Origin of the sequence: Nocardioides albidus, assembly GCF_006335005.1 — a bacterium.
Classification (GTDB): Bacteria; Actinomycetota; Actinomycetes; order Propionibacteriales; family Nocardioidaceae; genus Nocardioides; species Nocardioides albidus.
In genome coordinates, this window is record NZ_VDMP01000026.1 from 464278 (window position 1) to 521948 (window position 57671).

Sequence of the window (57671 nt, forward strand, 5' to 3'; positions counted from 1 at the left end):
TGGAGAAGGAGGCGCACCTGAGCGCTGTGGGACGGAAACGGCCGTGACGGTCTCGATGCGCCGGATGTCCGCGGGCAGCGGCTACCAGTACCTGCTGCGCAGCGTCGCGGCCGGCGACGGCAACCGCGTCCTGTCGACGCCGCTGACCCGCTACTACTCCGAGGTCGGTACGCCGCCCGGCCGCTGGCTCGGATCCGGTGTCGGGGCCTTCGGTGCTGGCCAGCTTCGCCCGGGCATGCGGGTGAGCGAGGAGCAGCTCGCACTGCTTGTCGGCATGGGCCGAGACCCGATCACGGGAGCGCAACTCGGCCGCGCGTATCCGTCGTACAAGAGGCTCTCGGACCGCATCGACGAGCGCGTCGCCGCTCTCGATCCGGAGATGACGCAGGAGGACTGCGCCGCCGAGACGACGCGGATCGAGGCTGAGGAGACCGCGGCCGGGATGCGGCGAGCAGTGGCAGGGTTCGACCTCACCTTCAGCGTCCCGAAGTCGGTCTCTGTGCTCTGGGGTGTCGCCGACGCCGTCACCCAGGAGTGGATCGTCGCCGCCCATCACGCGGCGGTCGCAGACGTAATCGCGCTGTTCGAACGAGAGATCGCCGCCACTCGGGCGGGGATCTCCGACTCTGATGGGGCTGTCGCCCAGGTCGACGTGGCGGGCGTCGCTGCCGTCGCCTACGACCACTTCGACTCGCGCGCCGGGGACCCGCAGCTCCACACGCACGTCGTCGTCGCCAACAAGATCCTCACCGTCATGGACGGCCGCTGGCGAAGCCTCGACGGCCGTCCGGTCTTCGCCTCACGCACCGGCTTGTCTGCGCACTACGACGCACTCCTGGCGGACCGGCTGACGCGCGACCTCGGCATCGAGTGGGAGCTGCGGCAGCGTGGACCCGACCGGAATCCTCGATGGGAGATCGCGGGCGTGACCGACGACCTGATCGCCGAGTTCTCCAGCCGCACCCGCGAGATCGAGATCAAGAAGGAAGAGCTCATCGCGGAGTACGTCGCTCGCCACGGCCGGAGGCCCTCGGCGAGGACGATCGTCGAGCTCCGTGCACAGGCCACCCTCGCCACGCGCCCGCCGAAGGAGGTGCGGTCGCTGGCCGACCTCACCGCGGGTTGGCGGCAACGGGCCGCCAAGCGGTTGGGCACCGAGCCGACGAGCTGGTCGCAGTCGGTGATCGGCCGAGACTGCGACCTCCTGACTGCGGAGGACGTGCCGCTGGCTGCCATCGAGGCGATCGGTGCCGATGTGGTCGCGGCCGTCTCTGTGAAGCGGGCTGTGTGGACGCACTGGAACCTGATGGCCGAGGCGGCGAAGCAGACGATGGATCTGAGGTTCGCGACGACGGAGGACCGCGAGGCCGTCCTCGGCCTCGTCGTGGACGCGGCGCAGGCGCGCTCCGTGGTCCTGACGCCGCCGGAGCTCGCTCTCAGCCCGGCTCGGTTCCAGCGCGAGGACGGCACGAGCCGGTTCCGCCCGCGGCACGGTGAGAAGTACTCCTCGATCGCAGTGCTCGAGGCCGAGGGACGGTTGTTGGTGCGCGCCGAGAAGGTGACCGCGCCAAGGGCTGCAGCCGGTGCCGGTCGAGCAGGTGGCCGTGGCAAGGTCTCGCTGACCGTTCAGCAGCGGCGTGCAGTTGAGAGCATCTGTCGCTCAGGGCGACAGGTCGACCTACTAGTCGGACCTGCTGGGGCTGGCAAGACCACCACGATGAGAGCGCTCCGCGCGGCCTGGATCAGCGAGCACGGGCGGGGGAGTGTCATCGGTCTGGCGCCGTCCGCTGCGGCCGCCCAGGCGCTGGCGAACGACCTCGGCGTCGCATGCGAGAACACAGCGAAGTGGCTCCACGAATACGACCGCGGTCGCACCGAACTGCGGCGCGCTCAACTCATGATCGTCGACGAGGCGACGCTGGCCGACACGGTGACACTCGATCGGCTCACGGGGATCGCCAGCGGTGCGGGTGCGAAGGTGCTGCTGGTCGGTGACCCACACCAACTCCAGTCCGTCGATGCCGGCGGAGCCTTCGCACTTCTCGTCGATCGGCGTGCGGACGTGCCGGAGCTGAGGGAGATCCACCGGTTCGCCAACGAGTGGGAGAAGGAGGCCTCCCTCGCGCTGAGCCGCGGTGACGTCCAGGTCGTCTCGACGTACGGTCGCCACAAGCGGATCCGCGAAGGCCTCACCGACGAGATGGTCGACGCGGCGTACGCCGCCTGGCGCGACGACTGCGCCGCTGGGCGCGCGAGCATCCTCGTGACCGAGTCGGCGCAGGACGTCCGCGCGCTCAACGAACGCGCTCGGGCTGAGCGGCTGCTCCTGGACGGCGCCGTCGATCACCGCGAGGTAGCCCTGATCGACGGCTGCCGAGCCTCTGTTGGGGACGTCGTGATCACGCGCCAGAACGACCGCCGCATCCGAACGATGCGTAGCGGGTGGGTGAAGAACGGCGACCGCTGGCTGGTCACCGACATCCGGCGTGACGGCTCTGTCATGGTCAGGCGCCTCGACGCCCGCGGTGGGCGAATGGTCCTGCCGCCGGAGTACGTCGCCGAGCACGTCGATCTCGGCTACGCGGTCACCGCGCATCGCGCTCAAGGGGTCACCGTCGACTCCGCGCACGTCGTCGTGACTGCATCCACGACCCGGGAGAACCTCTACGTCTCGATGACCCGCGGCCGCGAGTCCAACATCGCGTACGTCGCCCTCGACCAGCCCGACGACAGCCACTCCACGCCGGAGGCGGATGACGTGACGGCCAGGACAGTTCTGTACGGCGTCCTCCAGCACAGCGGCGCCGACCTCTCGGCAACGCAGACCATCGAGGCCGAGTACGAACTCCACGGGGGCATCGACCGCCTCGCGGCCGAACTCGAGACGATCGCCGCGGAAGCTCAGCACGACCGCTTCGTCGACCTGCTCAGCCGTTCCGGACTGACCCCCGAGCAGCATTCGGCGGTCGTCGCGTCGGCCGCGTTCGGTCCGCTCGCAGCGGCACTCCGCCGAGCCGAGGCGCACCACCACGACCTCGAACGTCTTCTGCCTCGAGTCGTCGGACGACACGATCTCGACGACGCGGACGACGTCGCAGCGGTTCTCCGCTACCGAGTCGACAAGCTCGCAGCGACTCCGCCGCGCGGCTGTCGGCTCCGTCCACGACTGATCGCCGGGCTGATCCCCGAACCGCTCGGAGCGATGTCAGCCGAGGACCGACAGGCGATCGACCAACGGAAGGAACTGATCGAGTCGCGAGTTCGCGCCCTTGCCGAGGACGCAGTCGCCGGCCGCAAGCAGTGGGCCCGGCCACCCCAACCGCGTCCAGTCGGCGTGGGCTCCGATGATGCATGGCTCGACGCGGTGGCCACGGTCGCGGCGTACCGCGACCGCTACAAGATCACCTCAGACCTGCCGGTCGGCGGCGGAGCCAAGAACGATGCTCAGCGCGCAGACCGTCAGCGGGCTCTCGCTGCCTTGCGCGCGGCGCGTGCAGGGAGTGTGCCCAAGGGTCTGGCGATCCCCGCGACAGTAAGGATTCGAGCCATTTCGGCTCCATAAGCCCTGGGGCGCGGCGTCCGTCCACAGGAGGCAATTCCTCAGCGGCGCCTGGCCCGGGCGCGGCGTACGACAAGCGATGTTCCGTCTGAAAGGCGATCCCATGATCTTCCTGCTTGCGTTTCCCATCGTTGCGATGGTGGCCCTCGCTCATCGGTCCTTGCTGTTGTTCGCCCCGTCGAACGTCCTGATTCGCCGAGTGCGAGCATCGCGGCCCACGCTCAGCACGGTTGTGGCGATGGTGGCTATTGCGGCCGGCCTGCTCGTCGCGGTGAAGGTGGTCTCGGATGCGGTGGCAGCTGGCGCATCCGGTTGGCTCAATCTCGTGGTGCTCGTGCTCGCCTGGGATTCCTTCAAGGTCGGTTGGCTTGCTGTCGGTGTCGCGCTTCGGATTGGCCTTGGCGCAGCCCGCAGGTCCATGAACTCTGTCTTGCACACCTCGTAGCGCACTTCGTGAGACGAGCCCGCCTGATGAACGTTGGCTGAAGCAAATTGCCGGTTGGGCCTGAACGCGCAGATGGAAAGCGGATCGCACCCGGACCACCCATGCCGCCTTCCTCAGGGCCGAAGACCGGCTTCGACTTGGCCCTTTAGGTCGTTTCACTGATCCGTGTCGGCCCCCCTCGCTAGGGTCGCTGTTGCGTCCGAGGCGAGGGTGTGTAATCCTTCTCGGCTTTTTCCGATTCACTGTCCGAGAGGGAGACAACTAGTGGCACGCCAGGCCAAGAAGGCACCCGCCAAGTCGCTGGAGCAGCGGCTGTGGGACGCGGCTGATGCGCTCCGCGGCAACCAGGAGCCGTCGGAGTACAAGCACGTCGTCCTTGGTCTGGTCTTCCTGAAGTACATCTCCGACCGCTTCGAGGCGAGGCGCCAGGAGATCAACGACGAGCTCGCTGCCGACGGCATCGCTGAGGACAAGCGCGAGCGCTTCCTTGAGGACCGCGACGAGTACCGCAGCCACAACGTCTTCTGGGTACCTGCTGAGGCCCGCTGGGAGAGCATCCAGGCCAAGGCCAAGCTCCCCGAGATCGGGCAGTTCATCGACACTGCGATGGACCTGATCGAGAAGGCGAACCCGGTCATCCGTGGCGTCCTGCCGCGCAACTACGGACGTGAGGGCCTCGACAAGGGGCGCCTCGGCCAGCTCGTCGACCTCATCGGATCGATCGGCTTCACCGAGACCGACGACCACGGCAGCGACGACGTCCTTGGACGTGTCTACGAGTACTTCCTCGGCCAGTTCGCCGGCAAGGAGACCGGCAAGGACGCCGGTGCGTTCTACACACCGCGCAGCGTCGTCAAGACACTCGTCGAGATGCTGGAGCCGTTCCACGGTCGCGTCTACGACCCGGCCTGCGGCTCCGGTGGCATGTTCGTTCAGTCGGCCGAGTTTGTGAAGGCCCACGGCGGCAAGCGGACCGACATCTCCGTCTACGGGCAGGAGTTCACCGACACCACGTGGAAGCTGGCCAAGATGAACCTCGCGTTGCGAGGTATCGAAGCTGACTTGGGTGACCGCTCAGCGGACACGTTCACGCAGGATCTTCACCCCGACCTCCGCGCGGACTTCATCCTGGCAAACCCGCCCTTCAACGTCTCGAACTGGTGGGACGCCAAACTCCAGGATGACCCCCGCTGGAAGTACGGCACCCCACCGGAGGGCAACGCCAACTTCGGTTGGGTCCAGCACTTCATCCATCACCTGAGCCCGCGAGGAACGGCCGGCTTTGTCCTCGCGAATGGGTCTGTCTCATCGAAGTCAGCTGGTGAGGGCGAGATCCGGCGACGGCTCGTCGAAGCGGAGTTGGTCGATTGCATCGTCACGATGCCAGACCGACTCTTCTACAACGTGACGATTCCCGTGACTCTCTGGTTTGTCTCCAAGGATCGCCATGGGAACGGCCATCGCAGGCGAGAGGGCGAGGTCCTACTGATCGATGCCAGAAAGCTTGGATCGATGGAGAATCGGCGTCTCCGCGTGCTGAGTGACGAAGAGATCGCCAGGATCTCCGGGACGTACCACGAGTGGCGCAACCATGACGGTGGATATGCCGATGTTCCTGGCTTCTGTCGCGCGGTGGGCCGAGGCGAGATCGAGGCGCTGGACTACGTCCTGACGCCGAGCCTTTATGTTGGTGCGGCGGCCAGCATGTCCGATGGGGAGCCCCTTCCCGAAAAGGTCGAGCGCCTCAGCCAAGAGCTCTTCGATGAGTTCAGGCGAGGGCGCGAACTCGAGGACGTCATCGCGCAGCAGCTGAAGGAGCTGCGGGCATGACGGTTGACAACTGGCGCCCGTGCGAGTGGGGAGATCTGGCGGAGCTCAAGTACGGCCGGGCCCTCAAGGGCTATCGCGACGGCCGCGGATCAACCACCGTGTTCGGAACCAACGGTCCGGTCGGTACAACCGAGGCGGATCCGCATGGCGCAGGGCCGGGTGTGATCGTGGGGCGCAAGGGCGCCTATCGGGGGATCCACTACTCACCAGGCCCGTTCTACGTGATTGACACTGCCTTCTGGCTGGAGCCCGTCAATGAGGTCGACATCCGCTGGGCGTACTACGAGTTGCTGACGCATGACATCAACACCATGGACTCCGGCAGTGCCATCCCGTCGACTAGCCGAGACGCTTTCTACAAGATGCCGGTCCTTCTGCCGCCGCTTGACGACCAGCGGCGGATCGTGGCTGTTCTCGGATCCTTGGATGACAAGATCGCAAGCTGTCTGAAGGCGATTGGTTTGGCGGAGGCATTGGGTGATGCGCTGCTACGTGAGCGGTTGACGGTCGACGCGGACGGCGAGCCATTGTGGCGACCGGAACCCCTGGGGGAAGCACTCGCCGTCCTGGAGACAGGGTCACGCCCTCGTGGAGGGATCAAAGACATCGACGGAGGCGTTGTCAGCCTCGGCGCTGAGAACATTCAGTCTGCGGGAGTCTCCCGGGCGAAGCGCTTCAAGTACGTAACAGAGGACTTCGCTGAGAAGATGACTCGCGGCGTACTCCAGGATGGCGATGTTCTTGTCTACAAGGACGGAGGCAAGCCTGGGAACTTCATTCCTCATGTGAGTGCGTTCGGTGAGGGTTTCCCGGTTGCCAGAGCGGTGATCAATGAGCACGTCTATCGTGTGCGCACCAAGGCTCCGGTGACCCAGGGCTTGCTCTACTGGGTGCTCCGCTCCGAGTGGCTAGACCGCGAGATGAGAAATCGAGGCACCGGTGCCGCGATCCCAGGAATCAACAGCACCAATTTCCGTAGCCTGCCCTTCCCGTCCTTGCCTCAGGAGGCAATCGCGAATCTTGGGCCGACCCTCGACTCGCTGTTGAAGCGCATGCTGATGCTAGGGAGCGAAATCGCGACACTCGAAGAGACCCGAGACGCGCTGCTGCCTGAGTTGATTTCAGGGCGCCTACGCGTGGGCGCCGTGGATGGGGTCTTGGAGGAGGTGCTGATGTGACCGCCTTCAGCGAGGCCACCATCGAGGACGCTGCGCTCGACTACCTGCGCGCGCTCGGCTACTCGACGGCGTTCGGCCCGAACCTCGCCCCCGATGGCACTCGGCCGGAGCGTGCCAGCTTTGAGCAGGTTTACCTCTACGACCGGATGCGTGAGGCAGGGCTCCGGATCAACCCTGGCCGGGAGAACCTGGTCGACGAGGCAATCAAACGGCTGGAGCGCGCTGAGAGCCAGAGCGAGATCACGGAGAACGCCCGTGTTCATCAGCTCCTGATCCACGGCGTGCCAGTCGAGTACCGGGACGACAGCGGGGCTGTGCGCACAACGAGCGTCCACCTGATCGACTTCGAGAACCCAGCAAACAACGACTGGCTGGCGGTCAACCAGTTCACGATCATCGGTAACAAGAACCGCCGGCCCGATGTGCTGGTCTTCGTCAACGGCATTCCGATCGGGCTGCTGGAGCTGAAGAACCTGGCTGACGAGCACGCCACCCTCAAGAACGCCTGGAACCAGGTACAGACCTACCGCCAGGACATCCCTGCGGTCTTCGTCCCCAACGCGGTGACCGTCATCAGCGACGGCATCAGCGCGGCCATGAGCTCGTTCACGGGAGGGTTCGAGCACTACGCGCCGTGGAAGACGATCGACGGCCGGGATGTCGTGTCGGGGGTGCCTGCGCTGGAGGTGCTCATCAAGGGTGTCTTCGAGCCGACGCGGCTGCTGGACATCATCAAGAACTTCATCGTGTTCTCCGACGAGTCCAAGGGCCTCGTCAAGCGCGTCGCGAAGTACCACCAGTACTGGGCTGTGAACGCCGCGGTCGAGTCGACCGTTGAGGCGGCTGGGCCCGATGGCGACCGTCGTGGTGGCGTCGTGTGGCACACGCAGGGGAGTGGCAAGTCGATCGAGATGCTGCTCTACGCGGCCAAGATTATGCGCGACCCGCGGATGAACAACCCGACGCTCGTCTTTCTGACTGACCGCAACGATCTCGACGATCAGCTGTTCGGCGAGGTCTTCGCCCCGGCCGAGATCCTTCCCGAGAAGCCCGTCCAGGCCGACTCGCGCTCGGACCTGCGCACGCTCCTGCGCCGCGCCTCTGGCGGCATCATCTTCACGACGCTGCACAAGTTCGGGCCGGAGCAGGGCGATGACGGCAACCCGGTGCTGACGGATCGCCGCAACGTCGTCGTGGTGGCCGATGAGGCGCACCGTTCGCAGTACGGCTTCGCCGAGACGCTGGATCGCGAGGGCCGGCTCAAGGCGGGTCTGGCCAAGCACATGCGCGACGCTCTGCCGGGTGCGACCTTCCTCGGATTCACCGGCACACCAATCGAGTCCAACGACAAATCGACCCGTGCAGTGTTCGGTGACTACATCGACGTCTACGACCTGACCCGTGCGGTCGAGGACGGCGCCACCGTCAAGATCTTCTACGAGTCCCGCCTCGCCAAGGTCGAACTGTCCTTCGAGGACTACGAGGCCCTCGACGAGCTGGCTGACGAGATCACCGAGCAGGTCGAGGAGGACCAGGCGACGAAGGCCAAGTCCAAGTGGGCACGCCTTGAGGCGATCGTCGGTGCGGAGGAGCGCCTCGACCTGATCGCTCGCGACATCGTCGAGCACTGGGAGAAGCGCCGCGAGGCGATGATCGGCAAGGCCATGATCGTCGCCATGTCCCGCCGCATCGCGGTGCGGCTCTACGAGAAGATCGTGGCGCTGCGTCCAGACTGGCACGACACGGATCCGACCAAGGGCAAGATCAAGGTCGTCATGACCGGCTCGGCCGCTGACCCGACCGAGTTCCAGCCGCACATCTACTCCAAGGACGTGCGCAAGGACCTCAAGGCCCGCGCCAAGAACCCCGACGACGAGCTCGAGCTGGTCATTGTGCGCGACATGTGGCTGACCGGCTTCGACGCCCCGTCCATGCACACCATGTACGTCGACAAGACCATGCAGGGCGCAGGGCTCATGCAGGCCATCGCCCGGGTCAACCGCACCTTCCGCGACAAGCCCGGTGGTCTCATCGTCGACTACATCGGCGTCTTCTCGAACCTCCAGAAGGCACTCGTCGAATACTCGCCGAGCGACCGCGGCCAGGCCGGCGTCCCGATCGAAGAACTCGTCGACGCCATGCTGGAGAAGCACGACATCATCCGCGGCCTGCTCCACGACTGCGACTACAACTCCAGCCCGGACCTCACCGCGGCCCAGCGACTGGCTGAGCACGCCAAGGTCCTCGACTTCGTCATGGCCGACCCCGACCGCACCGAACGGTTCCTCGACCAGGTGTTGGCTCTAGCCAAGGCCTACGCCCTCTGTGGCTCCCGAGACGAGGCAGCCGCCATCCGCAACGACGCCCGCCTGTTCGCCGACGTACGGGCGGCCATCCTGAAGATCCAGAACCCCGACTCGGGACGGGGAGGATCGGGCGCTGTCGAGATCGACACCGCCATCGGCCAGCTGGTCAACGAGGCGGTCGCGGCCGACGAGGTCGTCGACATCTACAAGCTCGCCGGGGTTGAGACCCCTGAGCTGTCCATCCTCAGTGATGAGTTCCTGGACTCGCTCGTCGACAAGGCCAAGCCAAACCTGCAGATGGGCCTACTCCGGCGCCTCATCAACGACCAGATCCGAACGGTGTCGCGCACCAACATCGTCCAGAGCCGCAAGTTCTCCGAACAGCTCGAAGAGGCGATCTTCAAGTACACCAACCGGTCACTGACGACGGCGGAGATCATCGCCGAGCTGGTCAAGCTCGCGAAGGAGATGCGTGACCAGACCAACCGCCACCAGCAGCTCGGGTTGAGCGAGGCAGAGGCGGCCTTCTACGACGCCATCGTCCAGAACGACGCCGCAGTCCTGCAGCTGGGCGACGACGTCCTAAAGAAGATGGCCGCCGAGCTTGTCGAGTCGATCCGCAAGAGCGCCACGATCGACTGGAACCTCAAGGAGTCGGTCCGCGCAGCAATGCGCACCAAGGTCCGGCGCCTGCTTGCCAAGTACGACTACCCGCCGGATCTGGAGGAGAAGGCCGTCGAGCTTGTCATTGAGCAGGCCGAGCTGTTGGCAAGCGAGGAGACAAGGCCGTGAGGCTGATCTCCGCACGAGTCCGCGGTACCGGACGCCTTCTGGACACAACGATCAATCTCGACCAGAAGGTAGTCGCCATCGTCGGGCCGAACGAGGCGGGCAAGACGACCTTGCTAAGGGCGCTTGCGCACGTCGATGCCGCCCAGGCGCTTGCTCCCGCGCAGCGGTCGCGCGCCTCGTCGAGCGTTCCCGACGCGACACCAGTCGTCACTCTCCGGTATCGGGTCAGCGAATCAGACCGCGACGGGCTTCAGGACCTTGACCTCGAGGAGGCTCCGACTGAGTTCTACGTCAGCCGCAGGGCAGATGGTCAGGGTCCGGACTTCACGGTCAAGCCCTCTCCCCGCAAGTCTGAGGCCTCCCTGAAGCAGCTCGCCGTAGATCTGGGCGAGGCGCTGGCCCCTATCGAGGCATTTGAGCCGTTGCCCGCCGAGGTGGGGGACGGGGAAGAGGAGCCGGTAGCGCCCGACGGCACGCCCCTGCTCGCCGAGCTTCGTCTGCTGCGCCAAGACCTCGATGCGTACCTCGCTGCGCCGATCACGGAACGAGACCCGATCGACGTACTGCGCCAACGCGCCGACGAAGCCATCCACGGGCTCAGCGCGTTCGCCAGCACGGAAGACCTCCGCGAACTCATGTCTGCCCTGGGAAAGTGGGTAGATAGAGAGGACCCCGCCGAGAAGGTCAAGGAGGAACTCTGGAATGCCACGCCCGACGTGGTGATGTTCACCGAGGCAGATCGCACACTCGCATCCACCTACACGCTTGATGACAGTCTGCTCGCGGACGTCCCTGCGGCGCTAGCGAATCTGGCACGGCTGGCCGGTCTCGACTTGAACGCGCTAGTACAGGCGGTGCAGACCGGACAGGTATCCCGGCGCGACACGATCAAGAACAAGGCGAACATCGCGCTGGCGGACTACTTCAAGAAGGCATGGCAGCAGTCCGACCTCAAGGTCGAGCTGAACGTCGAGACCAACATCCTCCGTATCGGGCTGGTCGAGGACGGGGTGCACGCCTCCGTGTTCGATGAGCGGAGCGCGGGCCTCCGAATGTTCGTAGCCCTCACGGCTTTCCTCGCTGCCCGGGACACGGGGCGCGCAACGATCCTCCTGATCGACGAAGCCGAAACCCACCTGCATATCGATGCCCAGGCCGACCTCGTGCAGATGTTCGCCAAGCAGGACAAGGCTGACAAGGTCATCTACACAACGCACTCGCCGGGCTGCTTGCCTGCCGACCTTGGTGTCGGTATCAGGGCTGTCGTGCCTGATGCGGACGAAACGAGTCACGTTGAGAACAGCTTCTGGCGACAAGAGGGCAGCGGTTTCACCTCACTCATGTTCGCCATGGGGGCCTCGGCCGCAGCGTTCACTCCTGCACGCTGTGCCGTCGTTGCCGAGGGCGCCACTGACATGATCTTGCTTCCCACATTGATGCGGGCCGCGACCGATCTTCCAGCGCTGCCGTACCAAGTCGCTCCTGGCCTGTCAGAGATGCCGAAGGACTCGTATCCGGAGCTCGACTTCCAGGCAGCCAAGGTCGCCTTCCTCGTCGATGGAGACGGAGGGGGAGAACGACTCGCCAAAGCGATCGGAAGAGCCATCCCCGACGATCGGATAGTCACCCTCGATGCACATGGGATCGAGAACACGTTGGACCCGGACTTCTACTGCGACACCTTCATGGAGCTGCTGCGGGACCTGAACGCGGACGTCACTATTGGTAAGCCGCCCTCGCTCCCCGAGGTTACCGCGGCCCCTTGGGCCACGACGCTGGGGAACTGGGCCGACGATCACGGGTGGCGCGCACCATCCAAGCAGGAGATCGCGAACCACCTGATCGAGCTCGACGAAGTTGTCCTCAGCGCGCACGGCACGCTCGCCCTGAAGCAGGCTCACGCGGCGCTGCTGGCCGCACTGGGAATCGAACCGTGACCACCGGCGTGCGAGCCAGTGACGGTTGGCATGTCGTGATCGACCACGTCGCGTGTTCGGAGTCGCCTGTGTCGAACCTTCGTGATACGTTCCGCGGCTCGCTTGAACCAGAAGGGAGGGAATCGAATGGCTAACGAGGCATCCGGCAACGCTGAGATTCGTGCTGCGTTGAGGGCGGCTGGCTACGAGCTGATCCAGTTTGAGCCAGGACTTGAGGGCAGTTCGAAATACCGTCCCGACGTTCTGGCCTTCGCATCGAACGGTCAGGGCGACCTGGTGCCCTGGCTTGTTGTTGAGGTGAAGAAGGGGCCGATGAAGACCCCTGAGCTGGCGCTTCCGGCCCTCACACAGGGGCGGGAACTGCTCGGCACCGTCGAGCACTACGCGGTCATCAATGGCCAGTGGTACCGCGCGGATCGCAGCATGCGGTCGTTCGAGCCTGTCCCCGGACCGCTGCCGCCCGCGAACGGTGCTAACGGCTTCCTGGCGGACCCTGCGCTCGCGACGTCCCTTCTGATTGACAAGCTGTGGTTCGAGGCGGACAAGGCGCGGATGAGCGGCGCCCGGGTTGACTATGCCTTCCCGTCGGTCGACGTCATCGCCGAGACGGCGCTGCCTGGAATCGAGACGGCGAGCGGCGGCTTCGTGCCTGTGCGGCCGGATGTCCTCTGGCAGGCTCGGCGCCGGGCCCTGTCGGCATTTGCAGGTCGGTCGCGACACGGAAGCCAGCAGGCGTCGGACCCCGTGATCGCTGAAGCTGTGGCCCAACTCCTCGGTTCGAAGGTTGGCGGCACGGTTCTCGATCCCTTCTGCGGCACCGGATCGTTCCTTTGGGCCGTCATGGATCGGGCCGCGCAGATGGAAGGCCCCGCCGAGTTCATTGGCCGCGATATTGATGCCAACCTGGCGGCACTCGCATCGGAGATCGGCCGGACTGCACCGATGTTGACCTTCGTCGAGCCCGGCGATGCCTTCCGCACCGACCTGCCCGAGGCAGATGCCATCGTGACGGCTCCGCCCTTCGGTGGACGTGTTCAGGATCGGTGGTCTCTCCTCAACGGCGTCTCGACTTCGGAACTCGAGATCGCCGCGATCGATCTATGCCTGCGCCGTCTCCGCCCCGGCGGACGCGCCGTGTTCCACCTGCCGAGCGGATTCACGTTCCGTCATTCGTCGGAGTCCTACCGGCAGTTCCTTGCCAGCGAATTCCGCGTCGCGGCGCTCATCGGGCTCCCGGCCGGCACGAGCCCCGGGACGAACATCCGAACGGTGCTCCTCGTGATCGATCGGGACGAGCCGGGCGAGACCTTCGTCGCGCAGCTCGGCGAGGACTGGCGGACCCAGCTCACTGGCGAGGGCACCGCTATGCGGGCCGCCCTCGGTCATATCGACAGCCTCCCGGAGAGCGAGTAGCGATGCCCGAGGCTCACGCACTCCTCGATCTTCGCCGTGAACTGAACTGGGATCCGGCACGACTGACCGCAGAGGCGTTCAGATGGCCCCATGGCGCGCATCTCGTGCCGCTCCGCGAGTTGGCCACCCGCCTGGCGCCCCGCTCGTTCGCTGAGGCGGGAGCTCCGGTCATCACGCCTCAGAGCATTGACGGGTCAACCGGATCGGTGCGCCGCCGCAGCCGCAAGTACCAAGGATCGGTGTTCCAGGTCGGCGCAGAGCTGCGTAACGGCGATGTCCTGATGCCGAGGTTGGGCTCGGGACCGACGCTCCTGGTTTCTGATCGTCTGACCGGCGCGCTGGTATCCGCACGGTATGCGGCCCTCCGGCCGGTCGAGCGAGAGCTGGGGCTCTGGCTATGGGCGCTGCTCGGCAGCGAGAGCGGTACACGGCTGCGCACCAGCCTGTCGCGAGGTGACGCGGTGACCCACATCGATGCAGGCGCACTCCTTGACGCTGCTGTGCCGGTGCCTGCACTCGCGGTGCGTCGGGACCTCCTTGACCAGTTGGCGGAACTGGAACGCACAACGCATACGGAGGAAGAGGAACCATCCGAGACGTGGTGGCACACCACCGACCTACGCGAGGTGCCCTGGCGGATCGCACTCGCAACGCCTGACCGCAGCCCACTCGAGGACGGAACGCCGCTCGAGCTCCTCTGCGGGCAGATCTCCCGGGGGCGGGAGACTCGCCGCCACGCCCTGACCGAACCTGCGCCGGGTTATCTGCCGGTCGCAGACGTCTCGGTGCTCGGCGGAAAGGCACCACGGCGCTGGATGCCAGTAACCGACGGAGTGCCATCCGTCATCGCTCGTCCCGGCGACCTGATGGTTGCCGGGCTCGGGAACTACGCCTACGCAACCGTCGTCGAGCACGAGTCGATCGCGGACCAGCATGTCTTTGTGCTGCGACTCCGTGACGTGACGATCGGCTCGGCTATTGCCGCCTACCTCAATAGCCAGCGGGGTTATCGAGTGCGCCAGATGCTCCTGACTGGGTCCACCATCCCGAATCTGCGCTCGGCGGACCTGGCAGCCATCCCCATTCCCGATGACGCTCTCCGCGCTCCTGTTGAACACGAGGCCCCGCCTCTTCCCCTTGCCCGCCGGTTGGAGAACGTGCTGTGGGGGAACTGACCTGCACGTTATCCGCGCTCGTATTCGCCGAGCTCTACGACCTGCTTGCGAAGGAACGCACATGGCGTGAGTCGCTGGACGACAGGCTCGCCGAGCTCGGGTACGACGGTGAATGGCTCGGCGACGCCTCAGCGTCCTATCTCGCCAAGTGGGAGTACGACGCCCAGTACATCGATCCGGCCTCCGCCGAGGGCTACGCCCTATCCGTCGAGCACGCCGTCTTGGCGACATGGATCCTCGCTGGCCTGCGAAACGAGGGCGATTCGTACCAGCTCTCAGCAGACCTGCGAGACGCGGTCATGAAGCGCCTCGCGGTCGACGCACCATCGCTCGCCGGTCATAAACCACGGTCCATGGCCCCGATCATCCGTGGCTGGACCCTCGGGCTCGTCGCCGGCACCTTCGATCCATCCGTCCCGGTGGTGCCGGCGGTCTTTCCCCAGGACGAGCACATCACTGGCGCCTATAAGGGTCTGATCGAGCACGTCCTTCACCTCGGGGATCTCGGCGAGACGTGGCCCGAGCTCGTTGGGACCGCGCTCTACGTGCGGACCGGTGGCCTGGCCGAGGCGCTTCGGCCAGCGCCACCACCGCCACCGAACCGGGGGCTCAGCTACTCCATCAACACGCTCGTGGCGGAGTCCCGGCGACAGGTGCCGATGCACATCTTCAGCAGGCTGAGCTCGAACTTCGCCAGGTGGGTAGGACGCCGCAACGTCCTCACGCACGTCAAGCCCGCGGAGGACGGTACGACGTTCGCTGACTCCGCAGCTCTCGTCCGTACGTGGGATCAGATCGAGTTGACCGTCACGGGCATCACCCAGTTCATCTGCCAAGAGGTCTCGCTCGAACTTTTCGACGCGATCCCTGGCGCCCTGCGCACGGATCCGTGGGACTACTTGAAGCGGGAGATCCAAACGGAGTGGTGAAGGGAGCGCTTCTGTCGGCCCAACGCGGTATCAATGGCGTGCAGCCTGCCGCGTCAGGCTCCGTAGCGTTCGCCGGGCGGCAGGGAGAGAAGGCGCGATGACCACCGTTGACCAGCAGATCGAGAGCGCCGCAAGCGCGATCTCCGACAACATTGCGGCCTTGCGCCACGACCGACCGTTGCTCGCCCAGAACATCCTCGGCCAGCTGCGTAACCTCGTCGAAGGGGTGGCGGTCCGGCTTCACGCAGGCAGCGGCGACGCGACGTTCGAGTACTCCGCCGTCGGTGGCGCCATGAGCCACGTTGCTTCCAGCGGACAGCTCAACTTCGTTTCCCGGTTCCACAAGTTGCTGCAAATCAGCGCCTCGCACTACACGATGGGCGGAGATCCATCAGAGCGCCTGATGCTGAAGTACTACGACTATCTGCTCCGCCTTCGCGACCTGGTCGGCACCCAGATCGGAATGACGATCTTGGTGAACCTCGAGGACTTTCCCGTCGACCTCGACCCGTCGCTAAGGGAGTACCACCAGAAGATCGCGGAGCGGATCGTGGCGGCTCGCTCGCTCCCGCCGAGCCAGAGCGGCAAGAACCGCTACTACATCCACGCTGTCCGACCGTTCTTCGCCGACGGGCAGATCTACTACGAGGTGACCTTCTACAACGCTGTCAACCGCGTCAGTAAGTTCGACCGGATCATCGGTTTCACCGACATCGACATCACCGACAAGTACGCGGCGAACCTTGTCCTGGAGAGCGATGCGATCCAGGTGCTCGGCCAAACCATGCCGATCACGATCATCCGGGAGTGGGAGGTCTCGATCCGGCCATGCGAGTTCGACAACTTCGCCCGGATCCTCGACCACCAGATCAAGGTCTCGACCGGTAGCTCTGAGTACAAGAACCTGATGCAGTACCTGACGCGGACCTCGTCGAGTCTGCTCGACATCGTCGACATGGACGACGCCAAGTACGCATCCCTCAAGGACTGGGCGACCAAGCGCTCCCGCCAGCCACAAATCTTTCCCGTGCTCGACGAGGTGCGCCGACTGAACGGAACGAGCGCACCGGGAACCAACGTGCTGCGCTACCTGATGCTGCGGATGAACAATCAACTCATCAAGTTGCAGTACATCCCCGAGGCCTGCGGGGTGCTGTCGAACCTCAACCTGGAGTACGGCTGCAAGCCATTCGACCGCATGCCGTTCTGCACCTCACTCTTCGGTCACAACCCGCGGTTCGCGGACCTCGTCGAGTGCCTGAACACCGACGGTCGCACCCACGAACTCCTGGCTCGCCGTGTGAAGCGCAACGTCGAAGACCGCGGCATGCTCTACACACCCGAGTCGGATCTCCAGGATCTCGGAGACGTCGACCAGCTGATCGACGCCTACAACAGCAGCCTCTACTACAGGCACACCGGGCGACGGCTCCTGAAGGACAAGGGCCACGTCTTCATCAAGGAGTACGAGGACAGCGCCGTCGCGATCATCGAGAAGCTCCAGCAGCACGCTGCGACGGGCGTATCTGGACACGACAGCGCGGTGCAGCAGTGGCTGGCGCAGACAGCTCCAGGACCCGACGACCCCCTGAAGGCCCAGGCACTCGAAGCGCTATTCGTCGACTCCCACGTCGCACTGATCTACGGGGCGGCAGGCACCGGGAAGTCGACGATGATCAGCCTCATCGCCCAGTACTTCAACACCAAGCAGAAGCTCTTCCTCGCCCATACCCACCCGGCCGTCGACAACCTGAAGCGTCGAGTCAACGCGCAAGACTCGACCTTCCGGACCATCAGCAGCCACATCGGCAGCCATGACGCCACGCAGTACGACGTCCTGATCATCGATGAGTGCAGCACGGTTAGCAACGCGCACATACTCAAGGTGCTGGAGCGAACGTCGTTCAAGCTCCTCGTCCTCGTGGGCGACGTCTACCAGATCGAGTCGATCCAGTTCGGCAACTGGTTCGGGCTGGCCCAGTCGTTCGTGCCCAAGACAGCGGTCTTCGAGCTCACGACGCCTTTCCGGACGACCAACTCTGCGCTCCTCGACCTCTGGTCAAGGGTGCGCGAGCTCAAGCCCGACATCGCCGAGACGCTGGCCCGCAACGGTTACTCCACCGTGCTCAACGAGAGCCTGTTCACCGCGCAGCGCGACGACGAGATCGTCCTGTGCCTGAACTACGACGGCCTGTACGGCATCAACAACGTCAACCGCTTCCTTCAGAGTTCCAACCCGGGTGCGGCGACAGTGTGGGGCGCCTCGACTTACAAGCTCGGCGACCCCGTGCTGTTCAACGAGACTGATCGCTTCTGGCCAACGATCTACAACAACCTAAAGGGCAAGATCGTCGGCATCCAGACCTTCCCCGGGCGGATCCAGTTCGAGGTGGCTTTGGACCGACCAGTCTCTGCGTTCGATGTCGACGGGATCGAGCTCCGCTACGTCAAGGACTCCATCGTGCAGTTCGACGTGTACGAGCGGGGCAACGGTGACGATGACGACGACACCACGTCTGGGTCCGTGCCGTTTCAGGTGGCCTATGCGGTGTCGATCCACAAGGCGCAGGGCCTGGAGTACGACTCGGTCAAGGTCGTCATTACGGATGCCAACGAAGACGACATCTCCCATAACATCTTCTACACGGCCATTACTCGGGCGCGGGAGCACCTGCAGGTCTTCTGGACGCCAGAGACCGAGCACGCCGTCCTGAGTTCCCTCCAGCGGAGTGTGAACCGGAAGGACGCCCGCCTTCTGTCGATCCGTCGCGGGCTGACACAGATCCCCTAGCGACGTCGGCATGGTGCTTGCAGGAGGTAATAGGTGACCCCGTTGTCCATCCCCGTCCATGTGGGAACGAATCCGCCGTCGCACTGGGACGAGATCGAGGCAAACCAACAGCGCCTCGGTGAAGAGGCGTCGGACTGGCTCCGCGAACAGCGACGCCCGTCGGCTGCCAGCGGCGACCTTGACTGGGGAGGACTCGGCTTCGAACCACGCTGGGTGGGATTCGATGCCGCTGACTGCGTCGCCGCCCTCGACCCGAGCGTGTACGCCGGCAAAGGAGCCGACGAGTTCGACCGGTTCCGCCAAGGGGCGGCGAGCCGCGGCGAGCTCGCCATCGTCATCAGCCTCGTGGAAACACCGGATCCGGGCAGCCACTGGAGCGTGTTCGGACCTGCGGGTAGCTCCCTCTCACTCGGCCGATTCAACACCTCGATTCATTCCCGGCCACTCGGTATCGGCGCAAGAGTTCGCCGTTCTGATGGCGTGGAAGGAGCGGAAGTCCAACTGGCACTTCGCCTCATGAGTTGCAACCCTCCGCTGCCGTGGTCTGCTCTTTCGTTGGACGGGATCACGCTGAGTTCCACGCACGGCCGCGTCAAGCATGAGCCGGAAGGCACGCTTGTACCGATCATCGAGACCGAACTCGGCGAGCCGGTCGTAGCGGTGTGGACCTCGCCCGATGGGGTGGAACGGCGATATGTCGTCCCTGCCGAAGCGCCGTGGACGGTGCTGTTGAGCTGGCTCGTCGAGGACGCCCTGCCGGAGTACGTGCCGGATGCCATGCGTCGAGCCCGACGCCACATGGCGACGGACCTCGACCTCATGACGCGGCGCGAGCGCCAAGCCCACACGGCCCTTGCGGCGTTCGACGCCGAGTACGCCGAGCGGCGAGGCACGCTGGATTCTGAGCTCCAGAGCGCACAGTCCGATGCCTCCGCGCTGCGCGACGGCTTGCTATTCGGCACCGGAGACGCGCTTGTCGAGACGGTCCGCACCGTCCTGGAGTGGGCAGGGATGAACGTTGTCCCGCTCGACGAGGAACTGGGCGGCACGAAGAATGCCGACCTTCTCTGCACCCTCGACGGACGGTCTGTGCTGGTCGAGGTGAAGTCAGCCAGCGGCGTACCGAAGGAGTCCGTGTACGACGACGTACTGCGACACCTACGCGTGTGGGAGAAGTTGCCGGACTCGACGCCAGTCGAAGGGGGTGTGCTCGTGATCAACCATCAGCACCGGCTTCCGCCGCACGAACGAAGGACCAAGGCGTTCGAACGACCGGAGTTCCTAGCCGCGCAGACGGAGCCGGTGGTCACCACTTTGGAACTCTTTGAAGCCTGGCGTGAGGAGGACCGAGTCGCGACCTGTCGGTTGCTGTTCGGTCCTTCCGCGACAACGGTCCCGAACACGACTCCGTCAGTGCCCCAGAGGCAACCTGAGACCCGAAGGCGGGGGCTGTTCCGGAGGGGCTGAAGTACACCGTCCCGAGGCGTGGCCTCTCGCGGTGGTTGATCGCGCAATCCAGCACGCTGACATCCAGCTCTCGAAGCTGCCGCCCATCGGCGATCTCGCCGAGCGCAACCGGTGGTTTGAACCGAAGGCCGATTACTGAGGACGGCGAGCTGTTGCGCGAGGACGGGGGTGATGAAAGTTGACGTGTCGCGGGTGCAGCGCGCCGTGGAATCGGCCTTTCCGCCGGCCTGACTACCCGGCGCCTCGTTCCCCACTCCGAGCCAGCACGCCGTTAGCTGGACCCTGACCGTGGGGGAGTGAGGTCAATGCGGAGCCAGTCGACCTCATCACCGATGTAGCGAACGAGGTCGTCCTGCCGGGGCTGTCCGATGACCAACCTGTAGGCACCTACCGTCCGGAGAAGACGGCGATATTGCTGGGCCTCACGGCTGAGTGGCAGTGCGGGCACGTACCGCTCGATGACCGCACCTTCCGGCCGTGTGTAGATCCAGAACGGCTTGATATTCGACGACCCGCCATCGCCCGCTTGTCCTGCCTGGAAGATCGCTTCCCAGGGATCCGCGCCGTCGGCCCTGATTGCGGCGTGGGCGTGATCAGCCGCCACGTTCTTGCGGACCGCATGGCCCTTGTACCGGTGGACTCGCCCCTCTCGTTGCTCGAGGTCGACGGGGTTGCCGGGGAGGTTCCAATGAACGATCGCGTGACTGTAGGTGTGGAAGTCCAAGCCCTCTTGGCCCACAGACGTCGACGCCAGCACGAACGGTCGGAACGGGGAGTTGTACGCCGTCCTGATCGTGCTCTCACGCATGGCCGCCTTGTCGTCGGATTGTGCGCGTCCATAGCGTGCTGCGAAGTGGCTACTCATGCGGTGCTCGTTGAGCCTGATCTCCGAATCTGCGACCTCCACCTGTTCCACAGTGTTGGTCGCTGCGCGCGTCGCCAACGCCTCGGTGATCGTCTCGGCCAGCGTCTCCGCCCGCTTCAGCGGATCGGCGTCCTGGAGGCCTTCGGATTCAACGAGCACGTGAACGTACTCGTCGAGAACTGCCTGGAGGCAACCGTCGACAGCGTGGTCGAGGACTGCCCGCCAGTAGGACTCGTCCTCCCCTGAGCGCAGAAGCGCAACGATCTCGGGCTTGTTGAACAGCGAGCGGAGGCCCTGACCGATGCGGTAGGCCGCGTCGCGGATATCGGGGTTCACAAGGGCCTCAGATCCACCCGTGACCCGTGAAAGCGCCCGTAGTGCGCACACCCCGGGGCTGGCGATGGCCATCGCAGTGAGCACGTCCGCGAGGTCGTCGGGTCGCGGACCCAGGTTCAGTTCCTTCACGCCGTCGGCCGCGCGCAGGTGCGTTCCGAGCCGTGACTCCTGATCCTGCTCGTCGTGGCCGTCCCAGCCGCGCATTCGCGACAAGAACAGGGTGTTCTCGCCCGCTGAGATTCTTCGGTCCATCAAGAAAGGTGCCGCCCAGTACCAGCGCTGGTCCGGAGTCCCGATGCGCGGCGATCCCTCTGGGAGGCGCGTAAGCGCCTCGCGGACGCGTTCAAGGACTGCGTCGAAGAGCGCGGTTCGAGTGAGCGGGAGCGATGCGCCTGTCGTCCGGGCGACCTCGAGAGGGTCGCCGAGTCTGGCCAGGACGAGACCGGGATAGATCAGAGCGAGCGCCGGCATGCCCGCTGGCCGGTCGCCGTTCATCCGGAACTGCAGCGGGGGAGTGATCGGCCGGTCGTCGTACCGACGATCGGAGTAGCCAGCTGCCTGGATGGCGCGTCGCTCCGCGTCGTAGCTGAGCATGACCGCAACCGCCTTAGGCACGACGGCCCAAGCGGAGAAGATCAGGCGCTTCGTGAAGTCCCTCAACTCCTGGTCGGCGTACGCGCCGGCTGTCTCGTAGTACGGCAGGGATGGCGGGAGCCACGCGAGCTTCCATGCGCCTCGGTCAAGCACGTCCTCGGTGAGGCCGCGCAGCTTCGCGTTGCCGGGGTCCACCTGCTGGTAGCGCCGCACGTCGTCCCAGTCGAGCATTCCGCGTCCGCTGCGAAGCGTCGCAATGAGTGCGGGATCGTTCCGCTCTGCTGCGGCTTGGAACTTGGTGCGGACTTGATAAGTTCCGCGATCCATCAGGTTCAGCGGGTATGGAGTTGAGCGCCAATACTCGAAGACGTCGTGGCGGTCGATCTGCCGAGCGACGTCGTCGAAGGTGCGCCACGAGCGCAGGTCTTCGGCATCGAGTTTGGCGCCAGGAAGCGGTCGTTCAACGAGCATTCCGTCGCGATCGGGTGTTGAAGCGAGCCGCTCCGTGCGGCTCATCACGCGCCGCAGTTCAAGCTCGACTCGGTCGCGAGCCTCGCGGGCGCGGGCGTGGTCCCCACCGCTCAGGAGCGTTTCGCGCATGGCGCGCAATTCGCGCTCGACGATGTGGGCTCGTTCGTCGCCGGCGAGGAAACGGACTGTCCGCGTGAAGTCGCGGTAGTGGTCGTCCCCCTCCGGTTCGTCGGGCAGTGTGTACATCTTGTACGGCGTCGCCGAGAGCAAGAGGACCTTGGCGTCTGGGTGATCGAAGATCGCCTTGGCCAGCTGCGCGCCATCGTCGTCGGCGTCGAGCAGATCCTTGAATCGCTGGAACTCATCGAGGATGACCAGGTCTGGCTCAAGGTGATCGACCGCTGCCTTGGCCAGCAGATGACGCAGCACGCCGATCAGGCGGTTGCGGCGCCACGAGAGGTCGGAACTCGGCTTGCCGCGCAGGTAGGTGAACTCGGCAGCACACTCGTCGAGCTCGTCCTCCAGCCTGCCCCCGTCCGGGCCGTTGGTCTGGTCGATCGCGTCGGCGAAGGAGTCACACAGCTCCGCGTCGATGGACGACCGATCAAACCAACCGAGCTCGCGCTCGAAGTTCTGACGGGACTTGCCGCCCTGGAAGAACTTGACCCAACGGGACCTGCCGGTGATCTCTTCGCCCCAGATCTCGGCGAACATCCAATAGAGGAGTACCCGCTCCGGGGCGGCGCCTCCAGAGTGACCGACCTGGAACGACGTACCGGGCGTGAACGAGACGAAGTTGATGCGCTGGTCACGCAGATTGCGGATCACCTTGGGCAGCAAGGTCAGCCGATCGGCGTGCTTGACCTCGGCGCCGCCGACGACGTTGAGTCGGCTGAGATTCTGCCGCGCGATCTGGCTGTTGGAGCAGATGTAGACGACGTCGATGCGCTTGTCGGTTGCCCACAGGTGCTCCACGGTCTTGGCGATGAGGCCCTTGGCGACCATCGTCTTGCCGAGTCCCACCTCATCGGCGACGAGGAACTTTTTCACCGCGTCGTCTGCCAACCACAGCCGGTTGAAGGCGTGCTCGACGGTGTCGCGCTGGAAGTCCTTCAACGTCGCAAGGGTGCGCTCCGTGCGCTCAGAGATCTCACTCATGCGCGATGCTCCTGATGGACCTGCCACACGACATCCCAGAGTTCCTCGAAGCCGTCAGGAACTAGCTCGCCGCCGTTGGGCAGAGCCCGAAGGTCCTCGATCAGGCTGGCGACGCGTGCGAGTGCATCTTCGTCTCGCCCGGTGGCGCGAACGAGCGGCTCGAACAGGGCGACGTCTGCGCTGGTTAGGACCGGTCGGTCAGAGCCGTGGAATCGCTCGCCGTCGACCCCCGCGAGTTGGGCGAACAACGCGTCGTAGCTTGGGTCGCCAAGCAAGAAGACGAGGTATCGCAGCACGTCTTCCTTGCTCCGCAAGATCGAGAAGACGGCGTCTTGGCGTCTTCCGTCGACTGCTCCGGTAAGCGACGCCTTGATCACGCACGACCGGGTGACTCGCGCAGGGCCGTCACCGAGGGTGGTTTCCAACGCAATGAACGAGGTGACGTTGATGGGCGCGATGGTCCAACTCAACGTCTGTTCGAGCGGCTGGCCTTGTGTGTCCGGTGGCAATGAGGCGGGCCAGACGCGACTTGTACCGGGCGCATTTTCAGGCACGTCGAGACTGAGCGTGACGGTGACTCGGTCCTCGTCCAGTTCGGCCACGTGAAGCGTCGGCTCGCTTGCTGCGAGCTGCTGGTGGAATCGTTCAAGTACGTACGACGTCTCGATGGAGGGATCGGAAAGGCCCTCGGCGTCTGTGACGCCGTACTCCTCCAGGATCCGAGTCAGGCCGGGCGCTTCGGTTGAGCCGTTGAGCACCATCTCTACGCCGCAGGCGGAGGTCGGGCCTCGTAGCACGGCATCGAACTCGACGTTCGTACCCCAGGTGGGGCTGGTCAGGTTGGCGCTGCCCGTGACGACGGTCGATTGCCCACCGCGTTCGTCAATCACGAACGTCTTGGCATGCAGGCCGTCATGGGTCTCCAGGAACCCATCGGGCTCGGCGGTCGAGACGTCGGTCACGTCGTCCGCGGGGTCGACCTCAGCAAGCCGCTGCAAGACGTTGACCGACCAGCCCTCCAGGGCGCGCGACCCGACGAGTTCTAAGGCCTCCGCTCGCGACACCAGAGTGCGTTCGCTAGCGATTCGTCCGATCGACTCGACCGCACCCTTGGTGAGGAAGGGGCTGACCGCCAAGAGCCGCCGGCCCTCGTTCGGGAACGGCCAGATCCGCTCGGGACGGACGCCGATCGGGATCAGCTCGCCGGCAGTGAACGGCGAGGGCGCCGCAAGGCGCACGCCGGCGAGCGATGTCGCGAGATCGGCGATCTCGGCGGCTCGGCGCTCGTCGAGCGATCGCACGGCGAACCCAGGAAGCTGAGCGACGAAGCCCGCGGCCGGGGAGGCATCGATCGTTCCTGCGTTGTCTTCATCGAGCACAAGGGCGGTGTCCCAGGAGCGGTCGAGAGTCAGGTTCCGACTGAGGATTACGACCCGATGCAAGCGGTCGCCTTCGGCGTTCTCGAATCGGATCGCCCAGATCTTGGGGTGGAAGATCGCGCCGTCGTTCGGAGGCATGACCTCCAGCACGCTGTCTTCGACGAAGGTGAGAATGCTGCGGTAGTTGCCGGGGACGTGGATGCCGCCGGCCTGGCAGAAGACGGTGGTGTGGTCAGCGTGGCGCCGTACCGCTTCTAGCAATCGGATCGGGTCCACAGCGCCGATTTCGTCGGCGTTGCCTTGGTCGAACAGGGCGAACGACAGGGGCGCGAGGAGCAGCGCCGTGAGGTTTAGCGAGTACGTCGTACCGAGGGCGACGTCGACGCGATAGCCGGCGGGCGGGCGTAGCGCGTCGGTCAGCATGACGCGTGTCTCGGGAGTCAGTGTCATGACCCCGCCCGCGCGGCGTAGAGGTCTTCGAGGTGAGCGCGGGCGATCGGCCAACGGAAGCTGTGGCGACCGGTGCCGCTCTCTCCCGACCAACGGTCGAGGGCGGACTGGTTCGCGAGACGTGCGCGACCCCCTTTGATCTGTCGCTCGCGACTGGAGATGAGGTCCGCTGCGGTTCGCGATTCGCTGAGCGAACTGCCGGCTTCGAGGAGATCGATCCAGCGATTGACGAACTGCATGGTGGGCTGGCGTAGGCGCGGATTCTTCCGCTGAATGGTTGCCCACCAGTCTGCTCGGCTCCACCCTTCGAGAGCCTGCGACGGGACCAGGAGGTCGGCCTCCCAGCGCTCAAGTCGCTCCACGTACCCGCCAGCGAGGTCGTCATCGCCCCGACGTCGAGCGAGTAGAAGGTTGTACATAAGCGCCGCGCCGTGGATCACGATGCTGAACCGGCGCGCGTGGTCGGCGAGGTCGCGGAGGTCTTCCGGAGCCTTATGCAGGTTGTCGATCTCCCACACGAAGTCCGGCGCGTTCCCGGGTGGGTTGCGGATCAGCCAGGCAAGCATCGAGCCCTGAGTGGCAGCCGCGACCTGGTCCGACAGGTATTGCTCCTCCTCGCCCGTCAGCTGGAAGTCGACCACCTTTAGCAAGTCAGTCGGAGCGGGCGGGAGGTGAGGGTCCAGTCCCGAGCCGGGAAGGAGTTCGCGTGCTTCGGGGTCATCTGCCTTCAACGTGCGGGTCGATAGCTGGCGGTAGTCGTGTTGGCGGCGGAAGTACCCCTCTGCGGAGAAGTCGCCCTTCCGGATCTGCCATGACCCGAGAGCCGCCCAGTACATCCCGCTGGGCATCCGCTTGAGGTTGTTCCGAGCGCGGTTGCCAATGACTCCAACGTCCTCGCCTCCAGCCATGAGGCTGCCGATGAGTCGGTACTCAAGGGAGCGGAACTCGGCGCTCATTTCGGCGGGGGAGGGCTTGTGGGCGGCCTGCTGCATCAGCCAGGGGATGAACATGACGTAGCGCAGTCGGGTGTGCAGCACCGACGTTCCCGGGAAGAGCGAGTCGGCGAGAGCGTCGCGGATGGAGCCGATGCCGAGCTCGTCGACGGTCCCCTCTTCCTTGAAGAGGTCGACGACTTCCAGCATCTTCCTGCGCTGCTCGCTGTCTGTGTCGAGCCACCCGAACGTTGAGACCACGGTCCGATCATGCCGCGACCGGCCGACAGAAGGGTGCGCTCCGCCGAATGAGTTCGCTGAGGCACTGACATGGCGGTGGCGGTCGTACGCGCGAATCGCTAAATCTGTCGGGCGCCACCAATAGCGTGGCGTTCATGAAGACTGGCAGGACTCCCGAACGTCACGAACTCGAGAGCTATCGCTCTCGTGTGCGCGGCAGCCTGCTGGGCGGGGCCATTGGCGACGCCCTCGGCGGCCCTGTCGAGTTCTGGGGTCTCGACCGGATCCGGTCGGAATGCGGACGGGACGGCGTCAGGGCGTACCTGCCGGAAAACGTCGAGGGCGGGCACGCATATGGGCGCATCACCGACGACACCCAGATGACTCTCTTCACGGTGGAGGGGATGATCAGAGCTTCGGTCCGACAGGACCGCGGCCTCGGCTTCACCGTTGGGGTCCTGCATCACGCCTACGACCGGTGGCTCGACACGCAGCTACAAGACGCCCCCGACGGCGAGCGCGACGGCTGGCTGATTAACGAACGGTGGCTCTACTCCCGGAGAGCACCGGGCAACACGTGCCTCTCCGCGCTGGAGGTGCCTCGAGCTGGTCGCCGCAAGCTTGAGCAGTTCGGCACCGAAGCGACCAACACGTCCAAGGGATGCGGCGGCGTCATGCGCAGCGCGCCGTTCGGGCTAGTGCCGCCGTGGGTGTGGCCGGCGGGTTGGCAGTTCGACGCAGCGACGGAGGCAGCGGGGTACACCCACGGCCACCCCACCGGGCAGCTGGCGTCGGGAGCCCTGGCCGTTCTCATCGGCGCACTGGTGCGCGGCAGTGACCTAAGTCGAGCGATCGATGAGGCGCTGGGCCAGTTGCGTGCCCGTCATGGCCACGCAGAGGTCTATCAGGCGATCAAGCAAGCGGCCGAGATCGCCCGCCGCGGCCCGAGCCCTGAGCACATCGAATCACTCGGGGGCGGCTGGGTAGCGGAGGAGGCGCTGGCGATGGCGATCTACGCCTCGCTCGTCTACCCGGAGCCGAACCAGTTGCTCGACGCACTCGCCCTGTCCGTGACGCACTCAGGCGACAGCGATTCCACCGGAGCGATCTGCGGCAACATCCTCGGCGCCCTACACGGCGAAACGGCATTGCCCCCGGAACTAGCCTTCGACGTCGAGGGCCGCGGCACGATCCTCACGCTGGCCGATGACTTCGTCTACGAGTTCACCTCAAGCGATCGGCTCCACGGCGACTATGGGCCCTACACGCGATGGACGGATCGGTACCCGGGATGGTGACTCCGCCCGTGCCCGCGGCTGGCCGGCCGCGGTGCGAGGATTCGGCAGCTCTCCACAAACTCTCCAGATTGAGCCGGCGCAAACCGGAGTCGCTCGGTTACAGTCGGAGGTGTTCGAGACAGCGAACACCGCACTGTTGAGCGCGATTCGGCTGTTTCCCGCAACGTTCGGTAGCAATAGGTAGGCCTGTGAGTTAGTCCAGAGGTCGCAGGTTCAAATCCTGCCCCCGCTACGAATTTCAGGCTCGGAATCTACGGATTCCGAGCCTGAAAGCATTTAGAGACTTGATCGAGTGTCCACTTAGTGACGGGTTTCCCGGACAACCCGCTGGCCGGCGGTCGCAGTGCGCCCCCGGGTGACCTACACCGCGACCGCCCCCGCGACGGCCCGGGACAGCGGTTGGCTATGCGGGTCCGACATGACCCACCTGACAGCCATGCCCGCCAGCCACGCCCTCGATCGGATCACCGACTGGCGGATCGCCCTGCGGGCCGAGAACAAGAGCCCGGGCACGATCTTCATCTACGCCGACGGAGCCACTCGTTACCTGACCTGGTGCGCCGACGGCGACCACCTGCCGATGAGCCGCGCCGCGCTCAACTCCTGGATCGCCGGCCTGCTCGACGGCGGATCCTCGCCGGGCACCGCCCGCATCCGCCAGCTCGCCGTGCGCCGCTTTGCGGCCTGGCTGACCGCCGGCGGTGAGATCGCCGCCGACCCGTTCCCCGGAGTCAAGGCACCCCGCTACGAACCGCCGCTGGTCGAGCCGCTCACCGACGCCGAGCTCCGCGCGCTCCTCGCCACCTGCGCTGTCTCAGACGACCACGCGCGGCTGGAAGCCACCCTCAACGACCGACGCGACGAAGCGATCATCCGGCTCATGTTCGAGACCGCGATCCGGTCCGGGGAGCTCGTCGACCTCCAGCTCGACGACGTAGACCTCATCGCGCGGCTGATCACGATCCGTCGTGGCAAGGGTGGGCGCGGCCGAGTGATTCCTGTCGGCCCTGTGACCACCGAGGCGCTGCTGGTGTATCTCGACCAGCGTGAGCAACACCCGCTGGCTGCGAGCCCCGACCTGTGGCTCGGCAATCGCGGCCAGCGGTTCGGCCGCGAAGGACTCAGCCGTGCCCTGCGCCGCCGCGCCAAGCGCGCCGGAGTGCAGGGCTTCCGGCCCCACCGGCTCCGGCACACCGCCGCCCACCGATGGCTCGCGGCCGGCGGCTCCGAATCCGGCCTGATGGCCATCGCCGGCTGGACCCGCAGCGACATGCTCGTCCGCTACACCCGAGCCCGCGCCTCCGAACGCGCCGCCACCGAGGCCCGCCGACTCAACCTCGGAGACCTCTGAGCTCCGCGACAGTTGGCACGGTTCACCGCCGATCGTGGCAGACCAGCTCGCCGGAACGGCGGGTGGACGTCCGAGCGCTCGACACGGCCTGCCGCCACGACCATGATCGAACCGTGAGCGCGCAGGCCGAGACCGCCGAATCAGACAACAGCCTGCCGCAGTGCTGGTGTTGCGGCGGCTCGTTCGCCGAACCGGAGTTGGTCCACCTCGGGTCGCACCCGGAGGTGGGCCTGTGCGCGGACTGCGCCCATTGGGTGCACCGCCGCGCCGCCGAGCAGGCCGCTGCCCGACGGGGCGGGCTCCCCGCGCGGTATCGCGGAGCCTTCGCCGCGACCCGGTCCTGGGTCATCCAGCACGAGGTGCACAACCTGCCTGTCCTCGGCCGGCTGCTGCGCGGCCTGGACCGTCGCCTGCCCTGAACCTCGCGCCCGCGACCGCTCAGGCCACCCGACCCAGTTGGGCAACCCGCTCACACGGACTTGCCGACATCCCGTCCCAGCGTCCCGCCGCCGGGTCCCGGGGCGGTGTCCGGCGGGCAGCAGGCGCCGGGCACCGGAGCCATGCGTCCTCGGCGTCGACGTTCGACGAGGGCAAGTGTGGCTGCTCCCAGCACCGCCGTCACGGCGAGGACACTGATGAGGGTCGTCCGACCCTGGATCCACTGCGAGATGGTCGCGGACAGTCCGGCGAGTGCGCCGGCTCGACCCGCCGACGTCGCGTCACCGGTGGCGGCCGGATACCAGTACCAGGCGAGGTAAGCGCCGGTGAGCACGAGGACCACCGCGGTGACCTTGGGGCCGTAGCGAGCCAGCGTGGCCACCCGGTGGGTGAGCGCGGTGCCCGCGGCTGCGGTGGCCAGGGCCAGCAGCAGCAGGACGGTGGCCGACCCGGCCGCGTAGACCCCGAACACCACGAGCAGGCCGGCGTAGCTGGCGGTGGCCTGGGCCTGCGCGATGACCGCGAGCAGCACCCCGAAGGTGCACGCGAGCGAGGCGATCGCGTAGCCGACGCCGAAGACCACCATCTGAGCGGTCGGGGCAAGCCCCGCGGTTGCCCGGCCGGGGATCCGGGGCAGCCGAAGGGAGAACGAGCGACCGGCCAGCATCGCCCCACCGAGCAGCACCAGCAGTACGCCGACGGCGAGGCCGAGCGCCGGTGCGGCCTCGATCAGGCCGCGGGCGCCGGCGCTGACCACCAGCCCGGCGGCGGCCAGCGTGCCGGCGAACCCGAGGGTCAGCGCGGCGCCGGCCCGCAGCGCATGGAGCAGCCGCACGGGTGCCGGGGAGGTGTCGCCGTCGCCGATGGTGTGGCTGATCCAGGCCGGCAGTAGCGCGAAGCCGCACGGGTTGACCGGGGCGACCATGCCGGCGGCGAAGGCGAGCGTGAGCAACCCGCCCATGGCTCAGGCTCCCGCCTTCACCAGTTCAGCGGTGATGGTCTCGGCGCTGGGGTCGGTGGCCCGGAAGGTCACCTTGCCCTCGGCGACCTGGAAGCGCAGAGACAGGGCCGCGCCGGTGTCGATGGCCGCCGGGACGTGCTCCGCGTCGACGGAGTCCATAAAGCCTCCGATGGTCTCCTTGGACTCGCCGGGGTCCATGTCGATGGCGAGGAAGCTTGCGTTGTCGCCCGCTTCCTCGGCGGCGGTCGCCGCCCTGCCGAGGGACCGGACGCCGTTGACGCATTCGCCGCAACCGACCGAGAAGAAGAACACGGCTGTGGGTTCCCCGGTTGCGGGCAGGCTGATCTGGTGGCCGTCGATGCTGGTCACCGTCACCGGACCACCGTCGGCCACTGGGCTCGCGGGGGCAGTGGTCCCGCATCCGGTCAGCGCCAGCGATCCGGCGGCGAGGGCCGCGGCGATCGAGACGGCCTTCAGTCCGGTTCGGGTGCGCGTCATCGGGTTTGTTCGTCCCTCGTGTCAGTGGTCTGGTCGGTACGAGTGGGCGGGGTGGGCGGACAGCAGTCAGGGCTGTCCGTGCGACGGTGCCGCCTCGCGCTCCCGACGACGGCGAGGACCACGACGCCGATCCCGGCCCCGATGACCCAGGGATTGCGCAGGAACGCGCCGATCCCAGCAATGGCGCCGCCGGTGACCAGAAGCGGGAGGAGGGCGCAGCAGGCGACCATGAGCACGGCGGCACCTGCTGCGGTCAGCAGCAGGCCGACGCCGCCGGGTTGGCCGTCATGGTTGGAGGTCATCGGTGTCCTTCGGTCCTGTCGTTGAGGCTGGGTCAGCAGCAGTGGGTGCGGTCGGTCGAGGTGTCGTCGGTGGTCGGCTGGGTGCCCGCGAGGAGGGCGGCGGTGAGGTCGGCGCCGATCCGGTGGGCCTCGGCGACCGGGACGACCTCGGCCCCGGGGTTCCCGACGAGCCAGCCGGCGGCGTCCTCGGGCGAGGTGAAGAAGTGCACCTGGTTGCAGAAGGAAGGGCGGATCGACGTCATCCGCTCGGGATTCACCAGGGACACCACTGCGGTGGCTGGTTCGACGCTGGTGACGCCGGTCGCAGGGTCGATGGTGACGCGGATCGTTGCGCCGCTGGCCGGTGAAACCGACTCGACGTGTGCCGCCCGCTCCACCAGCGCGGGGAAGATCAGGGTGTCCAGAGCGCACCAGGTGTAGAGCTCCTCGCCGGCCACGGTGAACCGGTGATTGGTCGGGCGCAGGGTCAGACCCTGGCCGAGGATCCGACCCTGGGCGTCGTACTCGGTGTCCGGCACAGCGGCCAGACCACGACGTACGTCGTCGACCGTGCGGCCCGCAGCAGCGGCGAGCTCCTCGATGCTGACGGGGTCGCCATCGACGAGCAGTCGCAGCAGCGGGACCAGCAGGCCGGCGTCCAGGCCCGACTCCCCGGGGTCGGCGAGCCGGTTGGTCAGGTCGGTGATGAGATTCGGCACGGTGATTCCTTTCAGGCGCAGCAGGACAGTTTCGAGACGTCGGCGGTGAAGGACTTGGCGACGATCCGGATGCCTTCGGCCATGGTCAGGTAGGGCGCCCAGGCGTCGGCGACCTCGGCGATGGTCTTGCCGAGGATGTGCACACCGGCGGCTGCGAGCTCGCCGGCGTCCTTCGCGACCGCGGTCAGGCCGAGGATCTCGCCGGTGTCGGCATTGGCGACCATCTTGATGAAGCCGCGGGTGTCGCGGTTGACCAACGCGCGGGTCACATAGGTCAGCGGCAGAACCCGGCAGTCGCAGCGGATCCCTGCGGCGACGACGTCCTCCTCGGTCAGCCCGACCGCACCGATCGCGGGGCTGGTGAAGGTCACCCGGGGGAGCCTGGTGTAGTCGACCGACCGGTCCGCGGCGGCGAAGGCGTTCTCGGCGACCATCGTGCCGTGGTGAGCGGCGACATAGACGAACTCCGGGTGCCCGGTGACGTCACCGGCGGCCCAGATCCGCGGGTTGGAAGACTGCATCTGGTCGGTGACCACGATCTCCCCGGACTCGCCGGTCTTGACCTCCACCGCGTCGAGGTTGAGCCGGTCGGTGACCGGGCGGCGGCCCAGAGCGACCAGGATCTCGTCCGCGCGGAACTCCTGCTCGCCCCCGGAGATCTCGGCGCGGACGACGACCTGCCCGGTCCCCGCGTCGCGAGCCACGTGGACAGGCGTGGCGCGGCGAACCACCCGGATGCCCTCATCGGCGAACACCTCCTGCAGCGCCTGGGAGACCTCCGGCTCCTCCTTCGACGCCAGCCGCGAGCGCACCAGCAGGGTGACCTTCGCTCCGAGACGGGCGAAGAGCTGCGCCTGCTCCAGCGCCACGTAGCCGCCACCGAGCACCAGCAGTGACTCGGGGACCTCGGCCAGCTCCATTGCGGTCGTCGACGTCAGATACCCGACGTCGTCGAGACCATCGATGGGCGGAGCCCAGGCGCGCGCGCCGGTCGCAACAAGGTAGTGCGCGGCCTCGATCACCTCGACCGTTCCGTCGGTGCCGGTGACCTCCAGGAGGGGGGACTCCGGAGTGCCGGCGAAGATGGCCTCACCACGTCGGACCTTCCACCCGTAGGAGTCCGCGACGTCGACGTACTTCTCACCCCGCAGCGCCTCGACGAGGTCCTCCTTCCCTGCGATCAGGGCGGGCATGTCCACCGCGCCCGCGTCGGTCGCGATGCCCGGGAACCGGTCGCCAGCGTCGGCCGCGACGTGCCGGGCCTCGGCCGCCGCGATCAGCGCCTTGGACGGCACGCAGCCCGTGTTCACACAGGTGCCGCCGAACGTGCCGCGCTCGATCATCACAACGGACTTGCCGATCGTCGTGGCCCGGATGGCGGCGGCGAATGCCCCGCCACCCGACCCGATCACTGCCAGATCAAACTTCGACTGCATCCCGATTCCTCCCCGACGGTTGGGAAACGCTCCTGATGTGCTCAGAATGGACCTTCCAGTAAGGTGGAAGGTCAAGTGAGACCTGCGACACAAGGGAGTCGGGATGCGGATCGGGGAGCTCGCCGAGGCATCGGGAACCACTGCCAAGACGCTGAGGTTCTACGAGGAGCAGGGGCTGCTGCCAGCCGCCGAGCGCACCCCGGCTGGCTACCGCGACTACACCCCCGACGCCGTCGGGCGCATCGACTTCATCCACCGCGGCCAGGCTGCCGGGCTCACCCTTGCCCAGGTCCGCCAGATCCTCGACATACGTGACGACGGACAGGCGCCCTGCGGACACGTGCAGGACCTGCTCGACTCTCGACTGGCAGACCTCGACGAGCAGATCGCGCAGCTCGTCGCGCTCCGAGAGACCATCACTCAGCTCCGCGACCAGGCAGCCACGGTCGAACCGGAGACCTGCAGCCCCGACCAGGTCTGCCGCTACCTGTAGCCGAATCGCACAAAGCCACGGCGAGAGTTCACGTAACTCTGAATACAGCGTCTGATGTATTCTCGCCTTCATGAGTGCCACCACCGCCGCTTCACTCGACGCGCTCGCCCGGTTCGGGCACGCCCTGTCCGACGCCACCCGGTCCCGGATCCTCATGGCGCTGAGCGAGGCTCCGTCCTACCCGGCCGACCTGGCGGACGCCTTGGGGGTGACCCGGCAGTCGATGTCGAACCACCTCGCGTGCCTGCGCGGCTGCGGGCTGGTCGTGGCGGTCCCTGAGGGGCGGCGCACCCGCTACGAGCTTGCCGACGCGCGTCTCGGGCATGCCCTGGCCGACCTGCACCAGGTCATCCTCGTCACCGACCCGGACGCATGCGCTGACGCCGATGAGCAAGGGTGCTGTTGATGAGCACCGAGCTGCCCGTTCACTCCATCGACACGACGGCTTCGGTCGCGCCCGCTGGCCTGCACGGTCCGGCGCCGAGCCCCGAGCACAAGGCGCTGTTGATCAGCCGCGTCCGGTTCCTGGTCGCCTTCACCATCGCCTACAACGTCATCGAAGCCGTCGTCGCCCTGACCGCCGGCTCGATCGCCGGGTCGGCCGCACTCCTTGGATTCGGCCTCGACTCGGTCATCGAGGTCTCCTCGGCGCTCGCCGTCGCGTGGCAGTTCGCAGGCGGCGACCACGAGGCCCGCGAGAAGGTCGCGCTCCGGGTCATCGCGTTCTCGTTCTTCGGGCTCGCGGCGTTCGTGACCTACGACGCCGGCAGCAGCCTGATCACGGGACACGCCGCCGAACACTCGTCGCTCGGCATCGGGATCGCCGCGCTGAGCCTGCTGGTCATGCCGGTCGCTTCGTTGATCCAGCGCCGCACCGGCAACGAACTCGGCTCCCACTCCGCGGTCGCGGACTCCAAGCAGACCCTGCTGTGCACGTACATGTCTGCCGCACTGCTGCTGGGGCTCGTGGCGAACAGCGTCCTGGGCTGGTGGTGGGCCGACTCGACCGCGGCACTGTTCATCGCCGCTCTTGCGGTCCGCGAGGGCATCAACGCTAGGCGCGGCGACCTGTGCTGCTCCCCGGCCGAGGTCTTCTTCGACCACGACCACGATGGCTGCGAGACAGGCTGCGACTGCTGCTGAGTCAAGGAGCAGGGATTCGAGCTGTGTCCGAAAACGGTCCACATTGGGCCGGTACCACTCCGTGTTAGACGGGTATCCTGAGACAGGAAGCGAGGGCGAATCCCTCACCACACCGAGCGAATCGGTAGCTTCCGGCTTGAGACCACAGTAGTTGCGACGCCTCCGACGGCGCCCAGAGGTCGCAGGTTCAAATCCTGCCCCCGCTACAAGGAAAACCGGCCCTGACCAGCAGAAACGCTGGTCAGGGCCGGTTTCATTTGTCGCGAGGATTTGAACCCAGTGGCCAGAAACCGGCCAGAAACGGGTCGACCACCCCATCACACTCCGTGATTCTCCGCGTGAATCCGACCGCGGGCACACGGATCTGAGGCGAGTTGATTCGGGTTCAAATCCTGGTCGCGCCCCGGGACATCGTCACGGGAATCTGTGTTTGCGTCGGCGGTCACAGCTACGGTGTCGGCCGTGGCCGACGGCATGCTGGACCCGCGCGAGCGTCAGACGCTCGGAGCGCTGAGGTATGCGGTCAACGAGGAAGCGGCCAGCTACCTCGCGATCATGCGGCTCTTCACGAGCGGGATGAGTGGCTTCCTGTCCGATCAGTCGGCCGGCGAAGTCGCGGAGCGGCTTGCCGCGCAGGGATTGGAGCTCGACCGGGACGTCGTCGATCAGCGTCTCTCCTATCTCGTAGAGCACGGCAACTTGGCGCGCAGCCCCCGCGAGTCCGACGCGCGGAGCGTCCGTGAGTACCTCGCCAATCGGGCTCGCTACCAGCTGACCCAGCGTGGCGAGCTCGTGCACCGCCAGGTCGAGGAACTGCTGGCGCATTCCGACTCCGCGCGAGAGGTCTCGAGCGAGATGCTGCCCGGCATCCTCAGTGGCATCGAGGAGCTGACCAGGATCTGCGGCCACGGTCTGGAAACCGCCGATCCTCGGGACCTGGCGGGCCGGATCACCACCTTGTTCGCCCAGTTCGAGATCCTGGTCTCGTCTACGCGGCAGTTCTACTCCTACCTGACCCAGGTCCTCACGCGGTTCGACCTCGGTCGCGAGGAGTTCGAGATGTTCAAGAGCGCCCTACTGGACTATCTCCAGCGGTTCATCGACGAGATCTCCCGGCACATGCCGCAGGTCGCCGACCGGCTGCGCCAACTCGAGCCGAGCGTGCCCTCGCTGTGCGAGCGGGCGAACGAGGGCGAGCGCCTGATCGGGTTGGATGGCGCGAGCGCCAGGCGCGCGACCGGGCTCGAGCCTGGCGACTGGGAGAGCCTGCATATGTGGTTCGTGGGCTCGTCCGGCCGCCGTTCCGATGCCGACAACGTGCGCCGCTTGGCGACTGACGCGATGCGGTCGCTCCTGATGAACCTCCGCCGGATTGCAGCGGGTGCTGACCGCCAGCAAAGCAGGTACGGCGACCTGGTGCGACTCGCCGACTGGTTCGACAGTGCCGACGACGCTCGCGCCCATGACCTGTGGGCGTCGGCGTTCGGCCTCTACTCTGCTCGCCATCTCTCTTTCGCTGCCGATCCGGACGGTGACCCCGTGGCGGCTACCCAGAGTTGGTGGCGGGCTCCCGTCGCCGAGGTGCCAATCGGCTTGCGCATCCACGGCGAGCGCAAGGCCGGCGGCCGCACCGGCGCTCGGGCCGACTACTCCGCTGCCAAGCAGGCCCGGATCGCCGCGCGCGAGCGGGAACAGCAGAGGCGGTCCGAAGCGCTGCGTGAGCTCGCCAGCCATGTGGGCGAGCTGCGCGATGTCCGACTCAGCGACGACGCTCGTACCGCGTTTCTGGACCTGCACGCGCAAGCATTGAGCGGGAACGGCGGTGCGCCGACAGCCGACGCGCCCGCCAGGGCCACCACTCGGGTCGACGGCGACCTCCTGACGATCTCTCTGCGCGCGCTCCCTGGCGGATCCACCACGATCACCAGTCCGGCGGGCCGCTTGACGCTGGGCGACCTCTCTGTCGAGATCTCCGTTGTGATGGACGCCGAGCGAGCCGAGCGGAGGATGGAGGGATGACGGCCATGCTCGAACGCCCCGGACCGGCGCCCGACCTGCTTGCTGAGGCCGACCTGCGCGATGCCGCCCGCGCCCTGCTCATGACGCCGCTGCTCACGGCTGACAGGAATCCTGATGAGTTAGGTCTCGTCCGCCGACATCGCGACGAGCTTGCGCGCTTGTTCGCCGAAGGGCTGGGCTACCGCCTAGTGGTGGAGCCGGGCCTTGCGCGGCTGTTCAAGACCGGGCTCGGGCGTGACGCTCTCCGTCCTTTGCGCCGACGCAACGACGCACCGTTCACCCCACGGCGTTACGCGTTGCTCGCCCTCACCCTCGCGGCTCTGACCCAGGCACGCCGGCAGCTGATGGTCGACGAGCTGGTTGCAGCGGTTCGCTCGGCAGCGGTCGACGCAGGCCTCGATGTGGACCTTGACGGGATCACGGACCGGCGCGCCCTGCACTCAGCCCTTGTCGCGCTGGTCGACCTCGGCGTGCTCAGCGAGCGTGACGGTGACCTCGAACACTGGGTCGAACGGCGCACGGAGTCCCTGCTCGACGTGCACCGTGACCGGCTGGCCGTCCTCCTGTCGGCTCCTGTCGCGGGGTGCCAGGGGCCGGATGACCTTCTGGAGGTCGCGGCAGTGCCGTCCGCCGCGGGCGGTGCTCGGGTGGCGGTGCGCCGCCGGCTGGCCGAGCAGCCGGTCCTCTCGACTGAAGACCTCACCGACGAGCAGCGAGAGTGGTGGCGCCGCAATCGGGAGCGAGAGCGCGAGTGGTTCCGCCGCTGGCTCGGGCTCGACCTCGAGCTGCGTGCCGAGGGGGCGATCGCCATCGACCCGAGCGGTGAGCTCACCGACCGGCCGTTCCCCTCGTCAGGATCAGCGCGTCACTTCGCCCTGTTGCTCGTCGGTGAGCTGGTCGAAGAGCTGCGGGCCGAGCATGGTGCGGCATTGGGCGGCATCGCCTGGGCGCATGTTGCGGTGTCCACCGCGCGCGGGGCCGCCGATCGGGTCTTCAACACGTGGCGGCGCGGCCTTCGCAAGGACCACCGTGACGATCCCGACCTGGTGTTCAACGACGCGGTCGAGGTGCTCGTGGAGGCTGGGCTGGTCCGCATGGACCCGAACGGGCTGCTCGTGCACGCGGCCGCTGCCCGCTACGCACCCCGCCCCGAGCTTCTGGCAGCCGGCCCGTCGGGGGAGCGTTCGATCTTCGAGGAGGACGAGGCATGACCATCGAGCTGGCGTCCCGCCGATCCGACGCACCGAGCAGCCGGTCCGAGCGATTCCGGCTGCATCGTGCCGGCATTCTCAACGTCTGGCAGTACGACGAGCAGGAGTTCACCTTCGCGGACGGTCGCCTGTTGCTGCGCGGCGCCAACGGGGCAGGGAAGTCCAAGACCCTGGAGATGTTGCTGCCGTTCGCGCTTGACGGTGACAAGGCGCGGATCACCGCGTCCGCGCGTCATCACACCAGCCTCCTGTGGCTGATGACCGACGGCTACGAGGGTCAGGCTCGCGTCGGATACATCTGGCTGGAGTTCCTGCGAGTGCTACCCGACGGCGCTGAGGAGGCATTCACCTGCGGGGTCGGCATCCGCGCCTCCGCATCGGCGCGGATGGCCACCGCCTGGCACTTCGCCACGGATCGCCGGGTGGGGCACGACCTGTCGCTCGAGGACGACGCGGGCCCGCTGTCCCGCCCGAGGCTGGAGGAGCTTCTCGGGCCGGAGCACGTGTTCGAGAAGGCCGCGGCCTACAAGGAGCACGTCGGCCGCGAGCTATTCGGTCTCGACGTCGCGCAGTATGACGAGGTGCTGCGGCTGCTCTACTGGCTCCGTCAGCCGCAGGTCGGCGAGGACATCGAGCCCGCGAAGCTGGCCGATCAGCTGTCCCAGGCGCTGCCCCAGGTCGACGAGCAGGCGGTCCGCTCGGCCGGCGACACCTTCGACGAGTTGACTGCATTCGGCGAGCAGATCGAGCGTCGCTCGGCAGCAGCGGGCACGCTCGAGTCCCTAGCCGCCGCGTTCTCCCGTTACGCGCGCGCTGTCGCCGCCCAGCGTGGCAGGGAGCTGGCTGAGCTACTGCGAGTCGAGCGGCGTCTTCTCAAGGACGTACGCAACGCCGAGACGCGGGTCGACGAGACGGCGCAGAACCGGGAGAGCGCCGAGAACGCCTTGCAGCAAACACGAGACGGGCTCGCGGAGGACGACGCGCGGTTGCGCGCCCTGGAGGCGGATCCTGCGGCACGCGACCAGCGCCGTCTGTCCGAGCTAGCCGACCTGCTCGATCGCGAGCTGAAAGCCTCTGCGAGCGCTAGCGAGCGCCTGGACCGCCATGCCCGGCACCACCGTGCCAAGGAGGAGGCACTCGCGCGGAGGGCGGGCGAGATCGAAGCAGAGCTGTCCGAGCATGCCCGTGCAATGCGTACCACCGCCCTGAAGGAGCGGGAGATCGTCGCCACCGTCCACGTCGTCGTGCCGCCGGCCCTCGACGGGATCACCCTGGCCGAGGCTGCGGACGCCACCAGAGCCGCCGATGCCTTGGATCAGACCACCGGCGCGTTCGAGATGGCACAGACGGCCACTCGCACTCGGGCCGCCGCAGTCACGTCCGTCCGCGAGGCCGCCCGTGCCGTCGAGATGGCGCGGACGCGTCAGGCTGAGGCCGACCGGCGAGCGGACGAGGCCGAGCGGCGCTGGGAGGAGTCCCGCGCCCGGAGGATCGCTGCACAACAGGCCGCAGACTCCGAGGAGGCGGCGCTGCTCACCGCCCTCGGCGACTGGACGCGGGCCCCTGAAGCGCCGGCGGTCGAGCTGCCCGACGACCTGACGCCCGAGAGCATCGACGCACTGCCGGCGCTGGCGCGCGCCGCCGTACGACCTGGCCTGCAGCGGTTGCGCGAGGAGGAGCAGCGCGCCGCAACCCGGCGGGACAACGCGGCCGTCGATGTCGAAACGCTCTCGATGGAGCGAGCTCGAGTCGAAGCCGAGCCCGAGCCGGCCCCTCCGCCCCCGGCGTTGGGTCGCACCTCGCGTCCCGACGGTCGTGCCCTCTGGCAGATGGTCGACTTCGCCGACCACCTGTCCGAGGCCGAGTGCGCTGGCCTCGAGGCCGCACTGCAGGGCGCAGGCATGCTCGACGGCTGGATCCGCCCGGATGGCCGCTTGCTGGATGCCGACCATCGCGACGTCGTGCTGTCGGCGCCAGCGGCGTCACCTGAGTCGGGCACCCTTGCGGACGTCCTACGGCTCGACCTACCTGCCGACAGCGACGTAACCGCCGCCGATGTTCGTCGCGTGCTTGCCGCGATCCGGACCGATGACATCGCGGAAGCAGCCGTCAGCGTCGCCCTTGACGGATCCTGGCGGATCGGGCCCGCTCACGGTCGTGCGACGAAGGAGCGGGCGCAGTACGTCGGCGCCACGGCCCGTACTCAGGAACGCGAACGTCGTCTGTCCGACCTCGACCAGCGGATCGAAGAGGCGCGTGCAGCACATGGCGCCGCCGCCACGGCGGTGGCCAAGGCCAAGGCCGCCATCGCCGCACTCGAACGTTGGGAGCAGACGCTGCCGTCGCCTACCGCGCTGCGCGAGGCGTGGTCTCAGTTGAAGGTGGTCCGCGAGGCCGAGGACCGCGATGACACTGCGAACCGTGATGTCCAGAGGCTGGCCCAGGAGGCGAGGGCGGTGACCGCCCGAGCCATGAGCGAACTCGATCGGCTGGCAACCGGCCACGGGCTCCCCACTGATCTGGATGCGCTGGCGGCGGTAGAGCAGCGTATCCGCGACCTGCTCGACGGCCTCGCGGCGCTCGTCGGCGCAGTGTCCCGGCTGGTCCGCGACCTGAGGCGGTGGTCTGCCGATCATGACGAGGTCCGGCTCGGTGCGGAGTCACTGGCCCATGAGGAGCGGGAGGCACGCGCGGCCGACCGGCGTACCGAGGAGACCCGGGCGGAGCTCACCGCGCTCCGCGAATCCGTGGGCGCCTCGGTGCGCGAGCTAGAGGAGAAGGTGTCCGCGGCAAAGGAATCGCGGTCAGTGCACAGCAGGCAGGCCAAGGTGGCGGAGGAGGAACGGACGCGCGCAATCGAGCGCCACGCGACTGCCGAGGCCGATCTGCGCGCGGCGCGCGTCCACTTGGCCGAGCAGGTGGCGCGTCGCCAAGACGTCTTGGCGTCGTTCGCCGCGCTCGCTACACCGCCCGGACTTCTCGCTGCGGCGACCGACGAAACTGACCTCCTTGATGGGATCGTGTCGATCGCATCCGTGGGGCCGGACGACCCCACCCCGACGGCGCTCGCCCGGGCAGCCCAGGGCTTCGCCGCCCTTTCCACAGACGATCCCGTCGCAGCCCGCAACGAGGTGTACAAGGTTCACAGGGAGGCTTCCACGGGACCCGCCGCGGACCACCAGCCATCCATCGCCCCCTACGAAGGGTGGGATCTCCTTGCCGTCATCGGACGTGACGACGGGGGAGAGGCAGGGATCGTCGACCTTGCTCGACGTGTCCGGACGTCGGTTGACCGAGACCGCAGCCTGCTGACCGAGAGGGAGAAGAGGCAGTTCGAGCAGCACGTGCTGGGCGAGCTGGGTGATGCGATCCGGCGTTGTCGGCGCGACGCCGACGAGCTCGTGGCCGCCATGAACGGATTGCTCGGCGACGTGACGACGTCGCAGGGGATCCGGGTCCGGCTGGATTGGAAACTTCGTGACGACGTGCCCGCCGAGGCGCGTGCGGCGGTCGACCTCCTTGCGCAACCAGTGGGAGCCCTCATCCCGGAGGAGCGCGAGAAGCTCCGCGACGTACTCCACAGACTGATCGAGGCGTCGCGTGCCGAGCGCCCCGAACTGGCCTACAGCGAGCATCTCGCGGCTGCTCTGGACTACCGAACGTGGTCGGCGTTCACGATCCGCTACTCCCGGCCCGAGAAGCCCGGACAGTGGGACCGCCTTCATCGGCGATCGCCACTCTCCCAGGGCGAACAGAAGGTCTTGTGTTACCTCCCGCTGTTCGCGGCGGCGGCGGCGCATTTCACCTCGCTCGCCGGCGCTGCCCCGCACGCGCCGCGGCTGGTCCTGCTCGACGACGCGTTCCCGAAGATCGACGTCCGAACGCATCCGCTGCTTTTCGGCCTGCTCGTCCAACTGGACCTGGACTTCGTGATGACGAGCGAGCGGCTCTGGGGCGATCACTCGACGGTTCCGGCGCTTGCGATCTACGAGGCGCTGCGCGATCCGAGCCAGCGCGGCATCGCGCAGTACGAGTACCGCTGGGACGGGCGTGTGCTCCAAGGCATCGGATGAGCACCCTGCCGGAGTGGATCGCTCACCCCGCGCTGAAGCCCACGTGGGAACGCGTGGCCACCCGCCTGGAGCAGGCTGGCCTCGTCCCGGAGGGCTCGGTCCGGGTTCGCCTTGCAAGCAGAGAGGAACGGCAAGCGGTCGGTGATCTGCTCGGTCGCACGATCACGCGGGAGGCTGTCAGCGTCGACTTGGCAGCGCTGGACCGCCGACTCCGTGAACGGTCAGGTGTGGGCGGACTCGACGCGGTTCTGCTGAGGCTCGGCATCAGTCTCGAAGACCGACCGGCGGCACGGGCCGCGAAGACCGAGTCCCGGCAGCGACCGCTCTCCATCGCAGCCGCCGCGATCCATGCTTCCTGGGTGCCGGATTGGGTTGCCGGCCTCCGCCGTGCTGGGCTGTTGACCAATCGCGATAACGCCGAGTCGATCGCGCGGAATGCAGCTCTGGTCCTCGACGACCTCACACGAAGCGAGCGCAGGTCGCAGTCGCGGGTCGAGCTGGGGGCGAGGCTGTTGGGCGACGCGCATGCTCTCGACCGGGATCGCTTGCTCCATCAGGTCGTCATTCGCGGTCTCGCAGCCGCGGCTGGTGTTCCCGTGCCGACCGGCGGCCGGAGTCGGGAAGCCCTCTGGGCTCGCTTCGGTGTCGACCCCGATCTGCTGTCACGCACCTGTCTGCTTTGGGGTCTTCGCCTCGCCAGTGACTCTCCGGTCGCCGCACGCCTCGCCGCGGCTGCGGAGGCGGGCGACCCCGTGCATGTCACGGAATGGGACCTTCGCCGTACTCCGCGCTTCATCCCGGCCCCGGACACTCGGGTCCTCGTCTGTGAGAACCCGCGGGTGATCGAGGGGCTGGCTGAGAACGGTGTGGCGGGGTGGGCGGCAGTGTGTACGTCGGGTGAGCCGAACCTGGTCGTCGACAAGGTCCTGGACCAACTGGCTCGGAGCGACGTCGAGCTTCGCTACCACGGGGATTTCGACTGGCCGGGTGTCGCGATCGCGAACCGGGCGATCGACAGGTATGGCGTGGTCCCGTGGCGGATGACGGTCGACGACTACACCCGCGCGGTTCGAGCCGACGGGCTGCGGCTCGGCGAGGGGGTGGTCGAACCGGTCTGGGACTCGGAGCTCGGCGCGGCGATGCGCAGTCGAGATCGGGTGGTCCACGAGGAGTCCGTGCTCTCGGAATTGGTCGACGCGCTTGCGAGTGAGCCGTAGGCGTCGCGACCTGCAAGGGAGTCTCAGCCGGTTATGCACCCGTTTCGCCGGTACGCTTGGGGCGGAGGTGCACCGAGATGACCGCAGCCGCGATTGAGCCAGAGCCGGTTCCGCTGACCAGAGACGCCGCTGGGCGACTGGTGGTCATCGGCACGCGTGTTCCGCTGGACACTCTCGTTGCTGCATTCGAGCGGGGAGACTCGCCCGAGGCAATCCACGAGTCCTACCCGACCGTCTCTCTGGGTGACATCTACGCGATCTTCACCTACTGCGTGCGCCATCGTGACGACGTCAACGCCTACTTGGCGGGGCGGGCCGAGGAGCGTGGCGCACAACGCGCCGAGATCGAGACGAGGTTCCCGCCGGACGGCCTCCGCGCAAAGCTCCTCGCCCGGCCGGACGCATGACGATCAAGTTCCTGGCTGACGAGAACTTCGATCACAAGACACTGGCGGGGCTGAAGCGACGCGAGCCCGATCTCGACATCGTGCCCGTGCAGGAGGTTGGTCTACGCGAGGTCGATGACCCGCAGGTGCTGGAGTGGGCTGCCCGCGAGGAGCGCATCGTGGTGACCCACGACGTCTCGACCTTCGCCGACTTCGCCTACGAGCGCGTTGCGGCGGGACTGCCCATGCCGGGGGTCATCGAGATCCCGGAGTCCGTCCCTCGGTCTGTGGTCATCGACGAACTCATCCTGATCGCTGGCGCGAGCGAGCCGGACGACTGGGAGAACCGGGTCGTCTACCTCCCGCTCCGCTGACAGCGCCGGTTGGTGCGAGATGAGGATTGGATCACTGCCAGAAACCGGCCACTTACAGGTCCGGCCGCACCCGCGCTCACCCGATACACTCCGAAGTGGACTGTGAGGTCTTCCCGCGTAAACCCGAGGAGATCCACGATCTTCCAAGCCCTTCCGTAGTGGCTGAAGCAAGCCAGAGGTCGCAGGTTCAAATCCTGCCCCCGCTACCAAATTCAGGCTCGGTTCCCTCTGGGGAACCGAGCCTGAAAGCTTTCTAACTTGACTCGGTCATCACAAAGTCATGGCCTTCCACCAGGTCGACTGGCCAGGCGACCCCTCAGGGGTAACCCGAAGCGGACTCTGGCGACTCAACGTCGACGCTCAGCACCAGCATCAGGGATACGGGCGCTTCGCCGTTCTCGCGGTATGTGCTGACCTTCTTGAGCGAGGCGAGCGTACGTGCTTCGTTACCTACGACGCGGGCGAAGACGGACCCGAGAACTTCTACTCAAACTCGGGTTCCGTCCAACCGGCGAGTTCAGTGGTCGCCAAGTCGTTGCCAGTTTGAATCTCTGATTTGGAATCGAGCTTCGTAAGACGATGGGCTCGCGGAGCGTGCCGGTGGGGGGATGGGCTCGCTGAGCGTGCCAATGCGGATCCGGGGACGCGCTGGGCCTGCGCCTCTGGCCGGTGTCCGTTCAGCCCGTCCGGTGATGTGTTCCGGTGACGGGGCCTACTCGGCGGGGTCGTCGTGGCTAGGGCGGGGATTGCCTACTTTGACGACGAGCCGCTGGTCGACCGATCTCGTCAATCTGTCCCACGCGCGGGACGTCAATCTTCCCTGCATCTCGACAGGTGAGGAGGAGTCACGCAAGCGGATGGGTCACCGACATCACCGCTAGAACTCGGGGCCGCCTTCGGATGCGGATATTCTGATTTCGATCGCGCGCGCGACGCGAACCAACCTTAAGCTGTGCGGAAAGAAATAGGATCTCGAAATTGGCGTCAGAGAAATCAATCGATACGACAGTTGCGGAGGCCTACGAGCAGCACATGGTGCCGGGCATGTTTCGGCACTGGACGGAGCTCCAGGTGGGGATCGCTGCACCGAAGGCCGGCGAGCATGTGCTGGATGTCGCATGCGGCACTGGCATCGGCGCAAGGCTCGCGGCGGCACACGTCGGGCCGACGGGCAGGGCCGTTGGCATTGACATCGATCCCGGCGTGATCGAGCTCGCGCGGCAGCTTTCACGCGGCGGTGAGACGCCGATGGAGTGGCATTGTGCGAGCGCGCTGGAGATGCCGCTCGAAAGCGACGTGTTCGATCTCGCGCTGTGTCTGCAGGGGCTGCAGTTCTTTCCGGACCGGCTGAAAGGTTTTGCGGAGATACGCCGCGTGCTGAAGCCCTCGGGAAGGCTCGTTGCGAGCTTCTGGGGACCGCTGGAATCTAACAAGGGACATCACGTGGTCGTGCAGGGGCTCGAACGGCTCGGGGTCGATGCGGCACCGGCAAAGCGCGCCTGCTCGTTCTCGAATACGGAAGAGATTCGCGCGACGGCTGCGCAGGCTGGCTTCGCAGGCATCGAGCTCAGAACCGAGGAGGGCGTCTCGCAGTTCGGTTCCATACAATCGTTTCTGGAAGGCATGACGCGTGGCTCGCCGTCCACGCGGCATGCGGTAGCGAAGCTGTCGGCAGACGCGCGGGAGCGCTTCGTTCGGGACGTACGCGAGGCGTTGCAGCCTTACGTGATCGACGGGGTGCTGGCGTACCCGATGCGCACCCACGTGCTTGTCGCTCGCGCCCAGGCATCGGATGGAGGCACTGCATGAGAACCCGATTTACAACGACGATCCACCATCGAGGGGGCAGTGCGACCCTGTAGCGGTTCCGGCGACGAACTTGACCCTCCCACCGACTCCTGCCAACAAGACCTCACTCAACGCAGACACCGAAGTCCTGCCACCTCGTCAACGGCTGGGGCTCACCCACTGAGGTCGGGGACGCCACCATCGACGACGTCACCTTCCACCCATCCGGCACGTGGCAGCCGATGCCGCTCGCGGAGGTCCCGGCACGTGTGTTCTCCGAGACCATGCGCGACCTCGACCTCGTCGTCTCCGTCGCGCACTCCAGTGGCGTCGACCCCGGGACGTCGGAGTCATCCATCGCGATGCGAGGGCGCTTGGTTGACGAGACCGCTTCGATGCTCAACATGTCCAACGTCGAGGTCGGCGGCCAGCGCGTGCGCGTCAGGGGAAAGCTAGGTACGTACTCGGTCCACCTCGGTTCGGGCATCGTGCACCCGATCCCCGGCAATGCGGTCTGCATCGTGCCCGTGTCCGCTCAGCACCGCGGACGATCCTGCAGCAACTTGTGGGTCCGCGCTGACGTGGCCCACAACTAGGCTCCGGGCGCTGGGGTACACCGGCTCGGAGCCACTACGCCGTCGAGCGTCGGTTCGTGCCCAATCCGGTGCAGGATCCAGCCAGTTCGGTGCGCTCCGGCGACGGCGCGATGAACTCGGGCATCCAGGGCGCCCGCCGCGTCGGCTACCAGGAGGACTTGGTGATTCCGGGCAGTTCGCCCCGGTGGGCCAGGGTCCTGAGGTTGATGCGGGACAGGCCGACCTTGCCGACATAGCCGCGCGGGCGGCCGTCGACCTGGTCGCGGTTGCGTACACGGACCGGGCTGGCGTCGCGCGGCAGCCGGCTGAGGGCGCGTACGGCGGCCAGCCGCTCGTCGGGTGTGGCTGCGGTGCGGACGGCCTCTCTCAGGGCGGCCCGGCGCTCGGCGTACCGGGCGACGGTCTGCTTGCGGCGCTCGTTGGCGACGATCTTGGACCTCTTGGCCATCAGCGTTCCTCTCGGAAGTCGACGTGCTGGCGGATGCGGGGGTCGTACTTGCGCAAGACCATGCGGTCAGGGTTGTTGCGCCGGTTCTTCCGGGTGACGTAGGTGTAGCCGGTGCCGGCGGTGGAGCGGAGCTTCACGATCGGACGCAGGTCGTTGCCGCGCTTGGCCATCAGACCTTCCCTCCTCTGGCGAAGATGTCGGCGACGACCGCGTCGATGCCGCGCCGGTCGATGGTCTTGATCCCGCGGGCGCTCACCGTGAGGGTGACGGTCCGGCGCAGGCTGGGCACCCAGTAGCGCTTGGACTGGACGTTGACGTTGAACCGCCGGTTGGTGCGTCGGTGGGAGTGGGACACGTGGTGGCCGAACCCGGGCTTGGCGCCGGTGACCATGCAGATGCGGGACATGGGTTCCTCGAGTGTTCGTCTGACTCAGCCCTGGCGGGTCTTGAGTCGGGGGTTCTGCTTGTTGATGACATAGATCCGTCCGCGGCGGCGGACGACCTGGGACCCGGGCTGGTTCTTGACCGACCGGATGGAGTTGCGGACCTTCATGTTTCGTCCTTCTGGGCTCGTCCAGCCGGTCAACGGCCGGTGGTGTGGGGGAGGAGGGCCAACTCGCGGGCGTTCTTGATCGCGCGGGTGACCATGCGCTGCTGCTGCGGGGTGACACCGGTGATCCGGCGCGAGCGGATCTTGCCGCGGTCGGAGATGAAGGTGCGCAGCAGCGTGACGTCCTTGTAGTCGACGTGCGTGACGTCGGGGGCGAGCAACGGCTTCTTGCGGCCCTTCGTCGGGCGGCCGCCAGAGCCACCCGTGCCGCCCTTGCGCGAGGCGCTCATCGGGCACCCCGCGGGGCGGGGTCGACGTAGCCGCGCTCGATGGCGCGCAGGAGGTTGCGGGGCACGCGGTAGGTCTCTCCGTCGATGGTGACCGGGACGAGGTCGGTCCGGGTCGCCTTCCACTGCGAGCGGCGGTGCCGGGTGTTGCTGCGTGAGGTGCGGCGCTTGGGTACGGCCATGGATCTGCTCCTGATCGGGCGCCCGCGGGCGCGAAGTTGCGGGTGGGTGTCTCAGGCGACGTCACGGATGTCGCCGAGCCAGGGTTCGAGGCCGTCCTCGAGGACGTCCCAGCTGTGCCGGTCGAGCAGCGCCTCGGTGGGGGTGAGGAGCATGTCCTCGAAGGCCGCGGCCAGCTCGGTCGGCGCCTCGCCGAGTCCGGTGAAGATCAGTCGGGTCATCGGCGTACGTCGGCCCCAGGGGCTATAGCCGCCGATGCTGAGCTGGCCGCCGGCGCCGGACCATTCGAGGAGGTCGCCGGGCCGGGTGGGGACCCAGAACGACCCGCGGGAACGGTAGGGGCCGGTGCCGAGCCGCTCGATCTGGTCGAGCAGTCGGTCCGGGTGGAACGGGCGCGGGGAGGAGAGGTCAAGGCGCCAGGCGTGGCGGCTCTCCAGGGTCGGTAGGTCGGCGTCGAACTCCGGGGAGCACCAGGTGTTGTTGAGGCTGCTCTGGTGTCGCTGGGCGGTGAGGGCTGCGGCGTCGAGCTGGGCCGCGCCGACGATGACGGGGATCTCGGGGCGCGCCAGAGCGTGCACGAGGTCGGCGGCTTCGGCGCCGGGGTCCGCGTCGAGCACCACGATGTCGGCGTACTCGATCTGGGCGCAGGCGACCTCGCCGACGCCTCGGTCGTCGTCGGGGTTGGTGTGCACGTCACGCTCGCGGAGCAGGTCGTCGCTCAGCAGGTCCCGGACGACGTCGCCGGTGCCGACCGCAGCGAGCACTGCGCTCAGCTTCAGGTGCCGTGCCAACCGGCCGTCGGTGGCCAGGATGTGGGCGAGCTGGCCGGCCTCGGTCGCCGTCGGCAGTCCGGAGACGATGGCACTCCATCGGTCGTCGCGGGCGAGTCGCTCCAGCGTCGGCATGATGTCCTCGCGCAGCGCGCAGCTCACGCATGCGTGCTCCAGCTGGATCTGCTCCTGCTCCAGCAGACCGCTGGCGTCGCTGACGGTCCGGGTCAGGAGTTGGGAGTGAGGGTCGATCCGGTGGCGGACCGACACCGCGCGGGGAAGGTCCCAGGCCAGGCTCATCAGGGCGCTGTCCATGGCAACCGGATCGACGCCGGTGATCACCAAGAGCGGGGTCCTCATGCCTTCGGCCCGTAGCGACGCTGGAACTTCTCCACTCGGCCCTCGCTGTCCAGGGTGCGCGCGGTGCCGGTCCAGAACGGGTGGCTGTCGCTGGTGATGTCGACATCGACGAGCGGGTAGGTCGTGCCATCGATGTCGATCGTCTTGTCGGCGTTCCTGCTGACGAGTGTCGAACCGGTCACGAACACCCGGCCGGTGGCCGGGTCCCGAAAGGCCACCGGCCCGTACGGGGGATGGATCCCTTGCCTCATGGTTCCTCCTGATAACGAGAATCATTATCAGTATGGCATAGTCCGAGGCTCGGGTCACGCTGGCCCGCTACGCCGAGAACAAGGAGCGAACGCATGAACCGCAAGGACCTCGTCGAGACCGTGGCGCGGGAGACCGGGCTGACGGCAGCTCAGGCGGACGCGGCCTTGAGCGCCGTCGTCGACGGTGTCGTAGGAGCCGTCGCGACGGGGGAGAAGGTCACCCTGCCCGGCTTCGGCACCTTCGAGCAGCGCAGCCGCGCTGCCCGCTCCGGGCGCAACCCGCAGACCGGCGACGTGTTGGAGATCGCGGCCACCGTGGCGCCCGCCTTCAAGCCCGCCACGGCCTTCAAGCAGGCGGTCGCCGGCCGCTGACGGGCCAGGGCGGAGTGGCGGCGCGCTGTGCCGCCACCCCGCCCGGCTGCCTCAGGCCGGAGATCGCCACCTGCGCGCGGCCGAATCCTCCTGGTCGACAGACCTGGCCAACGAACTGCCGGTCAGCCGGCCGGCCGTCTCGCAGCACCTGCGGGTCCCCAACGATGCCGACCTGCGTCTGCACCGTGGACCTGAGGTGTTAGGGGTTGAGCCGGTTCTTCCCCGGTCCGCCGTCGAGGATGTCGGTGCCCGGTCCGCCATTGAGAGTGTCGTTCCCGGTGCCACCTGCCAGGTTGTCGTCGCCGAGATCACCGTTGAGGGTGTCGTTGCCTTCGCCGCCGGCGAGGGTGTCGTTGCCTTCGCCGCCGGCGAGGGTGTCGTGGCCATCGCCACCGATCACGACATCGTCGCCCTCGCCGGCACGGACGTCATTCTTTCCGCTCCCAGCGATGATGAGGTCGTCGCCCCCGCCACCGTCGATGACGTCGTTGCCGGCTCCGCCGAGGATGACCTCGGAGGCGCTGGTCCCGGCGAGCACGTCAGCTCCTCGGCCGCCGCCGACAACAACGATGTGGGTGCTGGAGGCGTTGCCCGCTGAGTCGGTGGCGGTCACGGTGATCATGGCTGTTCCACCCGAACCGAGCGTTAGGTGCAACATCCGGGTGGTTCCGCTGCCGTCGAGGGTGGCCGCAGCGACCCCGAGCGGACTCACGTGGACTGTCCAGATGAGCGGGCTGGCATCGCTGACCGCGATCGGCAGGAAGGCGTCGTTGCCGTTTCCTGTGCCCAGGCTGGGCCGACTGAGGACCGGAGGGGTTGTGTCCGGAGGCGGGGCGACGGTGATGGTCCGCGATGGGGTGACCGCGTTCGGGAGTACGCCGTTGGCGGCCCGGACGGTGAAGGTGAAGGCACCGGCGGTCGTGGGTGTGCCTGAGAGCAGCCCGGTGGAGGTCAGGGTCAGCCCGTCAGGCAGCGAGCCGGTGGCCACGGTGAAGGTCGGGTCAGGGTTCCCGGTCGCAGTGAAGGTGTAGCTGTAGGGCGTGCCGACCGTCGCGGTCGTCGGCGGTGTCGAGGCCGTGAACACCGGCGCGGCGGCTGCGTCGCTGACCGTGATCGTCCGCGACGGGGAGACCGCGTTCGGCAGCACCCCGTTCGATGCCTGGACGGTGAACGTGAAGGCTCCTGACCCGGTCGGGGTTCCGGAGAGCACCCCATCGGAGGTCAACGTCAACCCGTCAGGCAGCGAGCCGGTGGCCACGGTGAAGGTCGGGTCCGGGTTCCCGGTCGCGGTGAAGGTGTAGCTGTAGGGCGTGCCGACCGTCGCGGTCGCGGGCGGTGTCGAGTCCGTGAACACCGGTGCGGCACTGGAAGGCTCCGTGTTGAGGCCGCAGCGCGTCTGGGCAGCGACGAGGTCCTTGGTCACCGTTCCGCCCGACGACAGCTCGGTGATATGCATCGCGGTGACAGTGAGCCCGCCGTCCGGGGTGATCGTTTGCTCGTTGAGGATCACCCGCAGGGTGGACGTCTGAAAGGCAAGAGTATTCGGCGCCGGGTTGGCCTCCATCGCCACCGACGACCCGCCGACGGTGAGGAGACCATTGGTGATCGTCGAATTCCCCGCCGGCGACTGCGACTCGATCGACACGCACTCAGCGGCCACGTGGTCTGCGGTGACGGTCATGACGGTTGTGCCGAACGTCGCGGTCACATCGTCGGCCGAAGCCATTGCAACCAGATTGCCGTTGTGGAGGTCACGGTTGGCGTCGGCGTGGAGCAGTCCCGTCGAGAGGTCCGTGACGCTGACGCCCGCGACATCAGTGGTCCCGCCCGGCGGCACCGTCACGGTCGGAGAGCTCACGTTCGTCGTACCGGTGACGCTCAGGGCGATCGCCGACGCGCTGCCCGGCGATTGTGCCGAAGCAACGGGGGCAATCGCCCCCAGGGCGAAGAGCAAACCCGCGACCACCGCCAACCTCGACACCGAACGCACAGCGGTCCCGAACCCTGACAGCGCCGCCTGCACCGAGTGGATCGCAGAGGAGTCCTGCGCGACCTTGGTCGGCCGGACCTTGATGCGCGAACGGAGCGGTGCGAACGACGCCATGGGAACGGCCCCCCTTCCTCCGGGCGGCGGACGCGCTCGGCACTGCTGTGATCCTCCGACCGGACGCGCGTGCTGTCGTCCGTGCTGGCACGGACGACAGCCTGTCGCCCCGGTCCTACCGGTCCGGAGACACGCGCACAGAACTCGGCGATCCTGGCCCCATCAGACGGCGACCGACCACGCCGACCTTCCGGATGTCGCTCACGCAGGAACCACAGCCTCCAACTCCGGGTCGAGGACCTCGCCACGGGTTTCACGGAGGGCCAGGAGGCACAGGGTGCTCATCGCCGCGAGGCCGGTGACGAAGTAGGCCAGACCGTCCATGCCCCAGCGCTCCAGGATCGGGTCGGCGATGACCAGGGGGAGGGCGCCACCCACGATGCCGGCCAGGTTGTAGGCCAACCCGGCGCCGGTGTAGCGGTATCGGGCCTTGAACAGTTCGGGCAGGTACGCCGCCGCCGGGCCGTAGGGGATGGCGATGGCGAGCATCAGCACCATCAAGGCGACGACGAACGATCCGGCGTTGCCCGGCTCCAGGATCGCGAAGGCCAGCGGCCCTGCGACGAGTCCGTAGAGGGTGCCCGTCAGCAGTACCTTCCTGCGGCCCAGCGAGTCGGAGAGGATCGCCGATCCGATGACACCCACGGCGAGCACCAGACCAGCCGCGATGTTGGCGAGGAGCAGATCGTTGAGGGTGTAGCCGAGACCGCCCGCTTCGATCGGCTTGGCAGCGACTCCGCCGAGGAAGACGATCGAGAGGTAGAAGGCGCCGAAGGTCATGGAGAGCATGCCGCCGCCCAGGAGGATCTGCTTCCACTGCTCGCGAATGGAGTCCGCGAAGGGGAAGGTCACCTTGGTGCTGGATGCGGTCACCTTCGTAAAGGACGGGGTCTCGGCGATGTTGAGCCGGACCCAGAGCCCGACTGCGATGAGCACGATGCTGACCAGGAACGGAGCCCGCCATGCCCAGGACTGGAAGGCCTCGAGCCCGAAGATGTTGATGGTGAGCAGGAAGGTCGCACTGGCGATGATCACGCCCAGCGCCGGGCCGAGTTGGGGGAACAGGCTGTAGCGACCGCGCTTCGCGGCATCGGAGTACTCCGAGGTGAGGAGCGCGGCGCCGGCCCACTCGCCCCCGAGTGCGGTGCCCTGGATGGCGCGCAGCAGGACGAGGATCAGCGGCGCGCCGGCCCCGAGGACGGCAGCAGTCGGCACCAGGCCGATCGCCACCGTGGCGCCGCCCATCATCAGCAGCGTCGTGACCAGTGTTCTCTTCCGGCCGAGCCGGTCACCGAAGTGCCCGAAGACGATGGCGCCGAAGGGCCTGAACACGAACGCCACGCCGAAGGTGGCCACCGATGCCCAGGTGCCGGCAGAGTCGCCCAACGACGGAAAGAACAGCGGGCCGAAGACGAGAGCCGCGGCGTAGCCGTAGATCAGGAAGTCGTAGAACTCGATCGTGGTGCCGATCATGGACGCGGTCGCGATCCGTTTCATCGGTGCGGGGCTGGTTGTCATTCGGGCTGCCTCCGGTCGGGCGTGGGTTGTGTCGGCCATCACTGTCCCGTCGCGTCGCGACGAGAGCACGATGGGTCGAGCACGAACTTGGACCGCGGCGTCTGTGGTCAGACCACAACGGGCAGGTCTAGCCTGCGATCGTGGAAGACGACCTCACTGCTCGCATCCTCGATCGCGTCGAGCAGTCGATGAACCAGATCGTCGAGGACTCGGTGGAGCGCTTCTTCGCCGAGATCCCCGCCTATCCGGCGAGCCAGGATCCTGACCTGCGCGCAGACGTGGTCGTGCATACATGGGCTGTGTACGAAGAGGTGCTGGCCTCGATCCGGGAGCATCGCCCCGCGGGGGTCAGCGACTTCCGAATCACCCCCGAACAGGCGACCAATCGGGTTCGCCAGGGGATCGGCTTGTCCGACTTCCTGCGGGCTTTCCGGATCGGTCAGGTCACCCTGTGGGAAGCGATCGTCGTGGCGTCCTCGGAAGAGGCGGCGAGCTGGGAGGTCGCGGTTGGAGCCGCGACTCACCTCATGCAGGTGATCGAGGTGGGCAGCTCGGTTGCCGCGGCGGCCTACCTGAGGGCGCAGCAGCTCGAGCTGGCCGAAGGCGATCGTGTGCGCCGTGACCTCGTCGAGGACCTGCTCGCCGGGCGCGGGATCCAGGCCGAGCCGAAGCGGGTCCTTGCGCGCGAGTGCGGACTGGAGGGAAGCGCTTCAGTGCTGGTCGTCGTGGCCGCGCCGTCGAAAGCACTACGGACCGGCCAGAGCCTCCGGGACGTGCTCTCGACAGTGCGCTCGTCGCTCGACGCGGACCAGCGCGGACTGGCGATCGTCCGGCAGGACCAGATCCTGGCGGTCATCCCGACGACGGGGGACGGTACGGCAGTTCTGCGTGGGCTCGAGCGCGTCTGCCAGAGCGCGAGTCGCATCGGCATCGACCTTGTGGTCGGAGCCAGCACCGTCCATCCAGACATCTCGAAGGTGCCCGAGGCCTATCGCGAGGCCGTCATCGCCCGAGAGTCGCTCGGCGGCTCACCGGGCGTCAAGGCGCTCTCGATGCTGTCCGTCGTGGAGTACATGGTGCTGCGCGACGACACCACGGTGCGCCGGCTGATTCGGCCCGAACTCCGGCAGTTCATCGAGGATGACCTGGCCAACGGTGGGGTTCTCGTCCAGACCCTGAAGGCGTACGCCGCGCATGACCTCAACGCCAAGGTCGCCGCCGAGAAGCTGCACGTGCACGTCAACACGGCGTACTACCGCCTCGAGCGGATCGCGGAGCGGACCGGCTGCGACCTGCGGAGCTTCGCGGACCTCGAAGAACTGCTGATCGCGGTCCGGCTGATGTCGGGGACGCGCGGAGTCGCTCCCACCTGAGTTTGTCATCGAGCCACAACGTGGGGCCCCAGCTCTGGAGTGGCAGACGCGGCCCCTCGTCGTCCGGCCGAGCTCCGCGTGACCCCGACGGCCCTCGCGCTCGTCTGCGGCTGCAGGTCAGGCACACTGCACGAGTGTCGGATCCGCTGCGCAACCTGCTCGCCGCGCCGCCCGGCCTCCCGGTCACCGCGGGCCTGGCCGCTCTCGACGATGCGCTTCGCACCCGCGGGGTCGCGGTGGTCCATGCGCCGCCCGGCACCGGCAAGACGACCTTGGTCCCGCCCGCGGTCGCCGAGGTCGTCGCCGGACGGGTCGTCGTCACGCAGCCCAGCCGCATCGCGGCCCGGGCTGCCGCCCGTCGATTGGCGCATCTGCTGGGCGAGCCGGTGGGAGAGACGGTCGGGTACGCCGTACGCGGAGACCGGCGCACCGGTCGACGTACCCGCGTCGAGATCGTCACGACCGGCCTGTTGCTCCGGCGGATCCAGCACGATCCCGAGCTGGCCGGCGTCGGGGCCGTCGTGCTCGACGAGGTGCACGAGCGCCACCTCGACGCCGACCTGACGCTGGCGCTGCTCATCGACATCCGGGCCAACCTGCGCGAGGACCTGTCCCTCGTGGCCATGTCGGCCACGATCGAGGCCGAGCGGACGGCCGCGCTGCTCGGTGCGGGCGCTCCGGTGATCCGGGTGCCGGGCGCCCTGCACCCGGTCCGAGCGGTCTGGTGCCCGCCGCCGGCTGGGGTGCGTCGCACCGACGACCGGGGGATCACCCCGGCCTTCCACGACCACGTCGCCGCGACCGTACGACGTGCGCTCGCCGAGCACGAGGGTGACGTCCTGGTCTTCGTGCCCGGTGTCGCGGAGGTCGAGGCGACCGTACGCCGCCTTGCCGGTGTGGACGCGTCCGTGCACGCCCTGCACGGGCGTCTGTCCGGCGCCGAGCAGGATCGTGCGCTCAGTGAGGGCCCGCGTCGACGGGTGATCGTCTCGACCGCCGTCGCCGAGTCGTCCCTGACGGTGCCCGGGGTCCGTGTGGTGGTGGATGCCGGGTTCTCACGCGAGCCGCGCACCGACCACCGTCGGGGACTGGCTTCTCTGGTCACCGTCGCGGTGAGCCGGGCCGCGGCGGAGCAGCGGGCGGGCCGGGCCGGACGGCTGGGGCCGGGAGCCGTGCTGCGTTGTTGGTCCGAGGCGGAGCACGCGCACCTGGCCGCTCACCCGGAGCCCGAGATCGCCACCGCCGACCTGACGGCGTTCGCGCTGGAGGTGGCGTGCTGGGGGAGCCGTGACGTGCACGACCTGGCGCTGCTCGACCAGCCGCCGGCGCACGCGCTCTCGGCAGCCAGGGAGGTGCTGGTGGATCTCGGCGCGATGACCGAGGACGGGAGAGCCACCCCGCGGGGCCGGTTGATCGCCGGTGTGCCGGCCGATCCCAGGCTGGCGCGTGCCCTCATCGACGGGGCCGGTCTCGTCGGAGCCCGGCGGGCCGCAGAGGTGGTCGCGATGTTGAGCGAGGACGTGCGCGCTCCCGGCGGAGACCTGGTTGCAGCGCTGCGGTCGCTGCGCGCCGACCGGCGGTCAGGCTCGTGGCGCAGCCAGGTCACCCGGCTGGAGAAGGTCGTCGAGAAGGAGGGCGTCGCCGGCGACCGGAGAGGGGCGTCGGACGCCCGAGCGCTCACCGACGACGTGGCGGTGGGGCTGGTCGTGGCGCTGGCGCATCCGGACCGGATCGCGCGCAAGCGCTCGGGCTCCTCGAGCTATCTCATGACGTCCGGGACGGGCGCGGCACTCGATCCGCGTTCGCCGGGACCTCTGGCCGGTCTGGAGTGGCTCGCCGTCGGCGACGCGGAGCGGCGCGCCGGGCAGCGGGAGGCCCGGATCCGAGCGGCGGCGCCGCTCACCGAGGACCTCGCTCTGGAGGCGGCGGGCTCTCTGTGGACCGAGGCGGACGAGGTCACCTGGACCGCAGGACGGGTGGTGGCTCGCCGCCGTACGCTGCTGGGCGCGATCGAGCTCACCTCGGTCCCGCTCAGCGATCCACCGGCACAGGCCGTGAACGACGCGATCCGAGAGGCGGTGGCGAGCGAGGGCATCGCGCTCCTCCACTGGTCGGAGGCGGCCACGGCGCTGCGCGCCCGCCTCGACTTCCTGCACCGAGCGCTCGGTGACCCGTGGCCCGACGTGAGCGACGCGGCCCTGACGGACAACCTCGAGTCGTGGATCGGGCCGCAGTTGGCGCGGGTCCGCTCCGCCCAGGACCTTCGTCGCATCGACGTGACTGCCGCGCTGCGAGGAATGGTGCCGTGGCAGCAGGGGGGCAGGCTCGACGACCTCGCCCCTGAGCGCGTCGAGGTGCCCAGCGGTTCGACCGTCCGGATCGACTACGCCCAGGAGCAACCGGTGCTCGCGGTGCGACTGCAGGAGGTCTTCGGCTGGACCGCCGTACCGCGTCTTGCGGACGGCAGGGTCCCGCTCCTGCTGCACCTGCTCTCACCCGCGCGACGGCCAGCAGCCATCACGGCAGACCTGGAGTCCTTCTGGGACAACGGCTACCGGGGCGTGCGTGCCGATCTGCGCGGCCGCTATCCCAAGCACGCCTGGCCCGAGGATCCACGTCGCCCGTAAATCGGTTGGCCCGGCCGCCGATCAGGCGCACACTGGGTCACCGCGGCAGGTGCCGCGGACGAGTTCGAGGAGTCCCGATGACGCGCAAGGCGCAGCTGATGCGGTCGGCCGGCAGGCCCGCCGCGGACCAGCCGTGTCGGCACCAGGGTCGACTCGAGTGCGAGCCCCCGGGGTCTCTCGTGTAGTGCATCCGTGCATGACATGAGAGCCGCCCGCTGTTGTCGCAGCCGGCGGCTCTCGTCGTTCCGGGCCCGGGGCGATCACAACTGAAGACGTCGCAACGCGGCAGTGCCGGTGCGAAG

The 57671-nt window shown here is 67.4% G+C and carries 46 protein-coding genes and 1 pseudogene; 29 read left to right on the forward strand and 18 right to left on the reverse strand.

Features of this window, described 5'->3' with window-relative positions; translation table 11 throughout:
• Nucleotides 1-64: 64 nt before the first annotated feature.
• From mobF to FHP29_RS18130, 12 genes and pseudogenes are all read left to right on the forward strand, one after another.
• Nucleotides 65-1084: pseudogene (gene mobF, locus FHP29_RS22900) on the forward strand (MobF family relaxase); the annotation flags it as partial.
• A gap of 9 nt (nucleotides 1085-1093) precedes the next feature.
• A complete protein-coding gene (locus FHP29_RS18080; protein WP_240044594.1) occupies nucleotides 1094-3562 on the forward strand; it encodes an ATP-dependent DNA helicase in 2469 nt (822 codons plus the stop codon).
• Between the two features lie 100 nt (nucleotides 3563-3662).
• A complete protein-coding gene (locus FHP29_RS18085; RefSeq protein WP_139624239.1) occupies nucleotides 3663-4004 on the forward strand; it encodes a hypothetical protein in 342 nt (113 codons plus the stop codon).
• 264 nt (nucleotides 4005-4268) lie between these two features.
• Nucleotides 4269-5834, forward strand: a complete 1566-nt coding sequence (locus tag FHP29_RS18090) for a type I restriction-modification system subunit M (RefSeq protein WP_139624240.1) — start codon at nucleotides 4269-4271, stop codon at nucleotides 5832-5834.
• On the forward strand, nucleotides 5831-7012 hold the full coding sequence (locus tag FHP29_RS18095) for a restriction endonuclease subunit S (RefSeq protein ID WP_139624241.1): 1182 nt from the start codon (nucleotides 5831-5833) through the stop codon (nucleotides 7010-7012). Before FHP29_RS18090 ends, FHP29_RS18095 begins: the two co-directional genes overlap by 4 nt.
• Nucleotides 7009-10110: a type I restriction endonuclease subunit R gene (locus FHP29_RS18100; protein WP_139624242.1), complete on the forward strand. Its 3102-nt coding sequence runs from the start codon at nucleotides 7009-7011 to the stop codon at nucleotides 10108-10110. The genes FHP29_RS18095 and FHP29_RS18100 overlap by 4 nt, the downstream gene beginning before the upstream one ends.
• Nucleotides 10107-12047, forward strand: coding sequence for an AAA family ATPase (locus FHP29_RS18105; protein ID WP_139624243.1), 1941 nt, complete (start codon nucleotides 10107-10109; stop codon nucleotides 12045-12047). The genes FHP29_RS18100 and FHP29_RS18105 overlap by 4 nt, the downstream gene beginning before the upstream one ends.
• A gap of 126 nt (nucleotides 12048-12173) precedes the next feature.
• Nucleotides 12174-13460: an HsdM family class I SAM-dependent methyltransferase gene (locus tag FHP29_RS18110; protein WP_139624244.1), complete on the forward strand. Its 1287-nt coding sequence runs from the start codon at nucleotides 12174-12176 to the stop codon at nucleotides 13458-13460.
• 2 nt (nucleotides 13461-13462) lie between these two features.
• On the forward strand, nucleotides 13463-14635 hold the full coding sequence (locus tag FHP29_RS18115; protein ID WP_139624245.1) for a restriction endonuclease subunit S domain-containing protein: 1173 nt from the start codon (nucleotides 13463-13465) through the stop codon (nucleotides 14633-14635).
• Complete coding sequence (locus tag FHP29_RS18120) at nucleotides 14623-15564, forward strand: hypothetical protein (RefSeq protein WP_139624246.1); 942 nt, start codon at nucleotides 14623-14625, stop codon at nucleotides 15562-15564. Before FHP29_RS18115 ends, FHP29_RS18120 begins: the two co-directional genes overlap by 13 nt.
• Nucleotides 15565-15661: 97 nt before the next feature.
• Nucleotides 15662-18355: an ATP-dependent DNA helicase gene (locus FHP29_RS18125; RefSeq protein ID WP_139624247.1), complete on the forward strand. Its 2694-nt coding sequence runs from the start codon at nucleotides 15662-15664 to the stop codon at nucleotides 18353-18355.
• A 42-nt stretch (nucleotides 18356-18397) separates the two neighbouring features.
• Nucleotides 18398-19822 (forward strand): hypothetical protein, encoded by a 1425-nt coding sequence (locus FHP29_RS18130; protein ID WP_139624248.1) that lies wholly within the window; start codon nucleotides 18398-18400, stop codon nucleotides 19820-19822.
• A gap of 271 nt (nucleotides 19823-20093) precedes the next feature.
• Here FHP29_RS18130 and FHP29_RS18135 read toward each other — a convergent pair whose 3' ends face one another.
• From FHP29_RS18135 to FHP29_RS18145, 3 genes are read right to left on the reverse strand one after another with little or no spacing between them, the layout of a single operon-like run.
• Nucleotides 20094-23246, reverse strand: coding sequence for a helicase-related protein (locus tag FHP29_RS18135; protein WP_139624249.1), 3153 nt, complete (start codon nucleotides 23244-23246; stop codon nucleotides 20094-20096).
• The gene (locus FHP29_RS18140) at nucleotides 23243-25048 is read right to left on the reverse strand and encodes a phospholipase D family protein (protein ID WP_205014229.1); all 1806 of its coding nucleotides are present in this window, start codon (nucleotides 25046-25048) and stop codon (nucleotides 23243-23245) included. Before FHP29_RS18140 ends, FHP29_RS18135 begins: the two co-directional genes overlap by 4 nt.
• Nucleotides 25049-25071: 23 nt before the next feature.
• Nucleotides 25072-26268: a DUF6361 family protein gene (locus tag FHP29_RS18145; protein WP_139624251.1), complete on the reverse strand. Its 1197-nt coding sequence runs from the start codon at nucleotides 26266-26268 to the stop codon at nucleotides 25072-25074.
• A gap of 134 nt (nucleotides 26269-26402) precedes the next feature.
• Here FHP29_RS18145 and FHP29_RS18150 point away from each other — a divergent pair, with 134 nt between their 5' ends.
• From FHP29_RS18150 to FHP29_RS18160, 3 genes are all read left to right on the forward strand, one after another.
• The gene (locus FHP29_RS18150; protein WP_139624252.1) at nucleotides 26403-27545 is read left to right on the forward strand and encodes an ADP-ribosylglycohydrolase family protein; all 1143 of its coding nucleotides are present in this window, start codon (nucleotides 26403-26405) and stop codon (nucleotides 27543-27545) included.
• A gap of 418 nt (nucleotides 27546-27963) precedes the next feature.
• Entirely contained in the window at nucleotides 27964-28896 is a 933-nt protein-coding gene (locus FHP29_RS18155) for a tyrosine-type recombinase/integrase (RefSeq protein WP_240044588.1), read from the forward strand.
• A 113-nt stretch (nucleotides 28897-29009) separates the two neighbouring features.
• On the forward strand, nucleotides 29010-29315 hold the full coding sequence (locus tag FHP29_RS18160) for a hypothetical protein (protein ID WP_139624253.1): 306 nt from the start codon (nucleotides 29010-29012) through the stop codon (nucleotides 29313-29315).
• Between the two features lie 50 nt (nucleotides 29316-29365).
• Here FHP29_RS18160 and FHP29_RS18165 read toward each other — a convergent pair whose 3' ends face one another.
• The 5 genes from FHP29_RS18165 to merA are packed head-to-tail and all read right to left on the reverse strand — an operon-like array spanning nucleotide 29366 to nucleotide 33229.
• Nucleotides 29366-30295 (reverse strand): cytochrome c biogenesis CcdA family protein, encoded by a 930-nt coding sequence (locus FHP29_RS18165; protein ID WP_139624254.1) that lies wholly within the window; start codon nucleotides 30293-30295, stop codon nucleotides 29366-29368.
• Between the two features lie 3 nt (nucleotides 30296-30298).
• Nucleotides 30299-30793, reverse strand: a complete 495-nt coding sequence (locus FHP29_RS18170) for a TlpA family protein disulfide reductase (RefSeq protein WP_139624255.1) — start codon at nucleotides 30791-30793, stop codon at nucleotides 30299-30301.
• On the reverse strand, nucleotides 30790-31095 hold the full coding sequence (locus FHP29_RS18175; RefSeq protein WP_139624256.1) for a MerC domain-containing protein: 306 nt from the start codon (nucleotides 31093-31095) through the stop codon (nucleotides 30790-30792). The genes FHP29_RS18170 and FHP29_RS18175 overlap by 4 nt, the downstream gene beginning before the upstream one ends.
• Before the next feature lie 32 nt (nucleotides 31096-31127).
• Nucleotides 31128-31793 carry an organomercurial lyase MerB gene (gene merB, locus FHP29_RS18180; protein ID WP_139624257.1) on the reverse strand — a complete coding sequence of 222 codons (666 nt, stop codon included), beginning with the start codon at nucleotides 31791-31793 and terminating at the stop codon, nucleotides 31128-31130.
• Nucleotides 31794-31804: 11 nt separating this feature from the next.
• Entirely contained in the window at nucleotides 31805-33229 is a 1425-nt protein-coding gene (gene merA / locus FHP29_RS18185) for a mercury(II) reductase (RefSeq protein WP_139624258.1), read from the reverse strand.
• Nucleotides 33230-33332: 103 nt separating this feature from the next.
• Here merA and FHP29_RS18190 point away from each other — a divergent pair, with 103 nt between their 5' ends.
• From FHP29_RS18190 to FHP29_RS18240, 11 genes are all read left to right on the forward strand, one after another.
• The gene (locus FHP29_RS18190; protein ID WP_139624259.1) at nucleotides 33333-33722 is read left to right on the forward strand and encodes a heavy metal-responsive transcriptional regulator; all 390 of its coding nucleotides are present in this window, start codon (nucleotides 33333-33335) and stop codon (nucleotides 33720-33722) included.
• A gap of 70 nt (nucleotides 33723-33792) precedes the next feature.
• Nucleotides 33793-34128, forward strand: a complete 336-nt coding sequence (locus FHP29_RS18195; protein ID WP_139624260.1) for an ArsR/SmtB family transcription factor — start codon at nucleotides 33793-33795, stop codon at nucleotides 34126-34128.
• Entirely contained in the window at nucleotides 34128-34865 is a 738-nt protein-coding gene (locus tag FHP29_RS18200) for a cation diffusion facilitator family transporter (RefSeq protein ID WP_139624261.1), read from the forward strand. The genes FHP29_RS18195 and FHP29_RS18200 overlap by 1 nt, the downstream gene beginning before the upstream one ends.
• 462 nt (nucleotides 34866-35327) lie before the next feature.
• Nucleotides 35328-36884: a TIGR02677 family protein gene (locus FHP29_RS18205; RefSeq protein ID WP_139624262.1), complete on the forward strand. Its 1557-nt coding sequence runs from the start codon at nucleotides 35328-35330 to the stop codon at nucleotides 36882-36884.
• The gene (locus FHP29_RS18210; RefSeq protein WP_139624263.1) at nucleotides 36881-38095 is read left to right on the forward strand and encodes a TIGR02678 family protein; all 1215 of its coding nucleotides are present in this window, start codon (nucleotides 36881-36883) and stop codon (nucleotides 38093-38095) included. The genes FHP29_RS18205 and FHP29_RS18210 overlap by 4 nt, the downstream gene beginning before the upstream one ends.
• A complete protein-coding gene (locus tag FHP29_RS18215) occupies nucleotides 38092-42168 on the forward strand; it encodes a TIGR02680 family protein (protein WP_139624264.1) in 4077 nt (1358 codons plus the stop codon). Before FHP29_RS18210 ends, FHP29_RS18215 begins: the two co-directional genes overlap by 4 nt.
• Complete coding sequence (locus tag FHP29_RS18220; protein WP_139624265.1) at nucleotides 42165-43385, forward strand: TIGR02679 family protein; 1221 nt, start codon at nucleotides 42165-42167, stop codon at nucleotides 43383-43385. Before FHP29_RS18215 ends, FHP29_RS18220 begins: the two co-directional genes overlap by 4 nt.
• A gap of 77 nt (nucleotides 43386-43462) precedes the next feature.
• Entirely contained in the window at nucleotides 43463-43792 is a 330-nt protein-coding gene (locus FHP29_RS18225; protein ID WP_139624266.1) for a DUF433 domain-containing protein, read from the forward strand.
• Nucleotides 43789-44145 carry a DUF5615 family PIN-like protein gene (locus FHP29_RS18230; RefSeq protein ID WP_139624267.1) on the forward strand — a complete coding sequence of 119 codons (357 nt, stop codon included), beginning with the start codon at nucleotides 43789-43791 and terminating at the stop codon, nucleotides 44143-44145. Before FHP29_RS18225 ends, FHP29_RS18230 begins: the two co-directional genes overlap by 4 nt.
• Before the next feature lie 978 nt (nucleotides 44146-45123).
• On the forward strand, nucleotides 45124-45954 hold the full coding sequence (locus FHP29_RS18235; protein ID WP_139624268.1) for a class I SAM-dependent methyltransferase: 831 nt from the start codon (nucleotides 45124-45126) through the stop codon (nucleotides 45952-45954).
• 221 nt (nucleotides 45955-46175) lie between these two features.
• Nucleotides 46176-46529, forward strand: a complete 354-nt coding sequence (locus FHP29_RS18240) for a DUF7737 domain-containing protein (RefSeq protein ID WP_139624269.1) — start codon at nucleotides 46176-46178, stop codon at nucleotides 46527-46529.
• A 145-nt stretch (nucleotides 46530-46674) separates the two neighbouring features.
• Here the strand turns inward: FHP29_RS18240 and rpsN are convergent, their stop codons facing one another.
• From rpsN to FHP29_RS18280, 8 genes are read right to left on the reverse strand one after another with little or no spacing between them, the layout of a single operon-like run.
• The gene (gene rpsN / locus FHP29_RS18245; RefSeq protein WP_139624270.1) at nucleotides 46675-46977 is read right to left on the reverse strand and encodes a 30S ribosomal protein S14; all 303 of its coding nucleotides are present in this window, start codon (nucleotides 46975-46977) and stop codon (nucleotides 46675-46677) included.
• Nucleotides 46977-47147, reverse strand: a complete 171-nt coding sequence (rpmG, locus tag FHP29_RS18250; RefSeq protein ID WP_139624271.1) for a 50S ribosomal protein L33 — start codon at nucleotides 47145-47147, stop codon at nucleotides 46977-46979. The genes rpsN and rpmG overlap by 1 nt, the downstream gene beginning before the upstream one ends.
• Nucleotides 47147-47383 (reverse strand): 50S ribosomal protein L28, encoded by a 237-nt coding sequence (gene rpmB, locus FHP29_RS18255; RefSeq protein ID WP_139624272.1) that lies wholly within the window; start codon nucleotides 47381-47383, stop codon nucleotides 47147-47149. Before rpmB ends, rpmG begins: the two co-directional genes overlap by 1 nt.
• 24 nt (nucleotides 47384-47407) lie before the next feature.
• The gene (gene ykgO, locus FHP29_RS18260; RefSeq protein ID WP_139624273.1) at nucleotides 47408-47530 is read right to left on the reverse strand and encodes a type B 50S ribosomal protein L36; all 123 of its coding nucleotides are present in this window, start codon (nucleotides 47528-47530) and stop codon (nucleotides 47408-47410) included.
• Between the two features lie 29 nt (nucleotides 47531-47559).
• A complete protein-coding gene (gene rpsR, locus FHP29_RS18265; protein ID WP_139624274.1) occupies nucleotides 47560-47817 on the reverse strand; it encodes a 30S ribosomal protein S18 in 258 nt (85 codons plus the stop codon).
• The gene (rpmF, locus tag FHP29_RS18270; RefSeq protein ID WP_139624275.1) at nucleotides 47814-47996 is read right to left on the reverse strand and encodes a 50S ribosomal protein L32; all 183 of its coding nucleotides are present in this window, start codon (nucleotides 47994-47996) and stop codon (nucleotides 47814-47816) included. The genes rpsR and rpmF overlap by 4 nt, the downstream gene beginning before the upstream one ends.
• Nucleotides 47997-48047: 51 nt before the next feature.
• The gene (locus tag FHP29_RS18275) at nucleotides 48048-49124 is read right to left on the reverse strand and encodes a CobW family GTP-binding protein (protein WP_139624276.1); all 1077 of its coding nucleotides are present in this window, start codon (nucleotides 49122-49124) and stop codon (nucleotides 48048-48050) included.
• Entirely contained in the window at nucleotides 49121-49375 is a 255-nt protein-coding gene (locus tag FHP29_RS18280) for a type B 50S ribosomal protein L31 (RefSeq protein ID WP_139624277.1), read from the reverse strand. The genes FHP29_RS18275 and FHP29_RS18280 overlap by 4 nt, the downstream gene beginning before the upstream one ends.
• Before the next feature lie 93 nt (nucleotides 49376-49468).
• Here FHP29_RS18280 and FHP29_RS18285 point away from each other — a divergent pair, with 93 nt between their 5' ends.
• Entirely contained in the window at nucleotides 49469-49747 is a 279-nt protein-coding gene (locus FHP29_RS18285; RefSeq protein WP_139624278.1) for an HU family DNA-binding protein, read from the forward strand.
• Between the two features lie 199 nt (nucleotides 49748-49946).
• Here FHP29_RS18285 and FHP29_RS18290 read toward each other — a convergent pair whose 3' ends face one another.
• Both FHP29_RS18290 and FHP29_RS18295 read right to left on the reverse strand, forming a co-directional pair.
• The gene (locus FHP29_RS18290) at nucleotides 49947-51851 is read right to left on the reverse strand and encodes a choice-of-anchor P family protein (RefSeq protein ID WP_139624279.1); all 1905 of its coding nucleotides are present in this window, start codon (nucleotides 51849-51851) and stop codon (nucleotides 49947-49949) included.
• 201 nt (nucleotides 51852-52052) lie between these two features.
• Nucleotides 52053-53348, reverse strand: a complete 1296-nt coding sequence (locus FHP29_RS18295; RefSeq protein WP_139624280.1) for an MFS transporter — start codon at nucleotides 53346-53348, stop codon at nucleotides 52053-52055.
• Nucleotides 53349-53509: 161 nt separating this feature from the next.
• Between FHP29_RS18295 and FHP29_RS18300 the strand changes: the two genes are divergently transcribed.
• Both FHP29_RS18300 and hrpB read left to right on the forward strand, forming a co-directional pair.
• The gene (locus FHP29_RS18300) at nucleotides 53510-54742 is read left to right on the forward strand and encodes a PucR family transcriptional regulator (RefSeq protein ID WP_205014233.1); all 1233 of its coding nucleotides are present in this window, start codon (nucleotides 53510-53512) and stop codon (nucleotides 54740-54742) included.
• 134 nt (nucleotides 54743-54876) lie between these two features.
• Nucleotides 54877-57369, forward strand: a complete 2493-nt coding sequence (gene hrpB, locus FHP29_RS18305) for an ATP-dependent helicase HrpB (protein WP_240044589.1) — start codon at nucleotides 54877-54879, stop codon at nucleotides 57367-57369.
• The last annotated feature ends 302 nt before the right edge of the window (nucleotides 57370-57671 follow it).

Bases quoted from the DNA above. Each gene is read 5' to 3' on its own strand.
- FHP29_RS18220 (WP_139624265.1), top strand. From the start codon at position 42,165: ATGAGCACCCTGCCGGAGTGGATCGCTCACCCCGCGCTGAAGCCCACG.
- FHP29_RS18215 (WP_139624264.1), top strand. From the start codon at position 38,092: ATGACCATCGAGCTGGCGTCCCGCCGATCCGACGCACCGAGCAGCCGG.
- FHP29_RS18165 (WP_139624254.1), bottom strand. From the start codon at position 30,295: ATGGGCGGGTTGCTCACGCTCGCCTTCGCCGCCGGCATGGTCGCCCCG.
- FHP29_RS18115 (WP_139624245.1), top strand. From the start codon at position 13,463: ATGCCCGAGGCTCACGCACTCCTCGATCTTCGCCGTGAACTGAACTGG.
- FHP29_RS18190 (WP_139624259.1), top strand. From the start codon at position 33,333: ATGCGGATCGGGGAGCTCGCCGAGGCATCGGGAACCACTGCCAAGACG.
- FHP29_RS18295 (WP_139624280.1), bottom strand. From the start codon at position 53,348: ATGAAACGGATCGCGACCGCGTCCATGATCGGCACCACGATCGAGTTC.
- FHP29_RS18200 (WP_139624261.1), top strand. From the start codon at position 34,128: ATGAGCACCGAGCTGCCCGTTCACTCCATCGACACGACGGCTTCGGTC.
- FHP29_RS18085 (WP_139624239.1), top strand. From the start codon at position 3,663: ATGATCTTCCTGCTTGCGTTTCCCATCGTTGCGATGGTGGCCCTCGCT.
- rpsN (WP_139624270.1), bottom strand. From the start codon at position 46,977: ATGGCCAAGAGGTCCAAGATCGTCGCCAACGAGCGCCGCAAGCAGACC.
- FHP29_RS18175 (WP_139624256.1), bottom strand. From the start codon at position 31,095: ATGACCTCCAACCATGACGGCCAACCCGGCGGCGTCGGCCTGCTGCTG.
- rpmB (WP_139624272.1), bottom strand. From the start codon at position 47,383: ATGTCCCGCATCTGCATGGTCACCGGCGCCAAGCCCGGGTTCGGCCAC.
- ykgO (WP_139624273.1), bottom strand. From the start codon at position 47,530: ATGAAGGTCCGCAACTCCATCCGGTCGGTCAAGAACCAGCCCGGGTCC.
- FHP29_RS18210 (WP_139624263.1), top strand. From the start codon at position 36,881: ATGACGGCCATGCTCGAACGCCCCGGACCGGCGCCCGACCTGCTTGCT.
- rpsR (WP_139624274.1), bottom strand. From the start codon at position 47,817: ATGAGCGCCTCGCGCAAGGGCGGCACGGGTGGCTCTGGCGGCCGCCCG.
- rpmF (WP_139624275.1), bottom strand. From the start codon at position 47,996: ATGGCCGTACCCAAGCGCCGCACCTCACGCAGCAACACCCGGCACCGC.
- FHP29_RS18135 (WP_139624249.1), bottom strand. From the start codon at position 23,246: ATGAGTGAGATCTCTGAGCGCACGGAGCGCACCCTTGCGACGTTGAAG.
- FHP29_RS18095 (WP_139624241.1), top strand. From the start codon at position 5,831: ATGACGGTTGACAACTGGCGCCCGTGCGAGTGGGGAGATCTGGCGGAG.
- rpmG (WP_139624271.1), bottom strand. From the start codon at position 47,147: ATGGCCAAGCGCGGCAACGACCTGCGTCCGATCGTGAAGCTCCGCTCC.
- FHP29_RS18225 (WP_139624266.1), top strand. From the start codon at position 43,463: ATGACCGCAGCCGCGATTGAGCCAGAGCCGGTTCCGCTGACCAGAGAC.
- merA (WP_139624258.1), bottom strand. From the start codon at position 33,229: ATGCAGTCGAAGTTTGATCTGGCAGTGATCGGGTCGGGTGGCGGGGCA.
- FHP29_RS18275 (WP_139624276.1), bottom strand. From the start codon at position 49,124: ATGAGGACCCCGCTCTTGGTGATCACCGGCGTCGATCCGGTTGCCATG.
- FHP29_RS18110 (WP_139624244.1), top strand. From the start codon at position 12,174: ATGGCTAACGAGGCATCCGGCAACGCTGAGATTCGTGCTGCGTTGAGG.
- FHP29_RS18290 (WP_139624279.1), bottom strand. From the start codon at position 51,851: ATGGCGTCGTTCGCACCGCTCCGTTCGCGCATCAAGGTCCGGCCGACC.
- FHP29_RS18195 (WP_139624260.1), top strand. From the start codon at position 33,793: ATGAGTGCCACCACCGCCGCTTCACTCGACGCGCTCGCCCGGTTCGGG.
- FHP29_RS18240 (WP_139624269.1), top strand. From the start codon at position 46,176: ATGCCGCTCGCGGAGGTCCCGGCACGTGTGTTCTCCGAGACCATGCGC.
- FHP29_RS18155 (WP_240044588.1), top strand. From the start codon at position 27,964: ATGACCCACCTGACAGCCATGCCCGCCAGCCACGCCCTCGATCGGATC.
- FHP29_RS18150 (WP_139624252.1), top strand. From the start codon at position 26,403: ATGAAGACTGGCAGGACTCCCGAACGTCACGAACTCGAGAGCTATCGC.
- FHP29_RS18285 (WP_139624278.1), top strand. From the start codon at position 49,469: ATGAACCGCAAGGACCTCGTCGAGACCGTGGCGCGGGAGACCGGGCTG.
- FHP29_RS18230 (WP_139624267.1), top strand. From the start codon at position 43,789: ATGACGATCAAGTTCCTGGCTGACGAGAACTTCGATCACAAGACACTG.
- FHP29_RS18125 (WP_139624247.1), top strand. From the start codon at position 15,662: ATGACCACCGTTGACCAGCAGATCGAGAGCGCCGCAAGCGCGATCTCC.
- FHP29_RS18280 (WP_139624277.1), bottom strand. From the start codon at position 49,375: ATGAGGCAAGGGATCCATCCCCCGTACGGGCCGGTGGCCTTTCGGGAC.
- FHP29_RS18170 (WP_139624255.1), bottom strand. From the start codon at position 30,793: ATGACGCGCACCCGAACCGGACTGAAGGCCGTCTCGATCGCCGCGGCC.
- FHP29_RS18140 (WP_205014229.1), bottom strand. From the start codon at position 25,048: ATGCTGACCGACGCGCTACGCCCGCCCGCCGGCTATCGCGTCGACGTC.